Genomic DNA, 57,671 nt, shown 5'->3' on the forward strand with positions numbered 1-57,671 from the left:
GTATTAGGAATATCATCTCTAGCGGGTTTAGGGAGTTCATTTTTAAATAAAACAGAATCTCATACAAAAGAAGCAGTAGATCATATGAAAAATAAAGTTGAAGACACTTATGAAGATTACAAAGCTAAGTTAAACAAAAAATCAGGAAGTGGTTGGATTAAGTGGTTAATAGGTATATTAGTACTTCTTCTTTTGCTATTTTGGTTATTTTCTAAAAACAGCTGTTCTAAAAAAGAAATGAATCCCGGAGCAAATTCAAATAAAATTTCAGATAGTACATCTGTTAAAGATTCAATATCATTACAAGAACAAAAACTAAAGCAACAAAAGCAATTAACACAGATTTCATTACCTAGTGGTTTAAAAATTAACGCATATCCCGGAGGAATTGAAGACCAGATAGTAAAATTTTTACAATCTAATGAATATAAAAATAGTACCAATGACGATTTAAAAAATAAATGGTTTGATTTTGATGCGATCAACTTTGAATTTGGGAGCGGAACTCAACTGACTCCTGAATCGGAAAACCAAATAAAAAATATTGTAAGTATAATTAAAGAATTTCCTAATACTAAAATTAAAATTGGAGCATATACAGATAAAAAAGGAAACAGTAGTGCAAATCTTAAACTTTCTCAACAAAGAGCAGATGTTATAAAAGATATCTTAATTAAAAATGGATTAGATAAACAAGTTGTAGGAGCAGAAGGGTATGGAGATCAATTTGCTAAAGTCGATATTAATGCTTCGGATGATGAAAGAGCTAAAGATAGAAGGATTTCTTTAAGATTTGATAAATAAATATTTACATTACACAGACCTTTTTGAAAAATTTATTTTTGAGAAATTAATCGATACAAAATTAATAATTGTTTAAAAAGTGGGGGTTCAAGCTTAAATATATATTTCTTATAAAAATAAAAAAGCCTGATTTTAAAGCAGGCTTTTTTATTTCCAATTTTTATAATCTTCAATAGATTTACATGTACAAATTAAATTTCTGTCTCCATGGCCATCATTAATTTTTCCAAAAGAAGGTCAAAACTTATTCTCTAAAATACAATTTAAAGTATAAGCAGCTTTTTGTCAACTATAAGAGTGATTCCAATGATCAGAAGTAACTTCAGCAAGTGTATGAAGAGCATTTTTGATTATACAATCTTCTATTGAGTACTTTCCAGTTTCAATAATTTCATCTATTTCTTTTCTAATTGAGATTAAGGCTTTTGTAAAACGATCTAGTTCAGCAATACTTTCACTTTCTGTAGATTCAATCATTAATGTTCCTGGAACCGGGAAAGAAACAGTAGTGGCATGTAAGCTATAATCCATTAAACGTTTAGCAATATTTCCAACTTCTATTCCCAAAGATTTAAAAAGTCTGAAATCAATAATCAGTTCATGACCTACTCTACCAAATTTATTAGTGTAAAGAATTTGGTAATATAGAGCTAATTTACTTTTCAGGTAATTAATATTTAATGTATAGCAATTGTAGTGGTTTTTTTTAATCCTTCTGCTTTTTGTTTTAATTACTGTAAAGATTTGAGTATACATTACTTTAAAAAATAAAAAATTTATTAGATTGTATTTGATCTTTCGGTTTGGATTTATATAGCATATGAATAACTTTAGCAGTAGCCGTCCCCTCATCCAAAAAAGATGCATTAGAAATAGAAAAACCGATTAAGTCGGAAATTAATGTTTGAAAATTCAGCAAGGCTTCTAATCTTCCCTGAGACACTTCTGCTTGGTATGGAGTATAGGCTGTATACCAACTAGAATTTTCAAAAATATTCCTTTGGATAGGAGCTGGAAGGATGGTTCCAAAGTACCCAAAACCTATAAATGAACTGAAAACTTTATTTTTAGAAGCTAGATATTTGGATAATAAAATCCTATCATATTCATATATAGTTTTTGGCAGTTCTAAATCTTCTTGTCCTAAAATATTTTTAGGCATAGCCTGAGAAATTAATTCATATACAGAAAAATCATTAATTTCTTTTAAAATTTTCTTTATATCATTTTAACTGATTCCTATATGTTGTAAAGAAAAATCAGAAGTGTTCATCTAATTAAATTAAATAAGGGTTATATAATTTCAAAGATAAACAATTGTAAGATTACGATAAAATTTATTTGAGTTTTAAAATATAAAATAATATCTTCTATCTTATTTTTCACATGATATATTTCAGAGAATAAATTTTGTTTATAAAAAAAATAATATATATTTTTGTTTCATCTAAATAAAATGGGAAAAATTATAAATATAACAAGTTGGTGGCGTTTTCAACTTCAAAAGTTGTGAGTCAGCAGTTATGTCTATAATATTGAATAATATTAAGTAAAAAATAAAGGCCTATCGTACTCACGATAGGTTTTTTTATATATAAATAAAGACCTATGCAAAAATATCATGTAGATCAAAATGGATTTTATGGAGAATTTGGAGGAGCGTATATTCCGGAAATACTTTATGATAATGTAGAAAACCTAAAAAATAATTATTTGAAAATACTGGAAGATCCAAAATTTAAAAAAGAGTATTATTCATTATTAAAAGATTATGTAGGACGTCCCTCTCCCTTATATCTTACTCGAAGACTATCCGAAAAATATGGTTGTAAAATTTATTTAAAAAGAGAAGATCTTAATCACACAGGTGCACATAAAATTAATAATACTATAGGTCAAATATTGATAGCCCAAAGAATGGGAAAAACAAGGATAATTGCTGAAACAGGTGCAGGGCAACATGGGGTAGCCACAGCGACAGTTTGTGCTCTAATGGGAATGGAATGTATTGTATATATGGGAAAAGTAGATGTTGAAAGACAAAAACTAAACGTAGAAAAAATGCATATGTTAGGAGCTACAGTAGTTCCTGTCACCAGTGGCAATATGACATTGAAAGATGCTACTAATGAAGCTATTCGTGACTGGTGCTCCAATCCTTCAAATACATATTACATCATAGGATCTACAGTAGGACCACATCCATATCCTGATATGGTAGCTAGATTACAGGCAATTATTAGTGAAGAAACTCGTAAACAATTATTGGAAAAAGAAAAAAGAGAAACTCCGGATTATGTTATAGCTTGTGTAGGAGGAGGTAGTAATGCAGCAGGGATGATTTACCATTTTTTAGATGAACCTTCTGTGAAAATAATTTTAGCAGAGGCTGCCGGTAAGGGGATAGATTCAGGAGAATCGGCAGCTACTATACATTTAGGAAAACTAGGAATTATTCATGGAAGTAAAACACTTATTATGCAGTCTGAAGATGGTCAAATAGAAGAACCTTATTCTATTTCAGCAGGATTAGATTATCCTGGGATAGGACCTATGCATGCAAATTTATCTAAAATTGGACGTTCAGAAGTTTTAGCTATTACAGATGATGAAGCGATGAATTCTGCTTTTGAGTTAACTCGTTTAGAAGGAATAATTCCTGCAATTGAGTCTGCTCATGCCTTAGGAGTATTAAATAAAAAGAAATTTAAAAAAGAAGATATAGTAGTTATTTGTTTATCCGGTAGAGGAGATAAAGATATGGAAACCTTTATAAAAGAACAAGAGAAAAGAAAATTAGAATAAAATGAAAATACAGGTAAAGACAAAAAAATTATTGGCAGACTTACAAACTCCTGTAGGTATATATTTGAAAATAAGAGATGTGTTTCCAAAATCTGCCTTATTAGAAAGTTCTGATTTCCATGCCGGAGAAGATAGTTTTTCATTTATTGCATTAGATCCTATAGCTTCTTTTAAAGTACAAGATTATCAAATAACCACAGATATTCAGAATAAGAGACAAGTACAAAAGATAAATACTCAATTAACTATTGAATTAGCCAATTTTATAAAAAGATTTAAAATAGAGGGAGAAAATCCTACAGGGATTAATGGCTTTTTTGGATATACATCCTATGATAGTATACGTTATTTTGAATCCGTAGATCCTATAAATAAAAAATTGGAAAATGCAGAAGTTCCGGAGCTCTATTATATTTTTTACCATTTTATATTAGTTATTAATCATTTAAAAAACGATTTAACTATCATCGAAAATATTCCAGAAGGAGAAAATAGTAAAATGGAAGAATTAGAAGCATTATTACAAAATAATAATTTTGCTTCCTATAATTTTAAAACTCAAGGAAAAGAAAGCAGCTTCATTTCTGATAATGAATATAAAGAATATGTAAAAAAATCAATACAACATTGTAAAAGAGGAGATGTTTTTCAAATAGTGCCTTCTCGTTGTTATTCCCAGTCATTTATAGGAGATGATTTTAAAGTATATAGAGCATTACGATCAATAAACCCATCTCCATATTTGTTTTATTTTGATTTTGGTTCGTTTCGTATTTTTGGTTCTTCACCAGAAACCCATTGCAAAATATCTAAAGGAAAAGCTTATATAGATCCTATAGCAGGCACATATAAAAGAACAGGAAACGATGAAAAAGATCGAATTCTTTCTGAAAAATTATTACAGGATGAAAAAGAAAATGCAGAACATGTAATGTTAGTAGATTTAGCAAGAAATGATTTAAGTCGTAATTGTCATGATGTAAAAGTAAATTTTTATAAAAGTGTACAATACTTTTCTCATGTTATACATTTAGTATCTAGAGTAAGTGGAACTATAGAAGATGGAAAAAATAATATTTCTGTTTTTGCAGATACTTTTCCTGCGGGAACATTATCTGGAGCCCCTAAAGTGAGAGCTATGCAATTAATACGAGATATTGAAAAACATATGAGAGGGATATATGGAGGTTGTATCGGGTATATAGGATTAAACGGAGATTTAAACCAAGCGATAACCATTCGATCTTTTCTAAGTAAAAATAATATTTTGTATTACCAGGCTGGGGCCGGAATAGTTTCCAAGTCCAACCCCGAAGATGAACTTCAAGAAGTAAAAAACAAATTAGGAGCATTAAAAAAAGCCGTTGATTTAGCAGAAACATTAAAAAATTAAAAAAATAAAACATATGAAAGCATTAATTGTTGTAGACATTCAAAATGATTACTTTGAAGGAGGGACTATGGTTTTGGATGGAGCTTTAGAAGCTAGTGAAAAAGCAAAACAAATAATAGAAAAATTTAGAAATGATCGTTTACCGGTTATTCACATACAACATATTGCCCTTAGTCCAGATGCAACTTTTTTTCTACCTTATACTAAAGGGGCTGAATTTCATCCAAATGTAAAACCCGAAGGAGGAGAAATTGTAATTACTAAGTATTATCCAAATAGTTTTTTAAAAACAGATCTTCAAAAATATTTACAAAAATTAGAAGTAAAAGAATTAGTAATTTGTGGAATGATGACTCATATGTGTATAGATGCTACTACAAGGGCCGCAAAAGATCTTGGATATGAATGTACACTAATAGGAGATGCATGTGCAACACGAGAATTGGAAATTTCAGGAATAAAAGTTGTTTCCCAGGAGGTTCATGCAGCATTTTTATCAGCTTTGGATTACTATTATGCAAATGTTACTACAGCTAACGATTATTTAACAGCTAATTAGTAAAATGAAAAAAATATTACTCTTCGATAATTATGATTCTTTCACGTATAATCTGCTTCATCTAGTTAAGGAGCAGGGATATACAGAAGTAGATGTTGTGAGAAATGACCAAATAACGCTTCCAGATATCAAAAAATATGATAAAATTATTCTGTCACCAGGTCCCGGAATTCCTTCAGAATCAGGGTTATTGTTACCCTTACTTAAAGAATATGCCCCTAAAAAGTCAATTTTAGGGGTCTGTTTGGGGGAACAAGCGATAGGTGAAGCATTTGGAGCAAAGCTTGTAAACCTTCAAGATGTATATCATGGCATAGCAACAGAAATTAAAATTATAGAAGATGATTATATTTTTAAAGGATTATCGTTACCTATGATAGTAGGAAGATATCATTCTTGGATTGTGAGTCATGATAATTTTCCAGAAAGTCTTACTATAACAGCTGTAGATGAAAAAGAACAAATCATGGCTTTAAAACATAAAAAATATGATATTCATGGAGTGCAGTTTCACCCAGAATCTATATTAACTCCACAAGGAAACACAATAATCAGGAATTTTTTAGAAGCATAAGAAAAATAAGAAATAAACTTATGAAACAGATATTAAATCGATTATTCGAGCACCAATACCTAAACAGGGATGAGGCTAAAGAAATACTTACCAAAATGGCTGCCGGAGAATATAATGAATCACAAATTGCTGCATTTATAAGTGTGTTTTTAATGCGGAGTATTAACATAGAAGAATTTTTCGGTTTTCGAGATGCTTTGATGAATTTATGTACAGATGTAACACCATTACAAAAATATGATCCGGTAGACATTGTAGGAACCGGTGGTGATAATAAAAATACTTTTAATATATCTACTCTCTCTTGTTTTGTTGTTGCAAGTGCCGGATATAAAGTAGCGAAACATGGAAATTACGGAGCCACTTCTGTTAGTGGAGCATCTAATGTAATGGAAAAACATGGCGTAAAATTTACCTCTGATGTAAGTCTACTTGAAAAATCTCTCGATCAAACTAATATTGCGTATTTACATGCACCTTTGTTCAATGAAGCTATGAAAGTAGTAGCTCCGGTTAGAAAAGCTTTAGGAGTGAGAACATTTTTTAATATGTTGGGGCCTGTGGTAAATCCCATAAAACCTAAAAGAAATATTTTAGGAGTTTTTAACCTTAAAATGTCTCGTTTATACTATTATATATATCAAAATACCGAATGCGATTATACAGTAGTACATAGTTTGGACGGATATGATGAAATATCACTTACAGATAATTTTAAAGTAGTTAGCAAACTAGGTGAAAATATATATTCTCCCGAAGATATAGGTTTAGAAAGATGTAAGCCTATAGAGCTTGATGGAGGAAAAACACAAGATGAAGCTTCCAAAATTTTCGATGATGTATTAAATAACCAAGCGACTATAGCCCAGAAAAATGTAGTATTGGCAAACTCTGCTTTTGCTATACAAAATATAAATCCGTTTTTGTCTATAAAACAATGCATTCAGCAAGCTAGAGAAGCATTGGAAAGCGGGAAAACAAAAGAAACGTTTGTTAAATTTTTAAATTTAAACAGTTAAGGATTATATTTCTATATTTTAGGAATGTATATTTTTAATACTTTCTAAGAGCAGAAAAATTCACATATAAAAATAATATTTACTTCTTTATAACAATGATATTTTTTAGAGAGCTTTATTAGAGATAAATCCAAAGTAAAAATTAATAATTATAATTCTGTTAGGTTAAATATTAATTTTAGAATCATATCATAGAATAAAAGTTATAAATTATAAACCATAATGGAAAACATATTAGATAAAATTATTGCAAATAAGAAAATAGAAATCGGGCAACAGAAGGAACTGTTTTCTTTAAAAGAAATCGAAAATAAAATTCAATATAGCAAAAAAGTACTTTCATTTAAGGAATCTCTAAAACAATCATCTACCGGAATTATTTCAGAATTTAAGAGACGTTCTCCATCCAGAGATTGGATTTTTAAAAAAGCTAAAATAGAGGATGTAATTCCTTTTTATTCAGAAAACGGAGCCAGCGCTATATCTATCCTTACAGATTTAAATTTTTTCGGAGGAACTTTACAAGATTTAGAAAAAGCTAAAAACATTACTGAAACGCCGCTTCTTAGAAAAGATTTTATGATAGATGAATATCAATTATATCAAGCAAAAGTATATGGAGCCAGTGCTATTTTATTAATAGCAGCAGCACTGACAATAAATGAAACCAAAAAATTAGCAAAAAAATCTAAAGAATTAGGATTAGACGTTTTATTAGAAATACATAATGAAAAAGAATTAAACCATATAAACGAATGGATAGATGTAGTTGGAGTGAATAATAGGAATTTAAAAACTTTTATTACTGATGTACAGGTTTCTTTTGATTTGGCAGAAAAGATACCTGATGAATTTGTTAAAATTTCTGAAAGTGGAATATCTTCTACACAAACAGTTAAAAATTTACAACGAGTTGGTTATAAAGGGTTTTTGATGGGAGAAAATTTTATGAAGACAAAAGACCCTGGAAAATCATTAAAGGTATTTATAGAAGAATTAGAATCTAAATAAGTTTTTCATTTATGAAGATCAAAGTATGTGGAATGAAAAATCCAAATAATATTGAAGAGCTTTCTTCTTTATCTATTAATTATATGGGATTTATTTTCTATCCAAAATCACCAAGGTATATAGCAGGTTTGAAACCTGAAATATTAAATATTTTGTCAGATAGTACTAAGCGTGTAGGAGTTTTTGTAAATGAAAAAGTTGCCTCATTATTTAAAACAATTGAAAAGTATGGACTTGATGCAGTTCAATTGCATGGCAATGAAACCCTGCAATATTGTGAAGATTTAATAGAAACTTTTCCCGAAATTACAATAATAAAAGCATTGAGTATTTCGGATATCAAGGATATAGAAAAAACAGATGAATATGAAGAAGTTTGTGACTACTTTTTGTTTGATACGAAAACTTCTCAATATGGAGGTTCTGGACAGAAGTTTAACTGGGAAATATTAAATTCATATAAAGGGAATAAACCTTTTTTTTTAAGTGGAGGTATTTCAATGGAAGATATAGAAGAAATAAAAAATATACAGCATCCTAATTTATACGGACTTGATTTAAATAGTAAATTTGAATCAGAACCAGGTTTAAAAGACCTTTATTTAGTAAAAAAATTTATTAAAAAAATTAAAAATACTCAATAGTATGAAACATTTTTTTATCATTTATAAATAAATCTAGCCAGATTCCAATAAAATCTCTGCAAAAAAAATATATAAAATCTCTAAGTTTTGGAAAAAAATTATTTAGTATTTAATAATAAATTCAAAGAAAAAATAAGACCATGAATAGAATTAAACAACTTTTCGAAAGAAAACCAAAAAACATATTTTCCGTTTATTTTACTGCCGGTTATCCTAAATTAGAAGATACTGGGGAAATAATTAAAGAATTAGAAAATAATGGAATAGATTTAATAGAAGTAGGAATCCCTTTTTCAGATCCTATGGCAGATGGGCCCACTATTCAAGAAAGTGGAACTCAAGCTTTAAAAAACGGTATGTCTTTAAAAGTTTTGTTTGAACAAATTAAAGAAATCAGAAAAGAAGTAAATCTTCCTTTAATTATGATGGGCTATTTAAATCCTATTATGCAATTTGGGTTTGAACAATTTTGTAAAAAATGTAATGAAGTAGGAACTGATGGAGCTATTATTCCAGATTTGCCATTTAATGATTATATTAAAGAATATAAACCTATTGCAGAAAAATATGATATTAAAATCATCATGTTGATTACCCCTGAAACATCTGAAGAGAGAATTAGGTTAATTGATGAAAATACTGACGGATTTATTTATATGGTATCTTCTGCTTCTACAACAGGGGCACAAAAGAGCTTTGATGAAAAAAAACAAGAATATTTTAAAAGAATTAATTCAATGGAATTGAAAAACCCAAGACTGATAGGTTTTGGAATTTCTAATAAAAAAACATGGGATGCTGCACAAAATAACGCTAATGGGGCAATTATAGGAAGTAGATTTATTACTTTATTAAAAGAATCATCTACTATCAATGAGGCGATTATTCGGTTAAAAGATAATTTGAATAATTAATATATTTAGAAAAATAATAAACTTCTATAAATTCATATTATTTCTTTTAATTTATAAATCAGTTTGTTTTAACTATAATATTTATTATGATAAATATTTAAACTTTTGTTAAATCTTTATCATTAAGAAAATTTTTAAAAAAGAATTTTAGATATTAAGTTAGCTTCTTTTATTTGTTAATTTAAAAGGACCTACATTTCATTATAAAATTATTTTATTCTCTTATTAAGCTATTGTTATTATTTTATTTTTTTATGAAAATATGATCAATTTATTATTTAAATATTTCAAAATATAAATAGATTTCTTATATGGTTCTTTACATATTCAAGTATAAGAAATTTATAATTCAGATCTATAATTCAAAAGTCATTACTTTAATATTTAAATAACGTAAATATTAAACATTATTGTTTTAAAATTAGCATAAAAAATATATTAATAATAATTTAATATTATTTAAATAAATTATATTTATACTTTTATAGTTATTTTATCCTATATTTGTTAGGGGATTACAAATCAAATATTTTAATAACTAAAAAAATGTATTTTATGAAGTATTTTTTACGCTTTTTTATTTTCGTATTTTGTTTAAGCGTTTCAGCTAAACAAATAGATGTAGCAACAGCAACTTCAGTTGCAGAGTCTTTTATAAATGAGAGTTCCTCTTTAAGTAAGAAGAATGCAATCATTTTAAATTTGGTATATACCTCAACCTCTAGTAGTAATGCAAAAACAATTAAAAAACCATATGTATATTATTACATTTTTAATATTAATAATGATCAGGGTTTCATCATTGTTTCTGCAGATGATGTGAATACACCAATTTTAGGGTATTCTACAACTGGTAGTTATAATTCTAAAAATGTTCCTGATAATTTTAAATCTTGGATGGAAATGATTTCTTTAGGTATGGAAAAAGCAATAATAAACGGAACAACCCCTACAAAAGAGATTCAAAAAGAATGGAAAAATTTTCGTCAAGGAAAGAAGATTTATACTAAAGCATCTAAAACAATAGTGGTTGAGCCATTAATCAAAACAAAATGGAATCAATCATATCCTTACAACAGTCTATTGCCTTATTCCGGATTATATACAGGTTGTGTGGCTACGGCTACAGCACAAATTATGAACTATTATAAATATCCGAAATCTGGAGTTGGTATTATACAATCTTATTCTATTTCAAATGATAATACCACATATTATATTCCTGCTATAGATTTATCAAAATATACTTATGATTGGTCTAATATGCTAAATACTTATGATTATACATCCTCAGGAAATGATGTGCAGAAAAAAGCAGTAGCTTTATTGATGTATCATATTGGTGCCAGTGTTAAAATGAGTTATTCAAAGTCAGGAAGTGGTGCATATTCAATGGATGCAGCAAAGGCATTAGTTACTTATTTTGGTTATGATAAAAGTTTAGAATTAAGATCACGAGACGATTATGGTTATTCAAATGATTTAAATAATGCTTGGGATGAAATGTTAAGAAAAGAATTAAAAAATAAACGTCCGATATATTATGATGGACGAGGAACCGGTGGGCATGCTTTTATTTGTGATGGTTATGATGACCAAGGTTTTTTTCATTTTAATTGGGGATGGGGAGGATATCAAGATGGTTATTTTAAAACAACAGCAACTTTAGATTATACCAAAAATCAGTCTGCTATGTTTAATATTAAACCTAGTACTGGAAATATTAGTATTCCTAAATTAGAATTGAACAAGGATTATACATCTATTTCTTCAGAAGTTACATCTGGTAAAGGCGGAGCTAAGTTTTCAACTAAATTTAGTTTTAAAAATGTTTCTTTATTTCCTTTTCAAGGCTATTATGGAGTAGCATTGACAGATGAGAAAGATAATATTCAATATATTCTAGCTCAATCAAATCTTTCAGAATTAAATTCAGGATATTATTATAAAGAATACAATTTTTATGAATGCGTTATTCCTTTAGGGGCTAAACCTGGGAAATATAGATTAAGAATGGTCTCTAAAGTTTTAGGACAGAATGATTGGGTTATAGTAACCAGTCCATTGTCAACAGTTATTAAATATATACCATTTGAAATTTTAGTTGGAGAGGAAAAAGCTAAACTTCAAATTTTAAATAATACACCACTTTCTGCCTCTAAAAGTTCAGCTAAACCTAATGAGTCTTTTTTAGTTAAGCTAAGTTTTAAAAATTATTCAAGAATACCATTTAGAGGATATTATGGTATAGCTCTAACAGATAATACAAATACTATAAAATATATTTTAGCACAGTCAGGTCTTTCAGAATTAAATCCTGGATATTATTATAGATTATATAATTTTAATTGTTTTATTCCATCAAATGCAATGCCAGGCTATTATAAATTGAGAATGGTTTCTAAAGCTCAAGGAGAGCAAAACTGGTCTTTAATTAATGCGGAATCTTCTTCTGTTATAGACCAGATTCCGTTTGAAATTTCTAATAATAAGACTTATATGAATTCAATATCTGATAAAATTAATATATATCCTAATCCTGTGCTAGATAAAATGTATATACAATCAACCGTAAATATTACAAAAATAGTTTTATATAATATGTATGGTAATTTGGTTTTACAAGCAAGTGAAAGCGAATTGAAAAATAAAATGATTGATTTAGGAAATCTTAATAGTGGAATTTATATTGCACATATATATACCAGTCAAGGAAAAACTATATATAATGTAATTAAAAAATAAATATTAATTTGTATAATGATTAAGAACCTTTGGAATTATTCCAAAGGTTTTTTTATGTTAAAAAAAAATTTAATTTTAAAAGATAAATAAATTAAAAATAGGTAAGAAATAAATAATTAATGATGATGTTATTATATATTAATTTAACCTATAAGTTCAAAATCCAGTTGTTTTTTTTCTAAATTAGCCTTTGTTACCTTAACGTTAATATTATCACCCAGTTGTAGCTGATTTCCTGTTCTTTGTCCGATAACAGAATAAGTTTTTTCATCATATCGGTAATCATCATCCCGGATATCCCTAAGTCTTATTAAACCTTCAGCTCCAAATTCCCGAATTTCAACATAAATACCAAAATCAGTAACACCTGAAATAACCCCATCAAAAGTTTCTCCTACATGCTGCTCCATGAATTTTACTTGCATATATTTAATACTGTCTCTTTCTGCATCAGCTGCCAGTTTTTCCATTTCACTGGAATGCTTTGCCATTTCTTCAATAGTTTCTTTATTTGCAGAAGGTTTATTTTCTATAAATTCTTGTAATAAGCGGTGAGCAATAATATCCGGATATCTACGGATAGGAGAAGTGAAATGGCTATAATAATCGAAAGCTAATCCGTAATGGCCTATATTTTCTGTCGAATATTTAGCTTTAGACATAGTACGTACAGCAAGAGTTTCAATCATATTTTCCTCTCCTTTTCCTTTAACATCTTTCAAAAGTTTATTAATGGACAGATAGGTGTCTTTTTTATTAGTAATATTTATATCGTACCCTAGTGTATTTACAAATTGTTTTAATGATAATAATTTGGTCGGATCCGGATCATCATGAATTCTATAAATAAAAGTTCTTCCTGTAGGATTTCCTTTTTTATTTGTACTTACATATTTAGAAACCTTTTGATTGGCCAGAAGCATGAATTCTTCAATTAAATGATTACTGTCTTTGCCTATTTTAAAGTAAACTCCGATCGGATTTTTGTGTTTATCCAATTTAAATTTAACTTCAATTTTGTCAAAAGAAATAGCTCCGTTTTTTAATCTTTTTTCACGCATTATTTGAGCTAATTCATTTAACTTTTTTACTTCTTCTTCAAAATCTCCTTTTTTCCCTTCAATAATTTCCTGAGCTTCTTCATAAGTAAATCTTTTGTCAGAATGTATTACTGTTCTTCCAAACCATTGTTTTTTTACTTCAGCTTTATTATTAAGTTCAAAAACTGCAGAAAAAGTGTATTTATCTTCATTAGGACGTAAGGAACAGACGTTATTACTTAAAATTTCCGGTAACATGGGAACCACTCTATCTACTAAATATATTGAAGTTGCTCTTGAGTATGCTTCATTATCTAATAATGTTCCAGGTTTTACATAATGAGATACATCAGCAATATGGATACCTATTTCCCAATTTCCATTCTGAAGTTTTTGAATGGAAAGAGCATCGTCAAAATCTTTAGCATCAGCCGGGTCTATAGTGAAAGTTGTAACACCTCGCATATCCCTTCTTTTTAAGATTTCTTCTAATTTAATAGAAGTATCTAACTGTTCTGCTTCATATTCAACTTCATTTGGAAATTCACTAGGCAAACCATAATCGGCTAAAATAGCATGAATTTCCGTATCGTTTTCTCCAGGATCGCCTAATACTTTAATAATTTTTCCGTTTGGACTGTCTTCTTTATCATGCCAGTTAACTAATTCAACTAATACAATTTGTCCATTTTTAGCGCCTTTGAATTTTTCTTTAGGTACAAAAATATCTGTATGTAATGAGTTTTTGTTTACTATAACAAATCCAAAATTTTTAGTATTTGTATACTCAAATTTCCCTACAAATTGTGTTTTAAAACGTTCTATAACTTCTAAAACTTCAGCTTCTGGCTTTCTGTTTTTAAATTGATGGACAATTACTTTAACTATATCGTTTTGAAGGGAATGTCCGGTTTTTCCTTTAGGGATGAAAATATCTTTTTCGAGCCCGTCTACCATTAAATAAGCATTTCCATTTTGATTAAAGTCTATTTTTCCAATTACATATTCTTTTTGTAGGTTGATTTGATATTTTCCTTGTTTAATTTCTAAAAGTTGTTTTTCTACAACTAACTTTTGAATTGCTTGAATTACCAGTTCTCGTTGTCTTGGATTTTTTTTATCTAATATACTGGAAATTTGTTTGTAATTATAATGTTTACTGGGATGTTTAATAAATATTGATAGAATATTTCGTTTTAATTCCCTTAATTTTATAATATGTTTGGAGGGTATTTTATTCTTTTTTTTTGTCATAATTTTTATTATTACATATACTTATTTTTAAATAAAAAAAAAATATTAAAAATTATAATTTTTATAAAAAAATAAGTAATTATATATATCAAAAAGAGTTCCATTTATTTTAAATAATTTTTAGATAATAAAGTTTATTTACAATAAAAAGATTAATATAAACATATTTGGATATTATAAACTCGAATATATATTACAATTATAAGTTTTCAGAATAAGTTTTTTTAAATTAATTTAGACATTTCTAAATTTAGAAATAAAATTTAAGATTTTATGAATGGTTATAGGATTATTAAATAGAACTTAAATTTTAAGATGATCAAAATAAATTGAAAAATAAAAAAAGAAAAGATAGGATTACTACCTTTCTTTTTAAATTTTTTGTTTTTATATAAGATTTAAACTTGAGAAATACTCAGAATTTGTTCTAAAATTTTTTGTGTTATTAAATACGTTGGTTTTACTCCTGTTAATCCTAATCCGCCAGAGGCTAGTGTGCTTCCTGTTTCTAGTGGGTTATCAGATGCATAGTATGCGTACCTTAATTTAACATTTTCTGATATGTGATGTCGTATTTTGGAAGCAACTTGTATAGCTTTTTGGTAATGAGCTCCTTCCATTTCCAGCCCTATAGCTTTCCATGAAGTTTCCATAAAATAAGTTAAAACATTTTTATTTTGTAATGAAGTTCCTAATACGGTAATCATAGCACCTTTAAACGCTTTAACATTATATCCGCTAAAATCTTCTAAGGTAAGCTCATTGTAAAAAGGATAATTATCAGCAGTTCCTTCAAATATATGTGAATCCGGAATCATGATATCTCCTTTATTTCCAACTAATATTCCAGCCTTTCCTAAAATGGAAATGGAATCTACATTTAAGTTTATTTTCTGTTTTAAAGTTTTGTAAGGTCTTAACAGCTCATCCATAATTTCAAAAGCTTGTTCTCCAAAAGCATAATCAAATACAATTAAAACATCATCTTTGTTTATATTTTTTATGTCTTTAAATGCCGTATTTTTAAGGTTTACTTTTGAAAGATCAAAGATTTGTACATCAATATTGGATCCGCTATTATCTTTTATAAAAAACATTCCGTTTTTTAATGCATAATTTTTAACAGTTTCTACTAAATCAAGATTTTTACTAAGTTCTTCATAAAGTTTTAATTCTTCATCTTTATTGCTATATTTTTTATTAAGTGCATTAAATGCATATAACATATTGTTCACACTATGCATGTTAGAACTAATAATATGCAGTTTTTTATCTAAAAGTTTAAGTTTTGAGAGATTTTTTTTAACATTTTCAGCCCATTTTTCTCCAAAGAGGTGATGCCCAACTCTTTCTTTTAAAATGGAACTAAAAAAAATCTCTCTTCTACGAGTACCCAAAAAATCTTCTTTGCTGACACGTCCTAAGTTATAAATAATTTTTATAAACCGATCAGGGTCATTTGTTTCCTGTAAGCTTTTGTAAGCTGTTACTACTTCATCAAAACTTCTTCCTAAAATAGTGGATATATGAGCCAAAATTATTTCACGTTCCTTCCTTTTTAAAGGTTCGGTATTAAGGGTAGCTTTTTCTATGGATAACCAAATTCTTCTTGCTTTTCCATTAAAGTCATGAGTCCTTTTGTAAATCTTGTCAGCTTCATTATACAAAAAGGTTAGGTGTGTAAGTATATCATAAATTTCGGACCTCCCCAACAAAACTTCAATATTCATTTGATTATCATCTATTCTGTAACAGGTTCTTCTTCTTTTTTTAGGAAAGATGGGAGGAAAAGAGGATTTATGTAATCCTTCATTTGAAGTTAAGAAAATAAAAGAACATTCTTCAATTCCCTGAGGCAGACGATCTAAAACATAAATAAGTCCATTAAGCTCTACTTTGTCAGAATCTGCCATAGAGCCATAAATTTCAGGGTTTAGTTTTAATAAATAGTTTCTTAATTCTATACCGGATGTTCCGGTAGGTTTAAATCCGCCTCTGTTAAAAAGATGGCGCATGGTTATATATAGACGTTCAATAGTATCGGTGGATTCTCTTGCTTTATATAATATCATCTTAAAAAAATTTTAACAAAGATAAGATTTTACTTTTGTTTATATGTGTAGTTAGTGTATTGGTATAAATTTATAACAATATTAATTGAATAATTTTAACTATTTTCAATTATATATTTGACAGATTGTGATAGAATTTGTTTAATAACAATTAATTGAAATTTTAATATCAAATTTTATTTTTTTAAATTTGAAGATAATCTAAAAAAATATTAAAAAGGCTTGTATGCAATATTATTTTAATCTCTGCTATTGCTAAAATCTATATTATATGTAGAAAAAATATTTAAGAAGTTTTCTTTAGTTTTATAATACGTAAAAAGAAAAATCACTATAAAAACAATATTTTATAGTGATTTTTATGATTATAAATGAGTTTTTATGTAATCGGTCATTTTTTGGTATAACTGAAAACGGGTTTTTCCTCCATAAATTCCATGATTTCTGTCCGGATAAATAGCCATATCAAACTGTTTTCCATATTGTATAAGTGAATTAATCATTTCAACTGAATTTTGAAAATGTACATTATCATCAGCTGTACCATGTATAATTAGATAATTACCTTTTAAATTTTGAGAAAAGTTAATAGGGGAATTATTATCATATCCGGATGAGTTTTCTCGAGGTGTTCGTAAAAAACGTTCTGTATAAATAGTATCATAAAATCTCCAGTTTGTTACAGGAGCAACAGCTATTCCTGTTTTAAAAATATCCCCCCCTTTTGTCATACATAGTGAAGTTAAATATCCACCAAAGCTCCAACCCCATATTCCTACTCTGTTTTCGTCTATATAGGGTTGAGATTTTAGCCATTTAGCCACAGCAATCTGATCCTCAAGTTCATAATTACCTAAGTTTTTATAGGTTATTTTCTTAAAATTTTCACCTCTTCCTCCGGTACCTCTTCCATCTGCTGAAACTATAATGTAACCTTGTTGTGCTAACATTTGATGCCACCAATAGTTAAATGGATCCCAGGAATTGTTTACAGTTTGTATTCCAGGTCCGCCATATACGTACATTAAAACAGGGTATTTCTTATTAGGGTCAAAATTTTTAGGTTTAATGATATAAGCATATAGATTTTCTCCTTTTTCGTTGGGAATATTTATAAATTCTAAAAGTCGAATTTCTTTTTTACTGGCAAAAGAGAGTAAATTTGAATTATCTTCAAGAGTTTTTAGAATATTTCCTGAATTATCTCTTAATGTATATACCGGTGGAGTGTTTGCTGTACTGAATTTATCTACAAAAAAAGAAAAATCTGAACTGAATTTAGCTTCATGAGTACCCTTTTCTTGAGTAATAATTTTTTGTTTAGCAGTTTTAATTTCAGCAACTCCTATAACTCTGTTATTGGGTCCACGTTCTGTAGATTGGAAAAAGATAGATTGGTTTTTTTTATCAATGCCCAGCACTTCAGTAATTTCCCAATTTCCTTTTGTAATAGGTTTAAATAGTTTTCCGTTTGAATCATATAAATATAAATGATTAAAGCCATTTCTTCCGGAATTAATAATAAAATCACCACTATCTAGAAAACCTAAAAATATATTATCCGTGTCAATCCATGTTTTAGAAGATTCGGAGAATAATTTTTTTAATTCACCATTTTCAGGATTTATAGAGGATATATCCATCTTATTTTGTAAACGGTTAGAGGTAATTAACATTAGATTGCCAATTGGCGAAAATCTAATTTTTATAATATAGTAGTTTTCAATAGTATTTAAAGTTATTGGTAAAGTAAAATTTTTCTCTAAATTATATATATGTAAGCTAACTTTTGAATTTTCTTCTCCCGCTTTAGGATATTTAAAGATTAAGTGTTCCGGATATAAGTTTTTGTCATAAATAGGAATATCAACTTCTTTTACTTTAGATTCATCAAAACGGACAAATGCAATATATTTTCCATCAGGAGACCATTGAAAATTTCTTACAAATCCTAATTCTTCTTCATATACCCAATCGGAAATTCCATTTATAATTTTATTTTTTATTCCATCTGTAGTTACCTGGGTAACTTTACCTGAAGTTATCTCTTGGTAGTAAATATTATTTTCGAAAACAAAAGCAATTTTACTTCCATCTGGTGAAAATGTAGGTTCTTGTATAGGGTTGCGATCAAAAATTTTGCTATAGGTTTGAGTTTTTACATTATAGAGTTCGTAGACACCTAATTTTGAACGTCTATATATGGGAATAGCTTTTTTTTCTAATAATAAAAATTGTTCATCCGGGCTATATAGATAATCTGAAAATTTTCCTTGCAGTACGGTTTCGGTTTTTTGAAAAGATTTATAAGAATATTTGTTTATTCCATCATCTGATAGAATCGTGTAATGTTTCCCATCTTTCATGGAAATATAATTATCAATAGTCTTAGGATAGAATTTTCCACTCCATATTTCTTCTAATGAAATTTGTTGGGAAAAATAATTAGGCATAACAAATTGAAAACAAAGAGCTGTAAATATAAACTTAACAGAGTTATTTAAATTCTGGAACATTTTAAGATTTTTTTAGGCTTATAGTTAGTAAATTCAATTAATTAAAAAAATATGTAAAATAGGTGTATATAATTACTTTATTAACGATTTAATGTAAGGTTTTATTTTCTATTATTTTAGGAGACCATTCTTCTAAAAATTTTGTTACTTTATTAATATCATATCCAGAAGTTCCTTCATGCTCTAATAAATCAGATTGTTGAGTGTGGATTCGTTCTCCTTTTTCGTTTAATATTACAAAAACCGGAAACCCATACTGTTCAGGATTATCTAAGGCGGTTAAAATTTCTTCATTTTTGTTTTCTTTAGAATAGTTTACATGATATACAAGGTAATTTTCATCAATAATATTTTTTAAATCTTTGTTTTCTTCAGTTAATTTATTGAATCTTTGACACCAAATACACCAATTTCCGCCAATTTGCAATAAAACATATTTATGTTCTTTTTGTGCAGCAATAACAATAGAATCTATTTTTTCTTTTGCATTATCTTGAGGATTATAAATTTTTTTATTTTGTGAACATGAAAATAAATGTACACATAATATAAAACTGATAAGTAAAGGTTTCATAAAATTATTTTTTTTGAGCATTATCTTTTACTTCGTCTTTTAATTGTAGTAATTGTTCCTTTGTTAATTTCTTTTCAAGATTTTTAATAACATTATCAAATATATGTTGCATACTACTACCATCAGTATAATAATAAGTATAACTATCCTGAAATATTTCTTTTGTTGTATTATGTTTTTTAAAAATAGTAATATAAGTATCAAAAGCAATTTCTTTACTCATTGGAATATTATCAGGAGTTTGTTTATATAAATAAATATCAGTTAAAATATCAGTCATTTCAGATTTAGAAAGTAAATTTTTAGGTTTATCTAAAGCATGTTGACAAGAGAAAACAACAAAAAAGAAAGGGAATAAAAAAAATACAGATTTCATAATTTTCCGATTAAAGACATAATTTTCATTTTTATTACTCCAAAAACAGCTTCACTAATAATAGCTCCGTTCATTTTAGAATGTCCTTTAGTTCTGTCTGTGAATATAATAGGAATTTCTACAATTTTAAATTTTTTACAAAAAGCTCTGAATTTCATTTCTATTTGAAATCCATATCCAACTAATTTCACCTGATTAAGAGGAATATTTTCTAAAACTTTTCTTGTAAAGCAAACAAATCCGGCAGTTGAATCATGAATAGGTAAGCCTGTAATAAGTTGAACATACTTAGAAGCAAAAAAAGAAAGTAATACTCTATTCATAGGCCAATTTACTACATTTACTCCTTGTGAATATCGAGATCCGATAGCCATATCAGCTCCATTTTTGCAGGCTTCATATAATCTAATTAAGTCATTAGGATTATGTGAAAAATCGGCATCCATTTCAAAAATATAGTCATATTTGTGATTTATAGCCCATGTAAAACCATGAATATATGCACGCCCCAAACCCTCTTTATTAGTTCTTTCTTCTAAGAATATTTGTTCAGGATATTGAACTTTCATATCTTTAACAATCTTTCCGGTACCATCAGGAGAAGAGTCATCTACTACCAATATATTAAAACCCTCATTTAAGTTTAATACTGCATAAATTATATCTTTAATATTTTCCTTTTCGTTATAAGTTGGTATTATAACTAGTTTTTTATCGGGCATTTTTGAAATTTCTAAAGTGTAAACAAAATTAATTAAATTTAATATTTAAGAGTTATTTATATAAAAAATAAGAAAATAATAACATATGATTAGTTTCATTTTCGGATTCTTCAAAAAGAGAAATTAAATTTTGAAATTTATCTAATTTTTTCGGAGATAAATGATGAAATTCAATTTTTACAGGTAACTCTATCATTCCGGTTAAAACATCCCAAAGACCATCTAAATTATCAGGAATATCTGGAGGTAAAATAAATTTTTTTTGAAAAGTTTTATAAAATCCGGAGAATGTTTGAATATTGTTAAAGTCAAAAATTATTGTTTTCATTTTAGAATAAAGCTTTTATAATGATCATAAGTAACAAAAATTAATCCATCATTAGAAAAGATTACTCTATCAGTTCCCCTGTTTCCACAAGTATAGTTTAAATCGGCTTCAAACCATTTTCTTCCTTTTTTATTTGGGAGTTTTTGTTGTCTATTATTAAAATAATCTCCACCTATTACTTTATTAGGAATAACCTCACATAAATTACCTTTTTCAGGTTTCCAACCTAATTTTCTAGCTTCATTTTTAGTAATGTAATAACTAGGTAAATGATTGTTTTTTTTGAGATATGGGATTATATATTTTTCAGCACTTAGTGCTTTTACATTAAATTGATTTTTATTTATAACTTTATGAGTTATAGTTTTTGTATTATAAAAAACAATCAATATTCCTAGTAATCCAATAAATAAAAAATAAAAAAAAGTATTTTTTTTGTATTTCATATTTAAATATATAAAAGTAAAATTATCAAAAAAAATATAAGTTTATTATTTTTGAATAAATATATTTATACAGGATGGATATTGAAAGTGATAAAAACTCCAAGATTAAGGATTTAGTAAAACTACTAGATAAAAGTAGAAATCGTAAGACTCAAAGAAAATTTATAGTAGAAGGTATACAAGAAAACTTTTTTGCTCTACAAGAAAAATTTCAACCTTTAGAATTTTTTATTCAACCTCAAATATTTCTAAATTCTTTAAAATTGCCAAATAATATAAAAGTTTATGAAGTATCACAATTAGTATACAATAAAATTGCTTATAGGAAAAATACAGAAGGAATAGTAGGTGTTTATAAATATAAAAATCAATTAGTAGAGAATATAAATCTTCCAAAAAACTCATTTATATTAATTATAGAATCTGTTGAAAAGCCAGGAAATTTAGGAGCTATATGTAGAACAGCAGATGCTTTTGGTGTTGATGTTGTGTTTATTTGTGATGAAAAAACTGATATTTATAATCCAAATGTTATAAGATCTTCAGTAGGTAGTTTTTTTAATATACCTATTATTTCAGAAAAAAAAGAAAGAGTTTTTGAATATCTGTTAAAAAATAATATTTCTGTTTATGCTACTTATATGAATGAAAAGGCTATTTATATACAAGAAGCAGAATTATCAAAATCTTGCGCGATTCTTTTTGGTACCGAACATTCAGGAATTTCAGATTTTTGGGAAGATAAAATTAAACAAAATATTTTAATACCCATGAGGGGGAAAATTGACTCTTTAAATGTTAGCAATGCAGTTTCTATAGCATGCTATGAAGTAGAACGGCAAAGAATTACTTTAAAAAATCGTTAAAAAAAATAATTTTTGTTGTATTTTTTTATATTATGTCATAAATATATATTATTTTTGCCTCATAATTTATTAGTATGTTTTAATAGTTATGCTTTTATAAGGCTAACTAAAAGAAGTTATTGACGCTAACTTCCAAAAACAGAAAGTAGTTATAATTAAATAAGTAACACTAACTGTACATTTATGTTTGAAATTTTTAAAGACAAATCAGGTGCTTTTCGTTTTAGATTAAAAGCAAAGAATGGGCAAACTATCCTTGAAAGTGAAGGTTATACCCAAAAGACAAATTGTCAAAAAGGAGTAAGTTCTGTAAAAAGAAACTCAAAAAATGAAGATCGTTTTGAATTAAAGCAATCTTCAGACAAAAAATGGCTATTTAACCTAAAAGCAGGCAATGGTCAAGTTGTAGGAACAAGTGAGCTTTATGACAATGAAACAAATGCTAAGAATGGTGTAAAATCGGTAATGACTAATGCGCCTTTAGCAGAAACCATTGATTTATCTAAGTAATTAAAAGATAAGTCTAATAAATATGCTTTTAAACATTTGTTAATTAAAAATAAAACTGTGAAGGGGAAAAATAAATTTCTTCACAGTTTTATAATTTTTATACTAAGATATTTTTTATTCTTTTAATAGCTTCAGTAAGGTTTTCTTCAGATGCTGCATAGGAAAGTCGAATACAGTTGTTATCACCAAAAGATACGCCACCCACTGTTGCTACATGAGCTTTTTCTAATAATAATAAGGCAAAATCGTCTGAATTATTAATTTTAACTCCTTGAATAGTTTTACCAAAATAAGCTGATATATCTGGAAAAAAGTAAAAAGCACCTGCTGGATTATTTATTTTAAAACCTGGAATTTCTTGTAGTAATTCAAATACTAAATCTCGTCTGTGTTTAAAAGCTTCTGTCATGTAATTTATAACTGAAGGGTTTGCTTCTACAGCTGTTATAGCCGCTTTTTGAGCAATACAATTAGGTCCGGAAGTCATTTGTCCTTGAATTTTGTCGCACGCATCAGTTAACCATTTAGGAGCACCCATATATCCAATTCTCCAACCTGTCATTGAAAAGGACTTTGAAACGCCATTTATAGTAGCTGTTTGTCCAAAGACTTCAGGAAATTGAGCAATACTTTCATGCTTTCCTTCATAGTTAATATATTCATAAATTTCATCTGAAATAATAATAATATTTGGATGTTTAGCAAGTACTTTAGCTAAAGCATGTAATTCTTCTTTGGTATATACAGTTCCGGATGGATTACATGGCGAGCTGAATAAAAAGGCTTTGGTTTTAGGCGTAATTGCATTTTCTAACTGCTCAGGAGTAATTTTAAAATCTGTATCAATAGTTGTTTTAACGACTACATTTTCTCCTCCGGCTAATTTTACCATTTCAAAATAACTTACCCAGTAAGGGGCAGGAACAATTACCTCATCTTTATCATTTATAATAGAGAGTAAAACATTAATTATAGATTGTTTTCCCCCATTGGAAACTATTATCTCTTCAGGTTTATAATCTAAATTATTATCACGTTTAAACTTTTGAGCAATAGCCTTTCTCAGTTCAAGATAACCAGGCACAGGCGTATAAGATTTAATACCATCTTGGATTGCCTTTATTGCAGACTCTCTCACAAAATCAGGAATACTAAAATCGGGCTCACCCAAAGTTAAACTAATTACATCTATTCCCTGAGCTTTTAACTCTCTTGCTTTGTTAGACATTACAAAAGTTTGGGAATAACTGAGACGGCTAATTCTGTCTGATAATAAATTCATGTTAGAAATTAAATTATTTTAGATTTTTTTGATACTCAAAAATACAGTATTTTATTTTAAATATAATTTTTTTTAACATAATTTTTAGTTTATTATAATAGTTTCATTTTCAAAGGGTATTTGATATTTTATGGGAAATATTTTTTGTGTATTTTTGTATTCTTAAATTTAAAATTTGGTTTGGGGCGAAAAAATAATATTTTAATAGAAAACTTAGAACTAACTACAGCAGGAGCTAAAGGTATGTCAATAGGAAGGACAGAAGAAGGAAAAACCGTTATAGTTGCTAATGCGGTGCCTGGTGATGTAGTTGATGTTCAGCCTTTCAAATCTAAAAAAAAATATATTGAAGCTAAAATTATAAAAGTTCGGAAATATTCCAAAGATAGAGCTGAGCCTGTATGTGTACATTTTGGGATTTGTGGCGGATGTAAATGGCAAAATCTTTCCTATGATAAACAATTGGAATATAAAGAAAAAGAAGTTTTCAATAATATAAAAAGAATTGGAAAAATAGATAATTTTGAACTACTTCCTATTTATCCATCGGAATACCAATATAACTATAGGAATAAGATGGAGTTTTCTTTTTCAAATTCAAGATGGTTAACTTTAGAAGAAATACAATCAGATCTACAAATAGAAAATAAAAATGCTTTAGGCTTTCATATACCTCAGCAATGGAGCAAAGTTTTAGATCTAAAAGAATGTTATTTACAGGCAGAACCATCGAATCAAATTAGAGAGGCAGTAAAAAAATTTGCTATAGAGCAAAATATGAATTTCTTTGATTTTAAAGAGCGAAAAGGTTTTTTGAGAACCTTAATGATACGTTCAAATTCGAAGAATGAAATAATGATTCTAATACAATTTTTTCAAAATATTCCAGAAAAAATTGAATTGTTATTTAAGTTTTTAGAAAAAGAATTTCCACAAATAAAAACGATACTTTACACAATAAATTCTAAAGGTAATGATAGCATTTATGATCTGGATATTGAAGTTTTTTCCGGGAATGGTTTTTTAGAAGAGGAAATAGAAGGATTAAAATTTAAAATAAGTGCAAAATCTTTTTTTCAGACAAATTATAAGCAGGCAATTAAACTATATGAAATTGCTCGAGATTTTGCAGATCTAAAAGGAGAAGAAATAGTTTATGATTTATATACAGGAACCGGTACTATTGCCCAGTTTATATCAAGAAAAGCAAAAAAAGTTATTGGGGTAGAATCTGTTTATGAGGCTATTGTTTCAGCAAAAGAAAATGCAAAATATAATAATATTCATAATTGCAAATTTTATTGTGGAGATATGAAGGATATTTTTACCGATGAATTTATTTTGCAAAATGGTCACCCGGATGTTATAATAACTGACCCACCCAGAGATGGGATGCATAAAAATGTAGTTGAAACTATAATTAGGATAGCTCCTCAGAAAGTAGTTTATGTAAGTTGCAATTCAGCTACTCAGGCAAGAGATTTAGAGTTGATGAAAGAAAAATATGATGTAATTAAAATACAGGCAGTAGATATGTTTCCGCAAACACATCATGTAGAAAGTGTAGCTTTATTAAAATTAAAATAATTAAAAAATGTTTTCCAAAAAGATAAATTTGATAATTATATATATTTTAACATTTTCATTTATTTATTCATGTGTTGATGATGATGTATGTGATAAGATAGCCACCCCACGACTAACCATAGCATTTGTCGATTCCTTAAATCAAAAATTAAAGAAAGATTCAATATTTATAGATGAAGTGAATTTGGACAATACCATGTCAAGACATGTTTTTTCAGGAATTGATAGTATAAAAATTCCATTGAATGCGCTTTCAGATAAAACTATATTATATTTGTATGATAAAAAATCTACCCCAGATTCTATTAAAAATATTATAACTGTTACTTACCAAACAGAGCAAGAATATGTTTCAAAAGCTTGTGGTTTTAAAATTTTATATAAAAATGTAAACTTTGATCCAACAAGATTAACAAACATAAAAAAAATTACTTCAAAAACAACACAAATCCGTGAAGAGTCTAAGAATCTATATATTACTTATTAGTTTTTTTATAGGAGTTTTGGTTTTTGCACAAACAAAACCAACAGACACAATAAAAAATGAAAACCCTAAACAGCTTTTTATTGGAATAGATTTATTAAATCCTGTAGTCAGTTTTTTTTCTGATAAAAAGAACTTTAACGGATATATTTCTTACAAAATTAAAAATAGATGGGTGACTTTTTTAGGATTGGGATATGAAAAAAATATATATAAGAAAAACGACTGGGATGTTGAAGGAAAAGGAATTTTTGGAGAATTAGGATTTAATTATATATTAACTAATAATTATGAAAAAACTGGAGAAGGTTTTTATGTAGGTGCTCGTTTAGGTTTTTCTCCTTTTAAACAAAATATAAAAAAATATCCAATAAAAGGAATGAACTCCAATAATCAAATACAGCCAATAGGTAATGGATCTCTTTCAGAATCAAATGTAAGTTCTGGTTGGTTGGGATTAATTGCGGGGGCAAAAATACAATTGGGAAATTCTCCTTTTTACATAGATTTTATGGCAGAGCCTAAATTTATACTTTATTCCAAAAAACAAGATGATATTGATAATTTAGTGGTTCCCGGATATGGAAAAGATAAAGGAAATATGAATATTTCTCTTTTTTGGGGAATTAGTTGTAAATTGTTTTAAATATAATAATACTAACTTAATAATATAGATTACACACTATTTAATAATAATGAATATTACAATTGTAGGTACCGGTTACGTAGGACTAGTTTCCGGAACTTGTTTAGCAGATTTAGGACATAGCGTACATTGTGTAGATATAAATAGAGAAAAAGTAGAAATGATGCAAAAAGGCAAGGTTCCTATTTATGAACCTCAATTGGAAGAAGTTTTTCTACGTAATATAAAAGGAGGCAGATTATTTTTTACTACAGAACTAAAAGAAGCGATGAAAGTTTCTAATGTTATATTTCTAGCATTACCAACTCCTCCTGGAGAAGATGGTTCAGCAGATTTGTCTTATGTTTTAAATGTCGCTGAACAAATAGGAGATTTAATGACAGAATATACTTTAATAGTAAATAAAAGTACCGTTCCGGTAGGAACTTCTGAAAAAGTAAAAAATTTAATTCAAACAAAAACAAAATTTCCTTTTGATGTAGTCTCTAATCCAGAATTTTTAAGAGAAGGTTATGCTGTAGAAGATTTCATGAAACCGGAAAGGGTTATAGTAGGTGGTAGCTCTCAAAGAGCATTTGAAATCATGGATCGTATATATTTACCATTAACTAATGCTGGTATAAAGATGATTAAAATGGATGAAAAATCATCTGAATTAACTAAATATGCGTCAAATTCTTTTTTGGCAACAAAAATAACCTTTATGAATGAAATAGCAAATTATTGTGAAAAAGTAGGTGCAGATGTAGATAAGGTTAGATTTGGTATGGGATCAGATGAAAGAATAGGAAATCGGTTTTTATTTCCGGGATTAGGTTATGGAGGCAGTTGTTTTCCTAAAGATGTAAAGGCCCTTATTAAAAGTGGAAAAGAAGTCGGACATAATTTTCAGATTTTAGAATCTGTTGAAAAAATTAATCAAAAACAAAAAACTATATTAATACCTGAAGTAGAAAAATACTTAGGAGGGTTAGAAGGAAAAAATATTGCTATATGGGGGCTTGCATTTAAAGAAAATACTGATGATATTAGAGAAGCTCCATCTTTGGAAATCATAGAACAACTGTTAGAAAAAGGAGCAAAAGTAACAGCATATGATTCAATTGCCTCAGATAATGTAAAAAAAATATGGAAAAATAAAATCACTTATGCAGATAATATGTATGATTGTATTGAAGGAGCAGATGCTTTAATCATTGCGACAGAATGGGGAGAATTTAGGAATCCGCATTTTAATATTTTAAAAGAAAAAATGAAAAATAGAGCCATTTTTGACGGTAGGAATTTATATGATTTAAATGAATTGGCATTTCATGGTTTTTATTATAAAAGCATAGGAAGAAAGTTGATAAAAAAGTAGATAAAAGGATCATGAAAAAAATTATTATAACAGGAGGAGCAGGTTTTATAGGTTCTCATGTAGTAAGAAGATTTGTAAATAAATATCCAGAATATAAAATACTTAATCTAGATGCATTAACCTATGCAGGTAATTTGGAAAATCTTAAAGATGTGGAGGGAAAATCCAATTATCAATTTGTAAAGGCAGATATTATCGATCAAAATTATATAAATCAAATATTTAATGAATTTCAACCAGATGGAGTTATTCATTTAGCAGCAGAATCTCATGTAGATCGGTCCATCACTTCACCTATGGAATTTGTTAAGACCAATGTATTAGGTACCGTTAATCTTTTAAATGCAGCGAATAATATTTGGAAAGGAAATTTTAAAGGTAAAAAGTTTCATCATGTATCAACCGATGAGGTATATGGGGCTTTAGGTGAAACCGGATATTTTACAGAAAAAACAAAATATGATCCACATTCGCCATATTCTGCATCTAAAGCTTCATCAGATCATTTTGTTAGAGCCTATTCAGATACTTATGGACTGCCTATATTAATTACAAATTGTTCTAATAATTATGGGCCTAATCATTTTCCTGAGAAGCTTATACCCTTGATGATTCACAATATTATTCATCAAAATCCTTTGCCTGTTTATGGTGATGGGAAATATACACGTGATTGGTTATTTGTCATTGATCATGCCATAGCTATAGATTTGGTTTTTCATGAAGGAGTAATAAATGAAAATTATAATATAGGAGGCTTTAATGAATGGAAAAACATAGATTTAGTTAAATTACTATGTAACCTAATGGACACTAAATTAAACAGACAAAAAGGAGAAAGTGAAAAATTGATTACTTTTGTAAAAGATCGTCCTGGACATGATCTTCGTTATGCAATTGATGCATCTAAAATAAATATAGAGTTGGGATGGAAACCATCTGTTACTTTTGAAGAAGGATTAGAAAAAACTATAGATTGGTATTTAGAAAATGAAGAATGGCTAAATCATGTAACCAGCGGTGAATATCAAAAATATTATCAAGAACAATATAATTATAAATAATACATTATGATAAGATCTTATATAATATTACTTTTAATTACATGTTTTACTGTTTCCTGCTCAAAAAAAGAAGAAAATAATACTAAATTGAGTATTACTCAATATCAAAAAGATAGCTTATCATTCGATTTACCCGTAGGGTGGAAAGTTAAACAAGATTATACAAATAAAACAGGTAGGTATTTAGAATTAGATAAATATTCAGATTATAAAGTCAAAAGTACTTTAGCTATAGGTATATTACATGATAGTGTAATTTCAGATTCAGTTATTACTAGTCAAATTAGGCAATTGCAATTTTATTATCAAAAAGTGAATTTTAAATTATTAGAACAAAATAAAAAAATTCAATTAGGTAAATATACTGCAGTAATGACATCCTATGAGGCAGATGATACTAAAAATAAAGTTTATGGTAAAATTTGTGTAATACAAAATAGTAACAAAACTATATCAGTTCAGATTGTTGATAGTGAAACAAAAGAAGGTTTATCTGAATATAATACTATTTTTAATACATTTACAATACGATGAAAGGAATCATACTTGCAGGAGGGTCAGGAACAAGGCTATATCCATTAACTATTGCAGTGAGTAAACAATTAATGCCTGTTTATGATAAACCGATGATTTATTATCCGCTATCTGTACTTATGGAAGCAGATATAAAAGACATACTTATCATTACAACTCCACATGATCAAGAGAGTTTTAAAAAATTATTAGGAGATGGATCTGATTTAGGATGTAATTTATCTTTTAAAATGCAACCAGAACCTAATGGTCTAGCACAAGCATTTATAATAGGTGAAAAATTTATTGGGAATGATTCCGTTGCATTAATACTAGGAGATAATATATTTTATGGAGCTGGCTTAGGAAATTTATTAAGAGAAAAGACAGAGCCTAAAGGAGCCATAGTATTTGCATACCATGTAAATGATCCTGAAAGATATGGTGTTGTAGAATTTAATGAAGATATGAAAGCAGTTTCCATAGAAGAAAAGCCAAAAAATCCAAAATCTAATTATGCTGTTCCAGGATTATATTTTTATGATAATCAGGTAGTTAGTATGTCTAAAGATTTAATTCCTTCAGAAAGGGGAGAATATGAAATTACAGATATAAATAAAAAATATTTAGAAAAACAGGAATTAGAAGTCGGAATTATGGATAGAGGAACTGCATGGTTAGATACAGGAACCTTTGATTCTTTACATGATGCTACAGAATATATTCGTGTAATAGAAAAAAGACAGGGGATTAAAATAGGCTGTATAGAAGAAACAGCCTATAAAAGAGGTTTTATTACTAAAGAAAAACTATATAAAATTGCAAATAAATATGGTAAGAGTGGCTATGGTGAATATTTAAAAGGAATCAATTATTAAAACATTAACTTTATATAGTAATGAATAATGCGCAAAATTGGACAGAAGAAATAAGCCCCAAGCATTCCTTATTTGATTTTAAATTAAAAGAAACATGGCAATATAGGGATTTAATAATCCTTATGGTTAGAAGGAATTTTGTAGCAAATTATAAACAAACCATTTTAGGACCTTTATGGTTTTTTATAAATCCTATTTTAACCTCTTTAATTTTTACTGTAATTTTTGGAGGTATAGCAGGAATAAAAACTGATGGAATTCCTGGAATATTATTTTATTTATCAGGTTTAACCCTTTGGAATTACTTTCAAGATTGTTTAATAGGAACCTCAAATGTTTTTAGAGACAATGCCAGCATTTTTGGTAAAGTATATTTTCCAAGATTAATAATGCCTTTATCCATAGTTATAGGTAATTTATTAAAATTTGGAATTCAGTTTCTTTTATTTATAATCTTTTTGATTTATTATTTACTAAAAGGCGTAGAAATACACTGTAATATATATATGCTCTTACTTCCTTTTTTATTAATTCTTATGGCGGGAATTGGGTTGGGGCTAGGAATGATTATAAGCTCTATGACAACTAAGTATAGGGATTTATCCTATTTGTTGTCATTTGGGGTATCGTTGCTAATGTATGCAACTCCCATTATTTATCCAATGTCTATGATTTTTAAAAGAATTCCCGAAAAATTTCATTGGATAGCTATGGTAAATCCATTATCTCCTATTATAGAGGCTTTTAAATATGGGTTTTTGGGACAAGGAATTTTAAGTTGGGGAGGGTTGTTATACAGCACAATATTTACCTTTTTAAGTTTATTTTTTGGTATTTTAATTTTTAACAAAGTAGAAAGAAGTTTTATGGATACCGTATAACTTAAAATAATTAAGATAAATAAGCCTTTAGTATTTAAAATAAATTATGTCAAATTTAGCAATAAAACTTGAAAATATATCGAAATTATATAGACTTGGCCAAGTTGGGACAGGTACTTTACAACAAGATATTAAAAGATGGTGGTGGAAAATGAGAGGAAAAGGAGATCCTTTTGCTAAGGTAGGAGAGGTTAATGACAGGTCTACTAAAGGTGTTTCAGATTATGTATGGGCATTGAAAGATGTAAATTTTGAAGTAGAAAAAGGAGAGGTTTTAGGAATTATAGGAAGAAACGGAGCAGGGAAATCTACACTATTAAAAATATTATCTAAGACAACATCTCCTACATCTGGAAGTATAAAAATTAATGGAAGAATAGCTTCTTTATTAGAAGTAGGTACAGGCTTTCATCCTGAGTTAACAGGCCGGGAAAATATCTATCTTAACGGAGCTATTTTAGGAATGACTAAGAGAGAAATACGCTCTAAGTTTGATGAAATAGTAGATTTTTCTGGAGTAGAAAGATATATAGATACTCCCGTAAAAAGATATTCTTCCGGGATGTATGTTCGTTTAGCCTTTGCTGTAGCCGCACACTTAGAACCTGAAATTCTAATAGTAGATGAAGTATTGGCTGTAGGAGACGCTGAGTTTCAAAAAAAATGTTTGGGAAAAATGAAGGATGTGAGTGTAAATGATGGTAGAACCGTATTATTTGTAAGCCATAATATGGCAGCTGTTAGGACTCTTTGTAACCAAGGTCTCGTTATGCAGAATGGGTCAATTTCTTATATAGGAGGAGCTTTAGAATCTGTGGAATACTACCAAAAATTATCTAATATATCTACCTTTTTTGAACATAAGGGAAATACAGAAAATGCTCCAGGAAATAATAATATTAAAATTCTAAAATTTGAAACTAAACCTACAAATGGAGATTATTTAACTATTTCTTCAGGAGTAGACTTTGAGTTGGAATTTTATAATAATAAAACAAATATAAATTTAGATGTAACTTTTGAATTAATTAATTCAGATGAAATAGCAATTTTTCATATAGGTGAATTAATTACTGTAGATAAAGATTCGAAAAAAGGGATATATAAAGTACAAGGGCAAATACCCACAAATTTATTAAATGCAGGAACCTATAAATTTAATTTAATTTTCGGAGAAGATCAAAAATATCCTCTTTATATCCAAAATGAAGTTATTCAATTTGAAATATTGAATGAAAGTTTAGGATCTAATTCAAATATTTCTGCCGGGATTATAAAACCAAAATTAAACTTTTCAAAAACATTTATTGATATAAAATAATTAAAATTACAGAGAAATAATATATATTGCCACTACTTATATCTTGATGTATTTAAATATAATGATGTCCTATATTAAAAAAAATATTAAAGCGATTTTATTAAGTAATCATTGGATTGATTACTTAATATTTTATTTAATATTTTTTCTAAGAAAAAAAATATTCAGGATAAAAGCTGTTGTTTATAGAATTGATAATATTTTAAATTACAATAAAAATATAATAACGATATTAAAACAAAAAGAAGTATTTCTTTCTGTAGGCCCTAAAACAATTGAAGAAAAACCAATTTGTAAGAAGGTGAATTTAGAGGCATTATGCTTATATAAATTTGATGATGCTATAGTTAATGCCAGATCATCTTATATAGTTTATAAAAATAGATTATTAACAGAAAGTAAATTTAGTAACGAGCGATTTAATGAAGGATATATAATGTTTCATGGATTTAAAAACGCAATAATAAAAGAAAATGATATTATTGATTTAGAAGAAGCATTTTTTTTAGGGGGAAATGGCTGCTGGAATTGGTACCATTTTTTAATAGAAATAATATCGAAACTTATTTTTAAAGATGAAATACCAACTAAACATATTGTTTTTAGTAATGACATATTAAAACATGAAAGCATGTGTAAAGTAGTGGCTATGTTGTTAGGTAATGATTATAAAATTACATATTTAGACGTAGATAAAAATTACAGGATCAAAAGACTATATTATATTAATAGTATTTCTTATGTTCCTTTTAATCTAAAAGATAATTATAAACCATTTGGAATAGAAGATGTTTATATGCACTCAGATATTTTAGTAGAATTAAAAAATAAACTTGTAGGACATTTAGAGATAAAAGATTTAAATTCTCCAAAAAAAATATTTATTAAAAGAAAAAAATATCGATTGGCTAAAAACCAGGATAATTTGATAGAAATATTAAAAAAACATGGTTTTATAGATATATTTTTTGAAGATTTAAAACTACAAGAACAGATGAAAATTATATATAATGCTGAATTTGTAATAGGGGTAACTGGTGCTGCATGGGCGAACATTATGTTTGCTAATAAAAATTTAAAGGCCATTTGTTTTATGCAGGATAATTTTACTACTTTTTCATGCTATTCAAACTTAGCTAATATTTTTAATGTTGATTTAAATTATTTTTTCTATCATTTAGGATATACTGTAAATGAGCATCATAAGAGTGGATATGAATTAGACATTAATAAAATTGAGAGTATATATTTAAAAATGCAAAATGCAAAATTTAAAAATAATTAATTTAAAGAAAATAGGATCTTCATCATTAGGCTATATTACAGTAGCAGAAGAATTAAACAATATACCATTCGAAATAAAGAGAGTATACTGGACTTATTTCACACCTAATGAAGTACAACGGGGAGGTCATGCACATAAAAATTTAGAACAAGTTATTTTTGCTGTATCTGGGATTATTGAGTTTACTACCGAGGATATTCGAGGGAATAAAAAGACTTTTGTTTTAGACTCCCCTGAGAGAGGATTATATATTCCTAAACAAATTTGGAGAGATATTAAATTTTCACATAATGCAGTCCTTTTATGTTTAGCTTCAGAACATTATGTGGAGGGAGATTATATTAGAGATTATAATGATTTTTTAAAATTAAAAAATGATTAAAATTCATCCAACCTCAGAGGTGCAATCTAAAAATATTGGAGATAATACTTTAATCTGGCAGTTTTGTGTGATTTTACAAAATGCTGTAATAGGAAAAAATTGTAATATTAATTTTAATGTATTTATAGAAAATGAGGTTATAATAGGGAATGATGTTACTATAAAGTCCGGAGTTCAAATTTGGGATGGTATAACTATTGAAGATAATGTTTTTATTGGACCCAATGTGACTTTTACGAATGATTTAATTCCCCGGTCTAAACAATATCCGGAAAAATTTGAGAAAACTATTATAAAAAAAGGAGCATCTATTGGAGCCAATGCTACTATTATAGCAGGTCATATTATAGGGGAATATGCTCTTGTTGGAGCAGGGAGTGTTGTTACCAAAGATATTCCTCCTTATACCGTTTGGTATGGGAATCCCGCTGTAAAAAAAGGTGATATTACTAAAGAGGGGCAAATTGTTAAAGAATGAGAAGAAAATATTTTTTTTAAAAACATATTATTTTACTTTTTTTTATACTCTTCTATATTTAATAAATATATTTTTAACAATGATAAAATTCTTAGACCTACAAAAAATAAATCTTCAATATCAAAATGAAATTGAAAATAAATTAGTAAAGGTTTTCCGTTCCGGATGGTACTTGTTAGGCGAGGAAGTTAAAAACTTCGAACAAAATTTGAGCGAATATATAGGAGTGAAAAATATTATAGGGGTCTCAAATGGTTTAGATGCTTTACGTCTAATAATTAGAGGATATAAGGAGTTAGGAGTAATGAATGAAGGTGATGAAATAATAGTGCCTGCAAATACTTATATAGCTTCTGCATTAGCTATTTCGGATAATAATTTAGTTCCGGTATTTGTAGATCCTAGTGAACATACTTTTAATATAGACATCTCAAAAATAAAAGAAAAGATCACATCCAAAACTAAAGCCATTATGATTGTTCATTTATATGGGCAAGTAGTATTTTCAGAAGAACTAAAATCCTTAGCACAAAAATATAAATTAAAAATAATAGAAGATAATGCACAGGCTATAGGGGCAGAATGGCAAGGTATTAAGACAGGGAATTTAGGAAATGCTGCCGGATTTAGTTTTTATCCGGGAAAAAATTTAGGTGCATTAGGTGATGCAGGAGCAGTAAGTACAAATGATGAGGATTTAGCAGAAGTTATAAGGGATTTGGCAAATTATGGATCACAAAAAAAATATATAAATAAGTATTGTGGATTAAACAGTCGATTAGATGAAATGCAGGCAGCGGTATTAAATATTAAACTTAAGTATATTGATAAAGAAAATCAGAAAAGAAGAAAAGTTGCGTACTATTATCTACAAAATATTAAAAATCCGAAGATAGTTCTTCCTGCAATAGATAATTGTAGTACCAATAAAAGTCATGTATGGCATTTATTTGTAATCCGTTCTCAAAAAAGAGATAGTTTACAAAAATATTTAGAGGAAAAACAAATTCAAACGTTAATTCACTATCCGATACCCCCACATAAACAAGAAGCTTACAACGAATATGAAAATTTATCTTTACCGATAACAGAATGCTTAAGCAGAGAAATTCTAAGTTTGCCTATAAGTTCAGTTATAACATTACAAGAAATTGAAAAAATAGTAGAGTATATAAATCAATTTTAAATGGATTCTTCACCCCTAATTTCTGTTATCGTTGTTTCTTATAATCACGCTCATTTTGTGAAAAAATGTTTAGATAGTTTATTAAATCAGACATATAAAAATTGGGAATTAATTATTGCAGATGATTTTTCTACAGATGATTCTACTCTAGTCATAAAAGATTGGTTGTCTTCTAATAATTTAGATGTAAAAATTGTATTTCATAAAAACAATAAAGGATTTATTTATACTTTAAATGAATGTATAAATATATCAAAAGGCAAATATATTAAAATAATAGCGGCAGATGATATAATGCTTCCGGAACTATTAAGAGAATCTGTTAATGCCCTTGAAAAATTGCCCGATGATTATATGATGGTATATTCCAATGCAAGAAAGATTGATGAAAATGACAACATTGGGAATAGATTATTGCCGCAAACTTTTGATTTTGATAGAAATGATTTAAAGAGAATTTTATATAAAAGAAATATAGTTATTGCTTTAACAGTAATGATGAAAAAAGAAGTATTTTCAAAATTAGGTTTTTTTAATTCTGATTTCATTATAGAAGATTATGAATATTGGATAAGGATATCTGATAAATACAAAATTGAGTATATAAATAAAGTTTTGGGGTATTATAGATTACATTCTACTAATATTTCAAAAAGGATAGATGTAGATGAAGAAACTGTTAGAATAAAAATGTACTACGATAAAAGAGGAGATTATTCTAATTTTATTATTAATGACCTTATTAACTTATATAAACATGGTAGAGTTAAGTCCAGAACTATAATGGAATATAAAACATATAAATCAAGAAGTAAAGTATTGTATTATTTTTTAAAGTTTAAGATTCCGTATGTGTTTTATAAATTAAAAAATAAATTATTATATAAATGAATTCCTCATTAATATCCATAGTTGTTCCCTGTTATAATCAAGGACAATATTTATCAGAATGCTTACAATCTGTATTAAAACAAACCTATTTGAATTGGGAATGCATTATAGTAAATGATGGATCACATGATAATACAGAAAAAATATCATTGGAATGGTGTGAAAAAGATAACCGATTTAAATATTTAAAAAAAGAAAACGGTGGACTAAGTTCAGCAAGAAATGCAGGGATTGAAATGGCAAAAGGAGAATGGATATTGCCATTAGATGCAGATGATTATATTTCTTATAATTACTTAGAGGAGGCCGAAAAACATTTTTCAGATAAAAATATTAAGATTATATATTGTCTAGCTGAGAAATTTGGATTAGAAAAAGGAATTTGGGATTTACCAGATTTCTCCATACAGCAATTAGCGTATAAAAACATTATTTTTTGTACAGCACTATTTAAAAAAAATGATTGGAAAAGTGTAGGTGGATATGATGAGAGAATGGTAGGAGGGTTGGAAGATTGGGAGTTTTGGATTAATTTAATTAAGAAAGGAGGAACAGTTTATAGAATTCCTATAATTTGTTTTTATTATAGAGTCAAAGAAAATTCTATGGTAAAAGAATTAAATAATAATAAAAGGGAATATTTATTTAAATATTTAGCAAAAAAACACACAGATTTTTTCATACAACATATAGGTAGTTTTCATAATCTGTATTATGAAAACAAAGTATTAAAAAGAAATTATAATAAGATATATAATAGTAAAAGATATAAGATAGGAAATGCAATATCATTTATAAAAGATTTTTTTATCAGTAAAAAGTTAAAATAAAATATCTTATAAAGATAATTTATAAAAAATATAAATTTTATATATGAAAATGATTTCTGTGATAGTGCTAACATATAATCAAGAAAATTTTATAGCAAGAAATCTTCGAGGAATTTTCAAGCAAAAAGTTAATTTTCCTATACAATTGATTTTATCAAATGATCACTCTACAGATGCTACAGATCAAGTTATTAAAGAATTAATAAAAGAGGCTCCATCCCATATACAAATATTATATACAAATCATTCAAAAAATTTAGGTTCAACTCCCAATTTTTATGATGCTTTAAAAAAAGTTACCGGTCAATATATAGCTTTTTGTGAAGGAGATGATTATTGGGTAGATGAAAATAAATTACAACAGCAATATGATTTTTTAGAAAATAATGCTGAATATGCAATGTGTTTTCATCAAGTAAAAAATGAATCATCTAATCCCAATCTAAATAATACCAACTTTTCTGTCATAGAAGAAAAAGATTATACGGCATTAGAGATTTATAAACATTGGATTGTACACACCACATCTGTTTTAATTAAAACTGAAATTTTAGAAAATAAAATAGTCAAATCCATGTATAAACATCCTGAATTACTTTATTTTGATACGGTACTATATATGTCAGCAAGCTTACATGGGAAAATAAGAGGTTTTCCTAAAATTATGAGTGTATACACAAGACATGAAGCAGGTTTATCAAATGGGATAAATTATTCAAGAGACTTGAGGCACAATATGTTAGATGAATTTATAGCGAATTTATATGGTGGAAAAATTAAAGAAACAAGTAATTGGTTAATTTTCTCAAGAAGTAGAATTGCTTTTGTTAAATTACTTCGAAAAGGTAATATGTTTTTAGCATTTAAACATTTAAAATGGATATTAAAAAAAAGAGTTAATCTTAAAATTTATATCTTAAAAAAGTTAAAATCAAAATGAAAATAGGTTTTTATAGCTCACGACCATTAGAAGATAAAAGGAATTGGTCTGGGACTATGTTTAAAATTTACGAACAACTTATAAAAAAAGGATACGAAATTACTTGGATTCCATTAATTGAATATACAGAAAAAGAAAAAAAAATATTTAACAAAATAGAAAAAACTTATAATAAAATTTTTAATAGAAGATACAATAAGCACTTATTTATTTATAAAGCTAAAATAGCAGCTAAAAGATTAAAAGAAAAAATATCTCAATTAGATATTGATATATTATTTGTACCTACAAAATTAAATGATATTGCATATTTATCTATTAAAAAGCCTATTATATATTTAAATGATGCTAATGCAGGACAATTATTGAACTATAATCCTTATTATTTTGGTTTTGGATTATTATCCAAAATAGAAACTAAATATATTGAAAAGTTAGCGCTAAAAAATGCAGATTTTTTAGTATTTTCGTCAGATTGGGCCTCAAATTATGCTATAGAAAAATATGGTATTAATAAAGAAAAAGTAAAGACCATAAAATTTGGAGCGAATATTGACGAACCTTCTCATATTATATATAATAAAAATTTTACGACGTTTACTTTTTTGTTTTTAGCTGTTGAATGGGAAAAAAAAGGAGGTCAACTAGCCTATGAATGTCTAAAAATTTTAAGAGAGAAAAATTACTCAGTTCAAATGCTAATAGTAGGAAGCTCTCCTCCAATAAAAGAAAATTGGGTAAAAATAGTTCCGTTTTTAAATAAAAATAACCCTGAAGAATTAATAGAAATTCAAAATTACTTACAACAATCGCATTTTTTATTTGTTCCAACAAGATCAGAAGCTTATGGGATTGTATTTTGTGAAGCTGCAGCCTATGGTTTGCCAATTATTTCTACTAATACCGGAGGAGTTTCAGCTCCTGTAAAACATGGATACAATGGTTTTCTTTTGCCAGAAAATTCTGGTCCCAAAGATTATGCAAATCAGATAGAAATTCTACTTAAAGAACCGAGTAAAATAATTCAAATGTCAAAAAATTCAAGGTTACTTTATGAAAAAGAATTAAATTGGAAAAAATGGGGAGATGAATTTGAAAAAATCATAGAAAAAGTATCAAGTAAAAAGTAAAAGTATTTACCCCATTAATAGTGCAATATAAAGTATTTTAGGATTTATTATTTTTAACTTTATTTAAAAAAGATTTAAAGTAAATACGTGTAATTACATAAATAGAAAGGAAAAAAGGAACTTTTTTTAATTTTTCAAAAAATGATAATGAAGTATTTACGTTAGAAAATTTCCAATAATTTTCTAACGTAAATAATCTTGTTTTTAAAGGAATTTTTTTATAATTTGACATTTCAGTAAAATATAAAATTGCAGTTTGAGGGCTTTTTTTCATATTTTCCCAATAATTAGCAGAAAGCCCATCTTTTTGATATTCACCAATTTGTATGATTTTGTTAACAAAATAAAAATTATATTTTGTAGACATTCTTTTCCAGACTAAAGATTCAGGGCAAAAATTTTCTTCAGGGAACTGAGGAAATGGGAAATTCCTCAAAACATTTGTTCTAATTATCATATCTCGTTCTCCATGTATATCATATTTATAAAGATCAAATGAATTACAGATCAACTCATCATTAGGTAAAATACCTACTTTACTTTGATTACCCCTTGGTGTAGTTATTCCTGCAATAGTAGGGTTGTTTTTTATCTTATTAAAATAAAAAAGTATAGTTTCTACATAATTTTCTCTAGTATAATCATCGCTATCTACAATAGAGAATAGTTCACCAGAGGCTAAAGAAGTACCTTTATTTATAGCAACATGTTTACCTTGGTTTTTTTGCCAATAGTATATTATGTCAAAATCTGCATTTTTTTTATATTCTTTTATTAATGCCTCTGTATTATCTGTAGATCCGTCATCTACAACTATCCATTCAAAGTTTCTATAAGTTTGTTTCTGTAAACTTTCAAAAACTCTATGTAAACTAAAAGCTCTATTATAAGTTGGGGTAAAAATAGATATTTTTATAGAAGACATAAGTTAAATTTAGGAACAACAAAAATAGTGAAATAAATAAGATTTATTAAATTTGTAAAACAGCTTAAGCTCTGATTATTAGTCAGAAATAATTAAATAAGAATAATTTAGTATATTTGTCCGCCTTCATTCAGAGAAGATAAAATAACTTCTTTTATAGTTCAAAAGTTAAAGAAATGAAATTTATTGATTTGAATGAAATTGTTATAAATATGAAATATATAATAAGTGCTATAAAAAAGCGGGTTATAAATTCTTTCTTAGTTTTTATAGGAAAAAAAAAGGTTGTAGAGGATGCGCCTAAAAAAGTTGGAATAGTTAATCGAAAACATTTTTTTAATCACAATGAACAATCTTTTATTGATACTATTTCTATGGAATTTATATTTACTGAATTTGGGGAAAATAGAATAAATGCAGGAGGGACAGAATTCAATAATGAGGAAAGGATAGATCCGACATTTACTTCTCTGAAAAAATATTTTCCTAAAGCAAAATATACAGTATTTACAGATTTTGATTTAAAAATAAAAGGGATTAATATTATGAAAGTAGATTCCCCTGTTGTAGATCCTGAGAATCCAAGATTTGGATATAGAACTGGAAATTATTTTAAATTCAAAGGATTGCTAGAGTCTGAAGCAGATTTTAAATGTGCATTAGATTCTGATATGCAAATTTTGTCTTCAAAAATAATAGCGTTAATTTACATGACACAAAAATTTGGTTTTTGTGTACCTCATAATGTCAGGCAATTATTAAAAAGGGATATGGAAATTTCATTAGACTCGCAACTAATAACTGATGAAAGTCAAGGTTTAGGATATTCTTATAATCAAAGCCCTATGACTCTATGGAAAGGTGATAAAAGAGGTGAAATATATTACCAAGCATGTAAAGAAATCATGAAGAATGAACCATCTCGTGGGTCTTTAGTTATGTGGAAAGCAGCGTGGAAAACGGGGGTATATCCGTATGTATTACCAAAACAATGGTGTGTTTGTAGTGGAGATGAAGGAGTAGGGGATGAAGTGATATTGCATATAGGGCATAACTCAGTTGCAAATTATTATAATATTAAATAGAAATATTAAATTATTATGGTTTTAAAACCAAAAATTCTTTTTATTGTAGATAGACCTCTTTGGGCTTATCATTATATGGTAATGACTTGGGAAGAATTAATAAGAAAAGAATATGATTGTTACGTATGCTATCAGGAAGATTATTTATTAAGGAAATTAGATAACTATAAACCGTATTCTATAAAAAATAAATATATTTATAATTTAATTAGTATAATAAGGTTATATACTTCAAAATTAATAAGAAAACGAAAGCCTATCTACTTTATACATAATTCATGTAGATATTCATATCCTGTATATCCGAAAAATGAAGTGTTTGATATGAAAAATAATGAGAAAGTTTCAATGAAAAACTTTGATTATATAGTAAATATGGCGTTTTATTTTCCATATACTGCAAAAATTCCTTTTATAGGGAAAAAAAATCTTATTGGAATTTTTACAGATTCTTTTCCTCATGAGGGTCCTACCATGGATATTAAAAATAATATTGATAGAACCAAACTGAACATTGAAGAATTTTATACTCAGTACTTAAAAAAGTATAATAGTATTATAGTAGGAGGAGGTAGTTTGTATAATAGGTATAAAAAATTCACCAATAAAATTCACTTTGTTTATGGAATTTATGGGCAGACAAATTTTATAGAAAATAATGCTGTAGGAGAAAAAGAAGAATTAATTATTGGATGGACAGGTTCTCCTAAAAGAGAAATGAAAGGTTTTGAAAATATTATTATGCCGGCAATTGATAATGTATGTAAAACCGGAAGAAAAGTTAAATTAAAAACCAAATTTTCTGGGGAATATAGTGAATTGTATGATTTTTATAAAAATATAGATTTAATTGTCATAGCATCAAGTGCAGATTCAGGTCCCTCACTTTTCGCAGAAGCAGCACTTTCTAATGTGCCATGCATTTCAACTAAAGTAGGGTTACCATTAACTGTAATTAAAGATGGTATAAATGGTATGTTTATTTCCCGAGATATCAAAAGTTTAGAAGAGGCAATTATTAAATTATATGATAATAGAAATTTATTAAAAAAATTTTCAGTGAATATAAAGAAAGATTATTTACAAATCATGGATAATAGTATAACTGTTAATTATTTTTTACAAGCATTAGAAGATTAATTTTTATTTATAAAAGTAGTATAATTTTAATAGAAAATGATAATAGGTCGGGGGCTAATAGCTAATATCTTTAAAGATATAAATAAAGAAGATATTATTTTTTTTGCTTCAGGAGTATCCAATTCTTTGGAAACAGATGCCAATCAGTTTAGAAGAGAAAGAGATCTAATAGAAAAAACAATAGAAGAAAATCCTACTAAAAAATTTGTTTATTTTAGTACTTGTAGCATTTATGACTCTTCAAAATATGCTAGCGCTTATGTATTACATAAATTAGATATGGAAAATCTGATAGAAAAAATCGCACAAAATTTTTTGATCTGTAGGGTAAGTAATGCAGTAGGCAATGGAGGAAATTCTAATTTATTAATAAATTATTTAGTAAATAATATCAAAGAAAATAATCCTATTTTAGTTCACCAAAAAGCGACAAGAAATTTAATAGATGTAGAAGATATAGGCAACATTACATTAAGATTATTAGATGAAAAAATAAATACGATTCAAAACATTGCATACATTGAAAATTTTTCTGTATTGGAAATTGTATTTGCTTTAGAAAAATATCTATCAAAATCAGCAATCATTAAATTATTAAATAAAGGGGAGAGTTATACTATCGATACAAGTTATATTGTAGATTATTTTAAAAAGAATAATAAAATGATTAAAATGGAATATTTGAATACTCTTTTAAAAAGATACTATACAATTTAAATTGGTTACTTTCTAAATTTATGTTAATTAAAATAAAATTTTATTTCATTATTTTTCAAATCAATAATAGTCTTTTAATTACTTTAAGATAATTAAATTTTATTTATCAAAAATTGAATAAAAAATTTCAAAATTTTGTTTATTTAAAAAACCGAACAATAAAAAATAAATACCGATTAAAATAAGTATTTTATTTTTATATTGTTTATATGTTTTTAAATTATTAATGGTATAGATTATGGTTATATAAAAAGAAATAATACTTGGAAAAAGTAATCTAGGGCCAAGAGTATCTAATTTAGTATTAAAGTAAGAAATCACCATAAAAATAAAAAATATGCTGCTAATAAATAATATTTGAATATTTTCAATTTTTTTTAAACTTTTTGCTTTAAAAAATAAAAATAACCAAAAAATAAAAAATATGATTGAAAATATCGCTGCTAAATTATAGTTAATTTTTATATTAAATAGATCTCTTCCAAAAAATGGATTTAAACAATACAAGGATTGATAAAAACTTAAAATAATATTCATTTTATTTCTAATAGGAGGAATTCTTTCTGCCCCTGTTAAATATCCAGTTGATAATAAGTTTGAAAATAAGTATATAGATATAAATAAGGAAGAAATTAATAGGCAATAAAATATGTTAATAGCAATTTTATATTTATTTTTATAAAATAAATATAAAATAAATATAAAATTTGCAAACATAAATGAAATGCAGGAATATTTTGTAAGAAGTAAAAGAAATAACAGAATAGAATTATAAATAATAAATTTACAAGGAGTTATTTTTTTATTTATGAATATATAATTTAAATAAAAATACACTATTAAAATGGGTAATAGTATTGTCTCAGACCAGCTCATAGGCATTATCATTAAACAAATAGGAGAAAGTAAAAGTATCCAAATTTCTTTCCAGAAAAAATTTACTTTTTTAGTGAAATATAAAATAAATAAAATTGATATTATTGATAGAATTTTAGAAGAAATAAAATAATCATTGGTAAATATATTTGTAACTCTTAATAAAAATGGGTATAAAATAGGGAAATAGCTACTTTTGATTTTTGGTAGTGATGCTGCTAATTTAAAATATGAAAAAGAATCTGTGGTTGCAGTACCCTCATAATAGAATGAACGGAATATTATATTGGACACTAAAAATATAGGGATAGACCAATAAAAATATTTAGGAAATAAATTCTTATTTTCATCTGAAATTTTATGAATTTTCATTATTTATGTATTCAATTAGTTAAAAATTGATTTTAAATTAATTATTATCTTTCAAACCTCCACTTAAACAATTTATAGCCTATAGAAGCAGGGAGGTTTTGAAATAAGTTTTTCTTTTTATGATTAGTAGAATAAAAAGAAGAAAAATAATCGAGTATAGATAAAGAAGGAGCTTTTTGTAAACGTTTGTAATTTTTTTTCCAGTAAATAGAATCATCTTTCATGAACTTCCATTGCATAGTAAGCGTAGTTTCTTTAAATATAATGAGGTGTTTGAGAATATGCTTTTTTTTAATTGAAGAAACCTCATTATAAGCTTTAGAGAAGTACTCTACTATTGTTTGATGATTTTCAAAATTTCTTTTGGTTTTATTAAAAATAATAGATTCTCCATGTAAGTAATATAAATAAGTGGGTTTATGCAGAAAAGCAATACTATCTAACTTTAAAGCAGTATGAAATGACCATAACTCATCTTGAGAATATAAACCTTTAACAAAATATATCTTATTATGCCTAAAAAAATTAACTCTTAAAAGCTTATTACAAGCACTTACAGGCCAGGTTCCATTACAAAAATGTTCAAAAACAATATCATTTTCTTTTAGAGATTTAAGTGAATGATTAAAAGGAAATATTTTATATTCAATATTTTTAAATGTGTTTTTAGCTATCATTTCCCCTACAGCAATACTAGAATGAGTTTCTGAAATTAACCGATATAAATCCTCAATACAGTCAGGAACAATTTCATCATCTCCATCGAGGAAAAATAGATATTCTCCTTTAGCATGATCTATACCTGTATTTCTTACTATAGAAAGACCTTGATTAGTTTTATGTTCAATAATACGTATTTTTTCTGGGTACTCAGATTGAATCCTTTTAATAACATCAGAACTATGATCATTCCCTTTATCATCAACTAATAATATTTCAATATTAGGATACGTTTGCTTTAATACAGAATTAATGCTACGTTCAATATATTTTTCACAATTATAAATGGGGATAGAAACAGTAACTAAAGGATAGACCATGGTAATAGTTATAATCGGGAATCTACTAGATTTCGATCAAGATAAGATTTACAATCATAAATTACAGAATTTTCCTTACAATATTTCTTAATATCTAAATTTTTGAATTCCTGATGAGGCACAGCAAGAATTATAGTGTCAAATTTTTCAAAAGAAGGAAGTTCATTAAATATATCCAATCCATATTCATGTTTAACCTCTTTTGGATTAGCTAGAGGATCACATATTGATATGTTTAGATCATATTCTTTTAAACATTTTACAATATTAACTACTTTGGTATTTCTTACATCCGGGCAATTCTCTTTAAAGGTAATACCTAAAATTAAGATAGAAGAATGATTGATAATAATATCTTTTTTAATCATTAATTTAATGACTTCTGAAGCGATATAAGCTGGCATAGAATCATTTAAACGTCTGCCTGCAAGTATAATTTCAGAATGATAACCTATTTCCATAGCCTTTTGAGCTAAATAGTATGGGTCAACACCAATACAATGGCCACCTACAAGTCCGGGTTTAAAAGGTAAGAAATTCCATTTTGTACTGGCAGCTTCAAGAACTTCAGTTGTATCTACTCCTAATAAATTAAATATTTTTGCCAATTCATTTACAAAAGCAATATTTATATCTCTTTGGGAATTTTCAATAACCTTAGCAGATTCTGCTACCTTGATACTACTTGTTTTATAAGTTCCTGCTGTAATAATAGAAGCATATAAATTATTTACAAAAACTGCAACTTCTGCATTAGAACCTGAAGTTACTTTTTTTATATGTGTTAGCGTATTAACTTTATCACCAGGATTAATTCTTTCTGGAGAATACCCTGCAAAAAAATCCAAATTATATTTTAATCCTGATACTTTTTCAATAATAGGAACACATTCTTCTTCCGTACATCCTGGGTAAGTTGTAGATTCATAAATAACAACATCTCCTTTTTTAATAACTTTTCCTACAGTAGTACTGGCAGAAATTAAAGGAGTTAGATCTGGCCTATTAGATGAATCTACAGGAGTGGGCACTGTTACAATATAAACAGTAGAATTTTTAATATTTTCTATATCCTGAGTGGGATAAAAACCTTTTTTATTATCTAAACAATTTGCAGAATCAACTATAACATTTGATATTTCTTCCTCAGAAACTTCTAATGTAATATCTTTAGAACTTCTTAATTGAGAAATTCTTTCAGATGAAATATCAAAACCAACCACTCTATATTTTTTAGCAAATTCTAAAGCTAGAGGTAAACCTACATACCCTAGTCCTATAATACTAATTTTTAGATTTTCAGTAAAAAAATTCATAGCTTATAAGTTAAATGGAATAGAATTCTTTATACCAGTTAATAAAATTTTTGATGCCTTCTCTCACAGATGTTTGAGGTTGATAATTTAAGTTTTCAATAAGATCTGTAACATCTGCATAAGTAGCCGGAACATCACCCGGTTGAATAGGGAGTAAATTTATTTTAGCTTTTTTTCCTAATTCTTCTTCTATGGTTTCAACAAAAGACATGAGTTCAACGGGTTTACTATTTCCTATATTGTATATTTTATAAGGTGCAGATGAAGAGGAAGGATCAGGATTTTTAGGATCCCAATTTTTATTTCCTTCCGGAGGGTTATCATGAACTTTTACGATTCCCTGAATAATGTCAGATATATAAGTAAAATCACGCATCATCTTTCCATAGTTATAAACATCGATGGGTTTATTTTCAAGTATAGCTTTAGTGAAAATAAATAATGCCATATCGGGTCTACCCCAAGGTCCGTATACAGTAAAAAAGCGTAATCCGGTAGTAGGTATTTTGAATAAATGGCTATAAGTATGGGCCATTAATTCATTGCTTTTTTTGCTTGAAGCATATAAACTTACAGGATGGTCAACATTATCTTTTGTAGAAAATGGTTGTTTTTCATTTAGTCCATATACACTGGAACTACTGGCATAAGTTAAATGTTTAATAGAGTAATTCCTGCAACATTCTAAAATATTAAGAAAACCAATAATATTAGAATCTATGTAAGCTTGTGGGTTTACTAAAGAATATCTTACTCCTGCCTGAGCAGCAAGATTAATTACTTTATCAAATTTTTCCCTTTCAAATAGTTTTTCAATATTATCTTTATCTTCCAAATTTAATTTAATGAAAGAAAGATTTGGGTATTTAGAACTTTTAACTAGTTGATTATATTCTATAGCTGATTTTTCAAAGCCACAATTTTTTAATCTGCCATACTTTACACTAACGTCATAATAATCATTAATGCTATCCAAACCTATTATTTGATCTTTTCTTTGAACTAATGATTCAACTAAATGGTAACCAATAAATCCGGCGTTTCCTGTAATAAGGATTTTCATGGAATATATAATTATGTGAATGAAAGTTCAAAGGTACGATTTTACAATGATTTTTTAATAAAAAAGAATATTGCTCAATTAAATATTTATTATTTTTGAGTGATAAAAAATTAATTATATGAAATATTTATGAAAAAAATAAATTATATATTTTTTATTAGTTTTCTATTGTTGTTGGTAATAAGTTGCAAAACAGCTGTATTAAATGAAGATTATCAGTTATTTCCTAACAAAGAAATAAATGATTCTATAAAACCGGATTCTCTTTATATAAAAATTATTTCTCCTTATAAACAACAATTAGATTCTATTATGAGTCAGCCCTTAAGCTATGCAAATATAGACTTTACAAAAGAAGGATTTTCTAGTAATGAAGGAAATTTATTAGCAGATTTAGTCCTAGATTTTTCAAAAAAATATACTAAAGAAAATAAATTGCCTATGCCGGATTTTTGCTTATTAAATATTGGTGGAATTAGGACAATTATCCCCAAAGGAATAATTACAGTAGGGAATATTTATGAAGTAGCACCTTTTGAAAATGAATTGGTTTTTATACAATTAGATGAGACTCAAATGAGTGAAATGTTTGAGTATTTAAGAAAAGAAAAGTTAGGACATCCTTTAGCGGGTATAAATGTAGTATATAAAAAAGATAAATTTTTTTCAGCAGAAATAGAAGGAATTCCCTACAATAAAAATAATAAATATTGGGTTGTAACCTTGGATTATTTACTAACCGGAGGAGACCGTATGTATTTTTTCACAAAATCGGATCAGGTTACACTTCCCCATATAAAATTAAGAGAAGTTTTATTAGAACAAATAAAAAAATATAAAATCCTTCCGGAAAGTAAAGATCAACGCTTAATATTTCAAGAGTAGGAAAATGAAAAGAAGAAATTTTATAAAAACAACAGGTTTAGCTGGAATAGCATTAAGTGTACCCAATATTAATTTAGCTTCTACTATTTTAGGAACGAATAAGAAGTTAACAATTTTACATACTAATGATCAACATAGTAGAATAGAACCTTTTCCTGAATCTTATGCAAAAAACCCGAACCAAGGTGGTTTTGCCAGAAGAGCAATGCTTATTAATAAAATAAGAAAAGAAGAATCTAATGTATTATTATTAGACTCGGGAGATATTTTTCAGGGAACTCCTTATTTTAATTTTTTTGGAGGAGAATTGGAGCTTAAATTAATGTCTAAAATGGAGTATGAGGCATCAACTATAGGAAATCATGAATTTGATAATGGTTTAGAAGGTTTAAAAAAACAATTACCAAAAGCAAAATTTGATTTTTTATGTTCCAATTATGATTTTTCTAATACCCTATTAGAAGGTTTAACAAAAGATCATAAAATAATAGTTAAAGATGGAATAAAAATAGGTTTATTCGGTTTAGGAGTAGAACTAAAAGGGTTAGTAGAAAAAAGAAATTATTTAGAAACTAAATATTTAGATCCTATAGAAATAGCTCAGGATAAGGCTAATATGTTAAAAAAAGAAAAAAAATGTGACATAGTAATTTGTTTATCTCATATAGGGTACAAATACCCCCATGACCCTCAAAAAGTTTGTGATATTAAGTTATGTAATCAAACTTCTAATATAGATCTTATTTTAGGAGGACATACACATACATTCTTTAAAGAACCGGAAAAATATATAAACAAAGAGGGAAAAGAAGTAATTTTAAATCAGGTAGGTTGGGCCGGATTATTATTGGGAAGAATAGATTTTTTATTTACACCAGAGAATAATATAAAAGAAATAGTATATCAGACATTACCTATAAACAATCAAATATTGGTGTAATTTCGGGCTCCAAACAGTTTAGTTCCTATTCGCACCATGTTACTTCCACATTCAATGGCTATTGGATAATCATTAGACATTCCCATGGAAAGCGTATCTAAATTATGTTCCTTTTTATGTTGTAAATAAAAAGTAGAAAGAGAAGAAAATTCATTTTTAATTTGTTCTTTATTATCAGAGAAAGAAGCCATTCCCATAAATCCTTTAATTTTTATATTAGGAAATTTTCCACTTTTAACTTCAGATAAAATAAAAGAAGCATTTTCGAAAGATAATCCGTATTTAGTATTCTCCACTGCAATTTTTATTTCTAATAATACGGAGATCGTTCGGTTGTTTTTTTCAGCTTCTTTTTGAATTACTTTTAATAAATCTAAACTATCAACAGAGTGAATCATATATATAAAAGGGACAATATATTTCACTTTATTTTTTTGCAAATGGCCAATAAGGTGCCATTGAATATCTTTAGGCAAAACCTCTTGCTTTTGTAATAGCTCTTGTACTTTGTTTTCTCCAAAATTTATTTGTCCTGCGTTATATAGCTCTAATATTTCATTAACGGATCTTGTTTTGGAAACAGCTACTAAAGTTACTCCAATTGGAAGTGTTTTTAACGTTAAATCTAAAGAATTAGTTAAAGGCATCAGATAATTTATTTTATAAGTTTTGTAAAAATACTAAATATTTATTGAAAATTCTATTGGGAGTGTTGTTTAAAAATAAGAATAACCAAAAATGAGTAGATGTATAAAATTATAAACATTTCGGATTTGTTTATAATATAAATAAGGTAGAGAAATATTATTTTCCCTACCTTATTAAAGAGATTTTCTTTATCTATTGGAACTTAAATCTTGAAAATTAAGATCATTATTCAGTACATTATTTACCTTTTCAACTACTAATTTTTCAGGAAGAGTAAATGAAGTGATTCTCTTAGCATTTATAGAAGAAGAAGATAATTCAACTTTGTATACCCCTGCATCAGCAATCCAGGCAGAAGCTAAAGGATTGAAAGAGGCTAAATCTTTGGGTTGCAATTCAAAATAAACGTTTTGGCTTTCACCTGGTTTAAGTAATTTTGTTTTAACAAACCCTTTCAATTCTTTTACAGGTTTATCTACATCACCTTTAGGTGTGGAAAGATATAATTGAACTACTTCCTTACCGGCTACATTTCCTGTATTTTTAACTTTGAGTGATAAATACAATTTTTGATTGAATTCTAAAGAACTTAACACAGGTTCAGAATAATCAAATGTGGTATAAGAAAGTCCATATCCAAATTCATAGGAAGGGGAAACATTAAAGGTATTAAAATATCTGTATCCAACATAAATTCCTTCTTTATAAGAAACATTAATAGGTTTTTCTGCTGGAACTCCATCAAAATTTGGAGCTGAAGGTACATCAGAATATTTAACGGGTAAAGTTTGAGTTAATTTTCCGGAAGGATTCACTTTTCCGGATAAAACATCTGTTATTGCATTTCCTCCTTCTTGTCCGGGTAAACTAGCCCATAATATGGCATCTACTTTATCTTTCCAACTAGAAGTTTCAATAGCACTTCCTGAGTTTATTACAACAATAACTCTTTTATTAATTTCATGAAAAGCTTTAGAAACTTCTGAAATTAAATTTTTTTCTTTTTCAGATAGATCAAAATCATCTTTTATTTTTCTATCTCCAGATTCACCGGCTTCTCTGCCAATGGTAATAATAGCAATACTATTATTTTTAGCACTGTTTTTTATCACATTTTCCCTAACTATTGGCTGAGTTAATGTAGGCAAAATAGAAAGTAGTTTTTTCTTAAGATCTTCAATTTTTTTAAGTTCTTCCTTTACAAACGGGGAATATATTTTGTCTAGATTTTTATCTATTGAATAACCAGCATTTTCTAGCCCTTCAGATAAGGTAATTTCATAGGCTTTATTTACATTTCCGCTTCCGGTTCCACCGGAGATAATATTATATGATCCACTCCCAAATAGGGCTATTTTACTGTCATTAGCTAAAGGTAAAGCTGCTTTATCATTTTTTAACAATATCATTCCTTCTGATGCTACTTTTCTGCTTAATAAAGCATGGCTTTTCAAGTCCGGATCATTGGTGGCTATATATCCTTCTTCTCGGGGTGAATTAAATATAATTTCTAAGACTTTTTTTACAGAATTATTAACATCTTCGATTGACAATTGTTGGGTCTCAACATATTTTTTCAGCAATTCAAATTGTACTTGTGTGCCGGGCATTAGTAAATTATTTCCCGCGTTAATTTGTTTAGCAAAAATATTTTCATCATATGAATCTTTACTTATTCCATTATGACTTGTATCGCTTACAGCAGATACATTAGAATACCCACCAAACCAGTCGGTAATTACAGAACCTTTAAATCCCCATTCCTTACGTAAAATTGTAGTTAACAAATCATAACTTGCAGATGTGTAAGTTCCATTTATTTTATTATATGAAGACATTATGGTGGCAGGATTAGATTCTTTAACTGCAATTTCAAAACCACGAAGATATATTTCTCTCAGTGCTCTTTGAGAAAGATGTACATTTAAATCCATACGATTATTTTCGCTATTATTGGCTGCAAAATGTTTTAAAGATACACCCACCCCATTTTTTTGTATACCCTGAGTGATAGCAGAGGCCATTTTACCGGCGATCAAAGGATCTTCTGAAAAATATTCAAAATTCCGCCCACATAATGGATTACGGATGATATTAAGAGCTGGGGCCAATTGAATGTCTGAACCATACCTCAAAGCTTCGTCTCCAATTGCTTTTCCTATTTCTTCCGCTAATTCCACATCCCATGTAGTTGAAATAAGGGCACCCACTGGAAATCCTGTGGCATAATAGGTTCTGGTTTCGCCTTTTCTTTTTGCAGAAATACGTACTCCGGCAGGGCCATCAGTAAATATTACAGCAGGTATGCCCCATTTTTCAATAGGGGTTGTAGAACCTGCAGATCCTGGAATAAGATAGCTCGGAATGGTTACTCCCTTTGGGTCTATAGCTTCAAAGCCTTTAAGCATTTCGAAACCAACCATTCCCGTACCTAAAAGCAGATGAATTTTATCATCTAATGATAATCTGGGAACTAAGTCATTAATTCTTTCATAGTTAGACAATCTTGTATCTTCATAAGGCTGAAGCTTCCCATCCTTATTTAAATCTGAAAATCTTTGATTATCAACTACAATTTGTGGCGAATTTTGTGCTTTGTAAAAATTAAACACTAAAATACCAGCAATTAAACACGAAATAACTTTTTTTCTCATAGAATTTTTCTTTTAAGGTACAAATATTTTATGACATATTAGTATATATATGCGTATTTATTTAATAAATATGATATATTGATTTTTAAATGTATCTTAGTTAGATAATTAATGAACTGTTTTTTTATCAGTGCCTGGATGTTAAATTATTTCATAAGAAAAAATCATTTGTAGAAATCCTTATTTTTGTTTAAAGAAATTATAGAAAAATGCAAAAAAAGAAAATAGAGAAATGGTTTAAAATTTCATGTTATGCAGAATGTGTAAGTTGTGTTTTACTTTTTTTAATAGCTATGCCCTTAAAATATTGTTTTCATTCCACAATATTAATGATTCCTGCCGGGTGTATGCATGGAATATTTTTTACAGGATATATTGTTTTTGCAATTTTGGCAAGAAAAATATATACATGGGATGATGAGGATTTTGTATTTGCATTAATGGCAGCATTTTTTCCTTTTGCCACTATTTGGGTTGAAAAATCCTTAGCAAAATATGATAGAGAAGAATAAATATTAAGCCATAAAAAATATGGTATGAAATAATTATTAATTCATAGCATTTTGTAGCTCTTCAGTAATTTCCATATTGTGAAATACATGTTGAACATCATCATCTTCTTCAAACTTCTCAATCATTTTTATAATTGTTTGGGCTTGTTCTAAAGGCAAAGCTTTAGTAGTATTAGGCAGACGTTGCAAATTAGCACTTTCAGGTTCAATGTTTAGCTCTTCAAATTTATGGTTCATAGAACCAAAATCTTCAAAGGAAGAAGTAATAATTATTTCATCATCATCTTCTTCTATTTCTTCAGCACCTGCGTCAATCATCTCCAACTCAAAATTATCCCAATCTATGGTGATATTAGATTTTTTTAGGGTAAAAATTCCTTTTCTATCAAAAATAAATGTAAGTTCACCATTTTTCCCTAAATTGCCATCAAACTTATTAAAAATTGCTCTAACATTTGCAACGGTTCTTGTAGAGTTATTGGTTGTGCATTCTAAAAAGATCGCGATTCCTCCAGGACCATATCCTTCATAAGTTACCTCATCATATTGTTCAGCATCAGCTCCAGAAGCTTTTTTAATCGCACGTTCAACATTATCTTTAGGCATATTTACGCCTTTAGCGTTTAGTAAGCAACGACGAAGTGCTGGATTTGCTTCAGGATTAGGACCTCCGGTCTTAACAGCTATAGCAATTTCTTTTCCAATACGACTAAATTGTTTAGCCATTTTATCCCATCTGGCTAACTTTGTTGCTTTCCTATATTCAAATGCGCGTCCCATATCTCTATATTAATTTCTATCGCAAAAATAAGAATTGAGAAAATCTCACAAAAAATTTTTATAGATTTTTTAATTTATTTTTTAATAATTTTCCCGTTTTTCATTATGCTATAATTTTCAACTTTTATTTCAGGATTAGTTTCTATATAGCTTATATTTTCAACTTTAATTTTGTTCTGAGAAATAAAAGATTGTGTTCTAAACCAATTTTCTGCTGTTTCATCATAAGCAATAATTTTCCAGTCAATAACTTCGTAATTTAAAGTGTAATTTACTAATATCGTAAATAATTCGTTTTCTCCTGAATAGTAGTAAAAAATGATGGTTTTAAAATTATCAGATAAATCTAAAAGATAATTTATATATATTTTGTTATTATGTTCAAGAATATTGGAAGGTATTACATTTTTCAAATGAAGTAATTCTATTTGTTTTCTTTTTAACAAATTGTTGTTTTTTACACTATAAAAATTAGTGGAGTCAATTATTGGGGGCTTCCTTATGGGATATCGATCTATAAAATTATACTGATTTTGAGTTTTAGGTGTTTTAGTAATAATATAAGTAGAGTCAATATTATTCTTTGAGGTTTTCGTACAGTCCGTTATATTATTAATTATTTTATTATCCTTTTTACATAATGGTTTTTCTTTTTTGCAAGAAATTAAACTAATGAAATATATAACTAATAAAAGGTGAAAATATTTTGGATTCAATATATAAAATTTTAATTACAATAATTCCTTGGGTATTGTACATACAGGAATAGGATTTATTTTATGTTGTGCTAATTTATTTAAACGGTCATAAATTTCGAAAACTTCTTTTTGTCTTCCACTAAAATCAGTAGCTTTATGTGCTTTGTGTACACTCATAGCCCATTCCAATTCAGGATAAGTTGCTCCGATTTGATCCTCATCACTGCGGTCATCTACCCACAAACCATCAGTAGGTTTTGCCTGTTGAATGGATTCTGCAACTCCTAGTTCTTTAGCTATTTCAAAAACCTGACTTTTTAATAAATCTGCAATAGGACTTATGTCAACACCTCCATCGCCATATTTCGTATAAAATCCAACGCCAAAATCCTCTATTTTATTTCCTGTTCCACAAACTAATAAATTATTTATTCCTGCATAATAATAAAGAGTGGTCATTCGTAAACGTGATCTTGTATTCGCTAAGGATAGATCATTATTTTTATTCTGTTCTTCGATATGCAAGTCTAATTTTAAAGTTTCGAAAGATCGGGTAAGATTTATGGTTTTTCCTTTAACATTTGAAAATTTCTGAGTAAGATTTTTTATATGTTCTTGAGCTCTACTTACCTGGTCAGAAGGTTGATGAATGGGCATTTCCAATAATAATACATTTTTTCCGGTCTGGGCTGCTAAAGTAGATACAACTGCTGAATCGATACCTCCTGATACACCTACTACAAAACCTTTTGTTCCAGATTGTGAAATATATTCATTGAGCCAGTTGACTATGTAAGAAATTACTTCTGTTGTCCGCATAATATTGTACTTTTGTATACTTATAGTGATTTAAATTAAATGTAAATATAATGAAGATTATTAAATATTTTCTGCTATTTTTCCTGTTTGTTGGTTGTTCTAAAAAATCTGATGAACAAAATAAAAATAAAAAATGGGAGGTAGATATTAGTGGAATTGGAGCCAATGTAGAACTAATTGATATATCTCAAGATTTTTATAATTTTCAAATACCTATCTCAGAATTTCGAAAAAAATATCCTTTTTATATAGATGCAAATTTACCGGATGAAAAGGCTGAACAGCAAAGAAAAGATACTACAGAAATAAATATATATAATCAGATAAAACATAAAATTAATAATCAGAAAATAAAACAGGAACTAACAACTATGTTCCGCTATATAAAATTTTATTATCCTGAATTTAAAGAACCTAAAGTATATTTATATTCTTCTTTTGTACAAGATTACTTAGATCCTATTACATATGTTCCCAATCAAAATTATTTGTTTATAGCTGTAGATTGCTTTTTAGGTTATGGTAATAAATATTATGACATGATGAGAATTGATAGGTATTTGCAAATAAGTATGTCTCCGGAATATCTTTCTTCAAAAGTAGCTAAAGTTATAATTAATGAAAAATCATGGATACCTAAAGAGCTTACTACACAGTCTTTTGTATCTCATATGATTTATCAGGGAAAAATATTATTATTAGAAGATGCTTTTTTACCCAAAGTAAAAGATTTATATAAAATAGGTTATACTCAAGATCAAATAAATTGGGCTAAATCTAATGAATTTGAAATATGGAATTTTTTTATTCAAAATAACTATGTATTTAGTGATGATTTCTCTTTGTCAGATCGTTTTTTATCATTGTCTCCTTTTTCTAAATTTTATACAG

General features: G+C 27.4%; 56 protein-coding genes and 1 pseudogene (2 of these 57 cut by a window edge). 37 read left to right on the plus strand and 20 right to left on the minus strand.

Annotated features, from left to right (window positions below):
• Window positions 1-804, plus strand: the 3' portion of a protein-coding gene (locus C4S76_RS11170; protein WP_105194562.1) for an OmpA family protein. It extends 501 nt beyond the left edge of the window; the window shows 804 of its 1,305 coding nt (coding positions 502-1,305); its start codon lies beyond the left edge, outside the window; its stop codon occupies window positions 802-804.
• A 147-nt stretch (window positions 805-951) separates the two neighbouring features.
• Here C4S76_RS11170 and C4S76_RS11175 read toward each other — a convergent pair.
• A pseudogene (locus C4S76_RS11175) lies at window positions 952-1,523 on the minus strand (aminomethyl-transferring glycine dehydrogenase); the annotation flags it as partial.
• Window positions 1,524-1,564: 41 nt separating this feature from the next.
• A complete protein-coding gene (locus C4S76_RS11180; protein ID WP_221405019.1) occupies window positions 1,565-2,026 on the minus strand; it encodes a PLP-dependent aminotransferase family protein in 462 nt (153 codons plus the stop codon).
• A 386-nt stretch (window positions 2,027-2,412) separates the two neighbouring features.
• On the opposite strand from C4S76_RS11180, the gene trpB reads away from it, so the two are divergent.
• The 9 genes from trpB to C4S76_RS11225 all read left to right on the plus strand — a co-directional run bounded on the left by trpB (window position 2,413) and on the right by C4S76_RS11225 (window position 12,468).
• Window positions 2,413-3,609 (plus strand): tryptophan synthase subunit beta, encoded by a 1,197-nt coding sequence (gene trpB, locus C4S76_RS11185; RefSeq protein ID WP_105194565.1) that lies wholly within the window; start codon window positions 2,413-2,415, stop codon window positions 3,607-3,609.
• Between the two features lies 1 nt (window position 3,610).
• A complete protein-coding gene (locus tag C4S76_RS11190; protein ID WP_105194566.1) occupies window positions 3,611-5,002 on the plus strand; it encodes an anthranilate synthase component I family protein in 1,392 nt (463 codons plus the stop codon).
• 13 nt (window positions 5,003-5,015) lie between these two features.
• Window positions 5,016-5,561 (plus strand): cysteine hydrolase family protein, encoded by a 546-nt coding sequence (locus tag C4S76_RS11195; RefSeq protein ID WP_105194567.1) that lies wholly within the window; start codon window positions 5,016-5,018, stop codon window positions 5,559-5,561.
• Between the two features lie 4 nt (window positions 5,562-5,565).
• Entirely contained in the window at window positions 5,566-6,135 is a 570-nt protein-coding gene (locus C4S76_RS11200) for an anthranilate synthase component II (protein ID WP_105194568.1), read from the plus strand.
• A gap of 20 nt (window positions 6,136-6,155) precedes the next feature.
• The gene (gene trpD, locus C4S76_RS11205) at window positions 6,156-7,154 is read left to right on the plus strand and encodes an anthranilate phosphoribosyltransferase (protein WP_105194569.1); all 999 of its coding nucleotides are present in this window, start codon (window positions 6,156-6,158) and stop codon (window positions 7,152-7,154) included.
• 222 nt (window positions 7,155-7,376) lie between these two features.
• Window positions 7,377-8,165: an indole-3-glycerol phosphate synthase TrpC gene (gene trpC, locus C4S76_RS11210; RefSeq protein WP_105194570.1), complete on the plus strand. Its 789-nt coding sequence runs from the start codon at window positions 7,377-7,379 to the stop codon at window positions 8,163-8,165.
• An 11-nt stretch (window positions 8,166-8,176) separates the two neighbouring features.
• Window positions 8,177-8,809, plus strand: a complete 633-nt coding sequence (locus C4S76_RS11215) for a phosphoribosylanthranilate isomerase (RefSeq protein ID WP_105194571.1) — start codon at window positions 8,177-8,179, stop codon at window positions 8,807-8,809.
• Between the two features lie 140 nt (window positions 8,810-8,949).
• The gene (gene trpA, locus C4S76_RS11220; RefSeq protein WP_105194572.1) at window positions 8,950-9,723 is read left to right on the plus strand and encodes a tryptophan synthase subunit alpha; all 774 of its coding nucleotides are present in this window, start codon (window positions 8,950-8,952) and stop codon (window positions 9,721-9,723) included.
• A gap of 555 nt (window positions 9,724-10,278) precedes the next feature.
• Window positions 10,279-12,468 carry a thiol protease/hemagglutinin PrtT gene (locus C4S76_RS11225; RefSeq protein ID WP_181044111.1) on the plus strand — a complete coding sequence of 730 codons (2,190 nt, stop codon included), beginning with the start codon at window positions 10,279-10,281 and terminating at the stop codon, window positions 12,466-12,468.
• Window positions 12,469-12,611: 143 nt separating this feature from the next.
• Here C4S76_RS11225 and rnr read toward each other — a convergent pair whose 3' ends face one another.
• The 8 genes from rnr to C4S76_RS11265 all read right to left on the minus strand — a co-directional run bounded on the left by rnr (window position 12,612) and on the right by C4S76_RS11265 (window position 21,796).
• Window positions 12,612-14,762, minus strand: coding sequence for a ribonuclease R (gene rnr / locus C4S76_RS11230; protein ID WP_105194574.1), 2,151 nt, complete (start codon window positions 14,760-14,762; stop codon window positions 12,612-12,614).
• A gap of 398 nt (window positions 14,763-15,160) precedes the next feature.
• A complete protein-coding gene (locus C4S76_RS11235) occupies window positions 15,161-16,834 on the minus strand; it encodes a DUF6909 family protein (RefSeq protein WP_105194575.1) in 1,674 nt (557 codons plus the stop codon).
• A 365-nt stretch (window positions 16,835-17,199) separates the two neighbouring features.
• Window positions 17,200-19,350, minus strand: a complete 2,151-nt coding sequence (locus C4S76_RS11240) for a S9 family peptidase (RefSeq protein WP_105194576.1) — start codon at window positions 19,348-19,350, stop codon at window positions 17,200-17,202.
• 88 nt (window positions 19,351-19,438) lie between these two features.
• Window positions 19,439-19,924, minus strand: coding sequence for a thioredoxin family protein (locus C4S76_RS11245; protein WP_105194644.1), 486 nt, complete (start codon window positions 19,922-19,924; stop codon window positions 19,439-19,441).
• 4 nt (window positions 19,925-19,928) lie between these two features.
• The gene (locus C4S76_RS11250; protein WP_105194577.1) at window positions 19,929-20,300 is read right to left on the minus strand and encodes a DUF4296 domain-containing protein; all 372 of its coding nucleotides are present in this window, start codon (window positions 20,298-20,300) and stop codon (window positions 19,929-19,931) included.
• Complete coding sequence (locus C4S76_RS11255) at window positions 20,297-21,022, minus strand: polyprenol monophosphomannose synthase (RefSeq protein ID WP_105194578.1); 726 nt, start codon at window positions 21,020-21,022, stop codon at window positions 20,297-20,299. Before C4S76_RS11255 ends, C4S76_RS11250 begins: the two co-directional genes overlap by 4 nt.
• Window positions 21,023-21,074: 52 nt before the next feature.
• The gene (locus C4S76_RS11260) at window positions 21,075-21,350 is read right to left on the minus strand and encodes a barstar family protein (RefSeq protein ID WP_105194579.1); all 276 of its coding nucleotides are present in this window, start codon (window positions 21,348-21,350) and stop codon (window positions 21,075-21,077) included.
• Window positions 21,347-21,796 (minus strand): ribonuclease domain-containing protein, encoded by a 450-nt coding sequence (locus tag C4S76_RS11265; RefSeq protein ID WP_105194580.1) that lies wholly within the window; start codon window positions 21,794-21,796, stop codon window positions 21,347-21,349. Before C4S76_RS11265 ends, C4S76_RS11260 begins: the two co-directional genes overlap by 4 nt.
• A gap of 74 nt (window positions 21,797-21,870) precedes the next feature.
• On the opposite strand from C4S76_RS11265, the gene C4S76_RS11270 reads away from it, so the two are divergent.
• Together C4S76_RS11270 and C4S76_RS11275 are read left to right on the plus strand one after the other, a co-directional pair.
• The gene (locus C4S76_RS11270; RefSeq protein WP_105194581.1) at window positions 21,871-22,662 is read left to right on the plus strand and encodes a TrmH family RNA methyltransferase; all 792 of its coding nucleotides are present in this window, start codon (window positions 21,871-21,873) and stop codon (window positions 22,660-22,662) included.
• A gap of 183 nt (window positions 22,663-22,845) precedes the next feature.
• Window positions 22,846-23,172: a YegP family protein gene (locus tag C4S76_RS11275; RefSeq protein ID WP_105194582.1), complete on the plus strand. Its 327-nt coding sequence runs from the start codon at window positions 22,846-22,848 to the stop codon at window positions 23,170-23,172.
• Between the two features lie 97 nt (window positions 23,173-23,269).
• Here C4S76_RS11275 and C4S76_RS11280 read toward each other — a convergent pair whose 3' ends face one another.
• Complete coding sequence (locus C4S76_RS11280; protein ID WP_105194583.1) at window positions 23,270-24,454, minus strand: pyridoxal phosphate-dependent aminotransferase; 1,185 nt, start codon at window positions 24,452-24,454, stop codon at window positions 23,270-23,272.
• A 180-nt stretch (window positions 24,455-24,634) separates the two neighbouring features.
• On the opposite strand from C4S76_RS11280, the gene rlmD reads away from it, so the two are divergent.
• From rlmD to C4S76_RS11365, 17 genes are all read left to right on the plus strand, one after another.
• Window positions 24,635-26,041, plus strand: a complete 1,407-nt coding sequence (gene rlmD / locus C4S76_RS11285; RefSeq protein WP_245915836.1) for a 23S rRNA (uracil(1939)-C(5))-methyltransferase RlmD — start codon at window positions 24,635-24,637, stop codon at window positions 26,039-26,041.
• A 7-nt stretch (window positions 26,042-26,048) separates the two neighbouring features.
• Complete coding sequence (locus C4S76_RS11290; protein ID WP_105194584.1) at window positions 26,049-26,528, plus strand: DUF6452 family protein; 480 nt, start codon at window positions 26,049-26,051, stop codon at window positions 26,526-26,528.
• Window positions 26,494-27,171, plus strand: coding sequence for a DUF6048 family protein (locus C4S76_RS11295; RefSeq protein ID WP_105194585.1), 678 nt, complete (start codon window positions 26,494-26,496; stop codon window positions 27,169-27,171). Before C4S76_RS11290 ends, C4S76_RS11295 begins: the two co-directional genes overlap by 35 nt.
• A 49-nt stretch (window positions 27,172-27,220) precedes the next feature.
• Window positions 27,221-28,531 carry a UDP-glucose dehydrogenase family protein gene (locus tag C4S76_RS11300; protein ID WP_105194586.1) on the plus strand — a complete coding sequence of 437 codons (1,311 nt, stop codon included), beginning with the start codon at window positions 27,221-27,223 and terminating at the stop codon, window positions 28,529-28,531.
• Between the two features lie 11 nt (window positions 28,532-28,542).
• Window positions 28,543-29,595 carry a dTDP-glucose 4,6-dehydratase gene (rfbB, locus tag C4S76_RS11305; RefSeq protein WP_105194587.1) on the plus strand — a complete coding sequence of 351 codons (1,053 nt, stop codon included), beginning with the start codon at window positions 28,543-28,545 and terminating at the stop codon, window positions 29,593-29,595.
• Between the two features lie 6 nt (window positions 29,596-29,601).
• Window positions 29,602-30,129, plus strand: a complete 528-nt coding sequence (locus C4S76_RS11310; protein WP_105194588.1) for a hypothetical protein — start codon at window positions 29,602-29,604, stop codon at window positions 30,127-30,129.
• Window positions 30,126-30,986, plus strand: a complete 861-nt coding sequence (gene rfbA, locus C4S76_RS11315) for a glucose-1-phosphate thymidylyltransferase RfbA (protein ID WP_105194589.1) — start codon at window positions 30,126-30,128, stop codon at window positions 30,984-30,986. Before C4S76_RS11310 ends, rfbA begins: the two co-directional genes overlap by 4 nt.
• Before the next feature lie 20 nt (window positions 30,987-31,006).
• The gene (locus C4S76_RS11320; protein WP_105194590.1) at window positions 31,007-31,867 is read left to right on the plus strand and encodes an ABC transporter permease; all 861 of its coding nucleotides are present in this window, start codon (window positions 31,007-31,009) and stop codon (window positions 31,865-31,867) included.
• A 46-nt stretch (window positions 31,868-31,913) separates the two neighbouring features.
• The gene (locus C4S76_RS11325; protein WP_105194591.1) at window positions 31,914-33,188 is read left to right on the plus strand and encodes an ABC transporter ATP-binding protein; all 1,275 of its coding nucleotides are present in this window, start codon (window positions 31,914-31,916) and stop codon (window positions 33,186-33,188) included.
• Window positions 33,189-33,249: 61 nt separating this feature from the next.
• A complete protein-coding gene (locus C4S76_RS11330; protein ID WP_181044112.1) occupies window positions 33,250-34,473 on the plus strand; it encodes a glycosyltransferase family 61 protein in 1,224 nt (407 codons plus the stop codon).
• Entirely contained in the window at window positions 34,451-34,855 is a 405-nt protein-coding gene (locus tag C4S76_RS11335; protein ID WP_105194593.1) for a sugar 3,4-ketoisomerase, read from the plus strand. The genes C4S76_RS11330 and C4S76_RS11335 overlap by 23 nt, the downstream gene beginning before the upstream one ends.
• On the plus strand, window positions 34,848-35,333 hold the full coding sequence (locus C4S76_RS11340; RefSeq protein ID WP_105194594.1) for an acyltransferase: 486 nt from the start codon (window positions 34,848-34,850) through the stop codon (window positions 35,331-35,333). The genes C4S76_RS11335 and C4S76_RS11340 overlap by 8 nt, the downstream gene beginning before the upstream one ends.
• 79 nt (window positions 35,334-35,412) lie before the next feature.
• Entirely contained in the window at window positions 35,413-36,519 is a 1,107-nt protein-coding gene (locus tag C4S76_RS11345; RefSeq protein ID WP_105194595.1) for a DegT/DnrJ/EryC1/StrS family aminotransferase, read from the plus strand.
• A complete protein-coding gene (locus C4S76_RS11350) occupies window positions 36,520-37,410 on the plus strand; it encodes a glycosyltransferase family 2 protein (RefSeq protein ID WP_105194596.1) in 891 nt (296 codons plus the stop codon).
• Window positions 37,407-38,240: a glycosyltransferase family 2 protein gene (locus C4S76_RS11355; protein ID WP_105194597.1), complete on the plus strand. Its 834-nt coding sequence runs from the start codon at window positions 37,407-37,409 to the stop codon at window positions 38,238-38,240. Before C4S76_RS11350 ends, C4S76_RS11355 begins: the two co-directional genes overlap by 4 nt.
• Before the next feature lie 43 nt (window positions 38,241-38,283).
• Complete coding sequence (locus tag C4S76_RS11360; protein WP_105194598.1) at window positions 38,284-39,180, plus strand: glycosyltransferase; 897 nt, start codon at window positions 38,284-38,286, stop codon at window positions 39,178-39,180.
• Window positions 39,177-40,310 (plus strand): glycosyltransferase family 4 protein, encoded by a 1,134-nt coding sequence (locus C4S76_RS11365; protein WP_105194599.1) that lies wholly within the window; start codon window positions 39,177-39,179, stop codon window positions 40,308-40,310. The genes C4S76_RS11360 and C4S76_RS11365 overlap by 4 nt, the downstream gene beginning before the upstream one ends.
• A 37-nt stretch (window positions 40,311-40,347) precedes the next feature.
• Here C4S76_RS11365 and C4S76_RS11370 read toward each other — a convergent pair whose 3' ends face one another.
• Complete coding sequence (locus C4S76_RS11370) at window positions 40,348-41,235, minus strand: glycosyltransferase family 2 protein (RefSeq protein ID WP_105194600.1); 888 nt, start codon at window positions 41,233-41,235, stop codon at window positions 40,348-40,350.
• Window positions 41,236-41,411: 176 nt separating this feature from the next.
• Between C4S76_RS11370 and C4S76_RS11375 the strand changes: the two genes are divergently transcribed.
• The 4 genes from C4S76_RS11375 (at window position 41,412) to C4S76_RS11850 (ending at window position 45,186) form a co-directional block, all read left to right on the plus strand.
• A complete protein-coding gene (locus C4S76_RS11375; RefSeq protein ID WP_245915837.1) occupies window positions 41,412-42,320 on the plus strand; it encodes a hypothetical protein in 909 nt (302 codons plus the stop codon).
• 15 nt (window positions 42,321-42,335) lie between these two features.
• Complete coding sequence (locus tag C4S76_RS11380) at window positions 42,336-43,460, plus strand: glycosyltransferase (RefSeq protein ID WP_105194601.1); 1,125 nt, start codon at window positions 42,336-42,338, stop codon at window positions 43,458-43,460.
• Window positions 43,461-43,496: 36 nt separating this feature from the next.
• Window positions 43,497-44,177, plus strand: coding sequence for an NAD-dependent epimerase/dehydratase family protein (locus C4S76_RS11385; RefSeq protein WP_105194602.1), 681 nt, complete (start codon window positions 43,497-43,499; stop codon window positions 44,175-44,177).
• 844 nt (window positions 44,178-45,021) lie between these two features.
• Complete coding sequence (locus C4S76_RS11850) at window positions 45,022-45,186, plus strand: hypothetical protein (RefSeq protein ID WP_181044113.1); 165 nt, start codon at window positions 45,022-45,024, stop codon at window positions 45,184-45,186.
• A gap of 283 nt (window positions 45,187-45,469) precedes the next feature.
• Here C4S76_RS11850 and C4S76_RS11395 read toward each other — a convergent pair whose 3' ends face one another.
• From C4S76_RS11395 to C4S76_RS11405, 3 genes are read right to left on the minus strand one after another with little or no spacing between them, the layout of a single operon-like run.
• Entirely contained in the window at window positions 45,470-46,465 is a 996-nt protein-coding gene (locus C4S76_RS11395) for a glycosyltransferase family 2 protein (RefSeq protein WP_105194604.1), read from the minus strand.
• An 8-nt stretch (window positions 46,466-46,473) separates the two neighbouring features.
• A complete protein-coding gene (locus C4S76_RS11400) occupies window positions 46,474-47,781 on the minus strand; it encodes a nucleotide sugar dehydrogenase (protein WP_105194605.1) in 1,308 nt (435 codons plus the stop codon).
• A gap of 10 nt (window positions 47,782-47,791) precedes the next feature.
• The gene (locus C4S76_RS11405) at window positions 47,792-48,844 is read right to left on the minus strand and encodes an NAD-dependent epimerase (RefSeq protein ID WP_105194606.1); all 1,053 of its coding nucleotides are present in this window, start codon (window positions 48,842-48,844) and stop codon (window positions 47,792-47,794) included.
• A gap of 129 nt (window positions 48,845-48,973) precedes the next feature.
• Between C4S76_RS11405 and C4S76_RS11410 the strand changes: the two genes are divergently transcribed.
• Together C4S76_RS11410 and C4S76_RS11415 are read left to right on the plus strand one after the other, a co-directional pair.
• Window positions 48,974-49,729: a 5'-nucleotidase C-terminal domain-containing protein gene (locus tag C4S76_RS11410; RefSeq protein WP_105194607.1), complete on the plus strand. Its 756-nt coding sequence runs from the start codon at window positions 48,974-48,976 to the stop codon at window positions 49,727-49,729.
• Window positions 49,730-49,733: 4 nt separating this feature from the next.
• The gene (locus tag C4S76_RS11415) at window positions 49,734-50,669 is read left to right on the plus strand and encodes a bifunctional metallophosphatase/5'-nucleotidase (protein WP_105194608.1); all 936 of its coding nucleotides are present in this window, start codon (window positions 49,734-49,736) and stop codon (window positions 50,667-50,669) included.
• Here C4S76_RS11415 and C4S76_RS11420 read toward each other — a convergent pair.
• Together C4S76_RS11420 and C4S76_RS11425 are read right to left on the minus strand one after the other, a co-directional pair.
• Window positions 50,654-51,316 (minus strand): YggS family pyridoxal phosphate-dependent enzyme, encoded by a 663-nt coding sequence (locus C4S76_RS11420; protein ID WP_105194609.1) that lies wholly within the window; start codon window positions 51,314-51,316, stop codon window positions 50,654-50,656. The two genes, C4S76_RS11415 and C4S76_RS11420, sit on opposite strands and share 16 nt — an antisense overlap.
• Window positions 51,317-51,505: 189 nt before the next feature.
• A complete protein-coding gene (locus C4S76_RS11425) occupies window positions 51,506-53,971 on the minus strand; it encodes a beta-glucosidase (RefSeq protein ID WP_105194610.1) in 2,466 nt (821 codons plus the stop codon).
• 209 nt (window positions 53,972-54,180) lie between these two features.
• Here C4S76_RS11425 and C4S76_RS11430 point away from each other — a divergent pair, with 209 nt between their 5' ends.
• Complete coding sequence (locus C4S76_RS11430) at window positions 54,181-54,483, plus strand: DUF3817 domain-containing protein (protein ID WP_105194611.1); 303 nt, start codon at window positions 54,181-54,183, stop codon at window positions 54,481-54,483.
• Between the two features lie 36 nt (window positions 54,484-54,519).
• Here C4S76_RS11430 and C4S76_RS11435 read toward each other — a convergent pair whose 3' ends face one another.
• The 3 genes from C4S76_RS11435 to nadE form a co-directional block, all read right to left on the minus strand.
• On the minus strand, window positions 54,520-55,263 hold the full coding sequence (locus C4S76_RS11435) for a YebC/PmpR family DNA-binding transcriptional regulator (RefSeq protein ID WP_105194612.1): 744 nt from the start codon (window positions 55,261-55,263) through the stop codon (window positions 54,520-54,522).
• Window positions 55,264-55,337: 74 nt separating this feature from the next.
• Window positions 55,338-55,709 (minus strand): hypothetical protein, encoded by a 372-nt coding sequence (locus C4S76_RS11690; RefSeq protein WP_146105741.1) that lies wholly within the window; start codon window positions 55,707-55,709, stop codon window positions 55,338-55,340.
• 285 nt (window positions 55,710-55,994) lie between these two features.
• Window positions 55,995-56,780 carry an NAD(+) synthase gene (nadE, locus tag C4S76_RS11445; RefSeq protein ID WP_105194614.1) on the minus strand — a complete coding sequence of 262 codons (786 nt, stop codon included), beginning with the start codon at window positions 56,778-56,780 and terminating at the stop codon, window positions 55,995-55,997.
• Window positions 56,781-56,830: 50 nt separating this feature from the next.
• Here nadE and gldB point away from each other — a divergent pair, with 50 nt between their 5' ends.
• Window positions 56,831-57,671, plus strand: the 5' portion of a protein-coding gene (gene gldB, locus C4S76_RS11450; RefSeq protein ID WP_105194615.1) for a gliding motility lipoprotein GldB. Its footprint extends 185 nt past the window's final position; the window shows 841 of its 1,026 coding nt (coding positions 1-841); the start codon lies at window positions 56,831-56,833; the stop codon falls past the right edge of the window.

It is taken from the genome of Apibacter adventoris (assembly GCF_002964965.1).
Taxonomy (GTDB): domain Bacteria; phylum Bacteroidota; class Bacteroidia; order Flavobacteriales; family Weeksellaceae; genus Apibacter; species Apibacter adventoris.

Bases quoted from the DNA above. Each gene is read 5' to 3' on its own strand.
- C4S76_RS11395 (WP_105194604.1), bottom strand. From the start codon at position 46,465: ATGGTCTATCCTTTAGTTACTGTTTCTATCCCCATTTATAATTGTGAA.
- C4S76_RS11255 (WP_105194578.1), bottom strand. From the start codon at position 21,022: ATGCCCGATAAAAAACTAGTTATAATACCAACTTATAACGAAAAGGAA.
- C4S76_RS11330 (WP_181044112.1), top strand. From the start codon at position 33,250: ATGATGTCCTATATTAAAAAAAATATTAAAGCGATTTTATTAAGTAAT.
- C4S76_RS11355 (WP_105194597.1), top strand. From the start codon at position 37,407: ATGAATTCCTCATTAATATCCATAGTTGTTCCCTGTTATAATCAAGGA.
- rfbB (WP_105194587.1), top strand. From the start codon at position 28,543: ATGAAAAAAATTATTATAACAGGAGGAGCAGGTTTTATAGGTTCTCAT.
- C4S76_RS11190 (WP_105194566.1), top strand. From the start codon at position 3,611: ATGAAAATACAGGTAAAGACAAAAAAATTATTGGCAGACTTACAAACT.
- C4S76_RS11375 (WP_245915837.1), top strand. From the start codon at position 41,412: ATGAAATTTATTGATTTGAATGAAATTGTTATAAATATGAAATATATA.
- C4S76_RS11335 (WP_105194593.1), top strand. From the start codon at position 34,451: ATGCAAAATTTAAAAATAATTAATTTAAAGAAAATAGGATCTTCATCA.
- trpC (WP_105194570.1), top strand. From the start codon at position 7,377: ATGGAAAACATATTAGATAAAATTATTGCAAATAAGAAAATAGAAATC.
- trpD (WP_105194569.1), top strand. From the start codon at position 6,156: ATGAAACAGATATTAAATCGATTATTCGAGCACCAATACCTAAACAGG.
- C4S76_RS11345 (WP_105194595.1), top strand. From the start codon at position 35,413: ATGATAAAATTCTTAGACCTACAAAAAATAAATCTTCAATATCAAAAT.
- C4S76_RS11235 (WP_105194575.1), bottom strand. From the start codon at position 16,834: ATGATATTATATAAAGCAAGAGAATCCACCGATACTATTGAACGTCTA.
- C4S76_RS11365 (WP_105194599.1), top strand. From the start codon at position 39,177: ATGAAAATAGGTTTTTATAGCTCACGACCATTAGAAGATAAAAGGAAT.
- C4S76_RS11260 (WP_105194579.1), bottom strand. From the start codon at position 21,350: ATGAAAACAATAATTTTTGACTTTAACAATATTCAAACATTCTCCGGA.
- C4S76_RS11370 (WP_105194600.1), bottom strand. From the start codon at position 41,235: ATGTCTTCTATAAAAATATCTATTTTTACCCCAACTTATAATAGAGCT.
- C4S76_RS11850 (WP_181044113.1), top strand. From the start codon at position 45,022: ATGGGTAATAGTATTGTCTCAGACCAGCTCATAGGCATTATCATTAAA.
- rfbA (WP_105194589.1), top strand. From the start codon at position 30,126: ATGAAAGGAATCATACTTGCAGGAGGGTCAGGAACAAGGCTATATCCA.
- C4S76_RS11435 (WP_105194612.1), bottom strand. From the start codon at position 55,263: ATGGGACGCGCATTTGAATATAGGAAAGCAACAAAGTTAGCCAGATGG.
- C4S76_RS11385 (WP_105194602.1), top strand. From the start codon at position 43,497: ATGATAATAGGTCGGGGGCTAATAGCTAATATCTTTAAAGATATAAAT.
- C4S76_RS11360 (WP_105194598.1), top strand. From the start codon at position 38,284: ATGAAAATGATTTCTGTGATAGTGCTAACATATAATCAAGAAAATTTT.
- C4S76_RS11340 (WP_105194594.1), top strand. From the start codon at position 34,848: ATGATTAAAATTCATCCAACCTCAGAGGTGCAATCTAAAAATATTGGA.
- C4S76_RS11265 (WP_105194580.1), bottom strand. From the start codon at position 21,796: ATGAAATACAAAAAAAATACTTTTTTTTATTTTTTATTTATTGGATTA.
- C4S76_RS11430 (WP_105194611.1), top strand. From the start codon at position 54,181: ATGCAAAAAAAGAAAATAGAGAAATGGTTTAAAATTTCATGTTATGCA.
- C4S76_RS11240 (WP_105194576.1), bottom strand. From the start codon at position 19,350: ATGTTCCAGAATTTAAATAACTCTGTTAAGTTTATATTTACAGCTCTT.
- nadE (WP_105194614.1), bottom strand. From the start codon at position 56,780: ATGCGGACAACAGAAGTAATTTCTTACATAGTCAACTGGCTCAATGAA.
- C4S76_RS11405 (WP_105194606.1), bottom strand. From the start codon at position 48,844: ATGAAAATCCTTATTACAGGAAACGCCGGATTTATTGGTTACCATTTA.
- C4S76_RS11275 (WP_105194582.1), top strand. From the start codon at position 22,846: ATGTTTGAAATTTTTAAAGACAAATCAGGTGCTTTTCGTTTTAGATTA.
- C4S76_RS11350 (WP_105194596.1), top strand. From the start codon at position 36,520: ATGGATTCTTCACCCCTAATTTCTGTTATCGTTGTTTCTTATAATCAC.
- C4S76_RS11270 (WP_105194581.1), top strand. From the start codon at position 21,871: ATGGATATTGAAAGTGATAAAAACTCCAAGATTAAGGATTTAGTAAAA.
- C4S76_RS11410 (WP_105194607.1), top strand. From the start codon at position 48,974: ATGAAAAAAATAAATTATATATTTTTTATTAGTTTTCTATTGTTGTTG.
- trpB (WP_105194565.1), top strand. From the start codon at position 2,413: ATGCAAAAATATCATGTAGATCAAAATGGATTTTATGGAGAATTTGGA.
- C4S76_RS11215 (WP_105194571.1), top strand. From the start codon at position 8,177: ATGAAGATCAAAGTATGTGGAATGAAAAATCCAAATAATATTGAAGAG.
- C4S76_RS11310 (WP_105194588.1), top strand. From the start codon at position 29,602: ATGATAAGATCTTATATAATATTACTTTTAATTACATGTTTTACTGTT.
- C4S76_RS11325 (WP_105194591.1), top strand. From the start codon at position 31,914: ATGTCAAATTTAGCAATAAAACTTGAAAATATATCGAAATTATATAGA.
- C4S76_RS11420 (WP_105194609.1), bottom strand. From the start codon at position 51,316: ATGCCTTTAACTAATTCTTTAGATTTAACGTTAAAAACACTTCCAATT.
- C4S76_RS11415 (WP_105194608.1), top strand. From the start codon at position 49,734: ATGAAAAGAAGAAATTTTATAAAAACAACAGGTTTAGCTGGAATAGCA.
- C4S76_RS11195 (WP_105194567.1), top strand. From the start codon at position 5,016: ATGAAAGCATTAATTGTTGTAGACATTCAAAATGATTACTTTGAAGGA.
- C4S76_RS11225 (WP_181044111.1), top strand. From the start codon at position 10,279: ATGAAGTATTTTTTACGCTTTTTTATTTTCGTATTTTGTTTAAGCGTT.
- C4S76_RS11245 (WP_105194644.1), bottom strand. From the start codon at position 19,924: ATGAAACCTTTACTTATCAGTTTTATATTATGTGTACATTTATTTTCA.
- C4S76_RS11200 (WP_105194568.1), top strand. From the start codon at position 5,566: ATGAAAAAAATATTACTCTTCGATAATTATGATTCTTTCACGTATAAT.
- C4S76_RS11290 (WP_105194584.1), top strand. From the start codon at position 26,049: ATGTTTTCCAAAAAGATAAATTTGATAATTATATATATTTTAACATTT.
- trpA (WP_105194572.1), top strand. From the start codon at position 8,950: ATGAATAGAATTAAACAACTTTTCGAAAGAAAACCAAAAAACATATTT.
- C4S76_RS11300 (WP_105194586.1), top strand. From the start codon at position 27,221: ATGAATATTACAATTGTAGGTACCGGTTACGTAGGACTAGTTTCCGGA.
- C4S76_RS11250 (WP_105194577.1), bottom strand. From the start codon at position 20,300: ATGAAATCTGTATTTTTTTTATTCCCTTTCTTTTTTGTTGTTTTCTCT.
- C4S76_RS11400 (WP_105194605.1), bottom strand. From the start codon at position 47,781: ATGAATTTTTTTACTGAAAATCTAAAAATTAGTATTATAGGACTAGGG.
- C4S76_RS11320 (WP_105194590.1), top strand. From the start codon at position 31,007: ATGAATAATGCGCAAAATTGGACAGAAGAAATAAGCCCCAAGCATTCC.
- C4S76_RS11380 (WP_105194601.1), top strand. From the start codon at position 42,336: ATGGTTTTAAAACCAAAAATTCTTTTTATTGTAGATAGACCTCTTTGG.
- C4S76_RS11425 (WP_105194610.1), bottom strand. From the start codon at position 53,971: ATGAGAAAAAAAGTTATTTCGTGTTTAATTGCTGGTATTTTAGTGTTT.
- rnr (WP_105194574.1), bottom strand. From the start codon at position 14,762: ATGACAAAAAAAAAGAATAAAATACCCTCCAAACATATTATAAAATTA.
- C4S76_RS11280 (WP_105194583.1), bottom strand. From the start codon at position 24,454: ATGAATTTATTATCAGACAGAATTAGCCGTCTCAGTTATTCCCAAACT.